Annotated in this window: 50 protein-coding genes (1 of these 50 running past the window's edge); 24 read left to right on the top strand and 26 right to left on the bottom strand. The window is 48.0% G+C overall.

What is annotated here, in order from left to right:
* Window positions 1-131: 131 nt before the first annotated feature.
* The 5 genes from NDA06_RS08185 to NDA06_RS08205 form a co-directional block, all read right to left on the bottom strand.
* Window positions 132-1,103, bottom strand: coding sequence for an NAD-dependent epimerase/dehydratase family protein (locus tag NDA06_RS08185; protein WP_190985441.1), 972 nt, complete (start codon window positions 1,101-1,103; stop codon window positions 132-134).
* Window positions 1,100-2,251: a hypothetical protein gene (locus tag NDA06_RS08190; protein ID WP_190985442.1), complete on the bottom strand. Its 1,152-nt coding sequence runs from the start codon at window positions 2,249-2,251 to the stop codon at window positions 1,100-1,102. Before NDA06_RS08190 ends, NDA06_RS08185 begins: the two co-directional genes overlap by 4 nt.
* 82 nt (window positions 2,252-2,333) lie before the next feature.
* Window positions 2,334-3,911, bottom strand: a complete 1,578-nt coding sequence (locus NDA06_RS08195) for a B12-binding domain-containing radical SAM protein (RefSeq protein WP_190985443.1) — start codon at window positions 3,909-3,911, stop codon at window positions 2,334-2,336.
* A 69-nt stretch (window positions 3,912-3,980) separates the two neighbouring features.
* The gene (locus tag NDA06_RS08200) at window positions 3,981-5,261 is read right to left on the bottom strand and encodes an aminotransferase class I/II-fold pyridoxal phosphate-dependent enzyme (protein ID WP_190985444.1); all 1,281 of its coding nucleotides are present in this window, start codon (window positions 5,259-5,261) and stop codon (window positions 3,981-3,983) included.
* 255 nt (window positions 5,262-5,516) lie between these two features.
* A complete protein-coding gene (locus NDA06_RS08205) occupies window positions 5,517-6,617 on the bottom strand; it encodes an aromatic ring-hydroxylating dioxygenase subunit alpha (protein WP_190985474.1) in 1,101 nt (366 codons plus the stop codon).
* A gap of 188 nt (window positions 6,618-6,805) precedes the next feature.
* Between NDA06_RS08205 and NDA06_RS08210 the strand changes: the two genes are divergently transcribed.
* Window positions 6,806-7,987, top strand: a complete 1,182-nt coding sequence (locus NDA06_RS08210; RefSeq protein WP_190414658.1) for an MFS transporter — start codon at window positions 6,806-6,808, stop codon at window positions 7,985-7,987.
* On the opposite strand, the gene NDA06_RS08215 is transcribed toward NDA06_RS08210, so the two are convergent.
* Window positions 7,962-9,647, bottom strand: a complete 1,686-nt coding sequence (locus NDA06_RS08215; RefSeq protein ID WP_190985445.1) for a GH3 auxin-responsive promoter family protein — start codon at window positions 9,645-9,647, stop codon at window positions 7,962-7,964. The two genes, NDA06_RS08210 and NDA06_RS08215, sit on opposite strands and share 26 nt — an antisense overlap.
* Window positions 9,648-10,003: 356 nt before the next feature.
* On the opposite strand from NDA06_RS08215, the gene NDA06_RS08220 reads away from it, so the two are divergent.
* From NDA06_RS08220 to NDA06_RS08235, 4 genes are all read left to right on the top strand, one after another.
* A complete protein-coding gene (locus tag NDA06_RS08220) occupies window positions 10,004-10,978 on the top strand; it encodes a cupin-like domain-containing protein (protein ID WP_190985446.1) in 975 nt (324 codons plus the stop codon).
* A gap of 78 nt (window positions 10,979-11,056) precedes the next feature.
* Window positions 11,057-11,560: a sterol desaturase family protein gene (locus tag NDA06_RS08225; RefSeq protein ID WP_190985447.1), complete on the top strand. Its 504-nt coding sequence runs from the start codon at window positions 11,057-11,059 to the stop codon at window positions 11,558-11,560.
* A gap of 159 nt (window positions 11,561-11,719) precedes the next feature.
* A complete protein-coding gene (locus NDA06_RS08230) occupies window positions 11,720-12,043 on the top strand; it encodes an Mpo1-like protein (protein WP_190536549.1) in 324 nt (107 codons plus the stop codon).
* Between the two features lie 128 nt (window positions 12,044-12,171).
* On the top strand, window positions 12,172-13,578 hold the full coding sequence (locus NDA06_RS08235; protein WP_190683304.1) for an amidohydrolase family protein: 1,407 nt from the start codon (window positions 12,172-12,174) through the stop codon (window positions 13,576-13,578).
* A 101-nt stretch (window positions 13,579-13,679) separates the two neighbouring features.
* On the opposite strand, the gene NDA06_RS08240 is transcribed toward NDA06_RS08235, so the two are convergent.
* On the bottom strand, window positions 13,680-14,186 hold the full coding sequence (locus NDA06_RS08240; protein WP_190414652.1) for a pentapeptide repeat-containing protein: 507 nt from the start codon (window positions 14,184-14,186) through the stop codon (window positions 13,680-13,682).
* Window positions 14,187-14,200: 14 nt separating this feature from the next.
* Between NDA06_RS08240 and NDA06_RS08245 the strand changes: the two genes are divergently transcribed.
* Window positions 14,201-14,791 carry a YraN family protein gene (locus NDA06_RS08245; protein ID WP_190985448.1) on the top strand — a complete coding sequence of 197 codons (591 nt, stop codon included), beginning with the start codon at window positions 14,201-14,203 and terminating at the stop codon, window positions 14,789-14,791.
* Here NDA06_RS08245 and NDA06_RS08250 read toward each other — a convergent pair whose 3' ends face one another.
* Window positions 14,792-15,181, bottom strand: coding sequence for a hypothetical protein (locus NDA06_RS08250; RefSeq protein ID WP_190414650.1), 390 nt, complete (start codon window positions 15,179-15,181; stop codon window positions 14,792-14,794).
* Between the two features lie 157 nt (window positions 15,182-15,338).
* On the opposite strand from NDA06_RS08250, the gene queA reads away from it, so the two are divergent.
* Window positions 15,339-16,574 carry a tRNA preQ1(34) S-adenosylmethionine ribosyltransferase-isomerase QueA gene (gene queA, locus NDA06_RS08255; protein WP_190985449.1) on the top strand — a complete coding sequence of 412 codons (1,236 nt, stop codon included), beginning with the start codon at window positions 15,339-15,341 and terminating at the stop codon, window positions 16,572-16,574.
* 125 nt (window positions 16,575-16,699) lie between these two features.
* Window positions 16,700-17,959 (top strand): tetratricopeptide repeat protein, encoded by a 1,260-nt coding sequence (locus NDA06_RS08260; protein ID WP_190676940.1) that lies wholly within the window; start codon window positions 16,700-16,702, stop codon window positions 17,957-17,959.
* Between the two features lie 60 nt (window positions 17,960-18,019).
* Here the strand turns inward: NDA06_RS08260 and NDA06_RS08265 are convergent, their stop codons facing one another.
* Together NDA06_RS08265 and NDA06_RS08270 are read right to left on the bottom strand one after the other, a co-directional pair.
* Complete coding sequence (locus NDA06_RS08265; RefSeq protein WP_190429556.1) at window positions 18,020-18,718, bottom strand: NAD-binding protein; 699 nt, start codon at window positions 18,716-18,718, stop codon at window positions 18,020-18,022.
* Window positions 18,719-18,897: 179 nt separating this feature from the next.
* Window positions 18,898-20,232, bottom strand: a complete 1,335-nt coding sequence (locus NDA06_RS08270; RefSeq protein ID WP_190429557.1) for a TrkH family potassium uptake protein — start codon at window positions 20,230-20,232, stop codon at window positions 18,898-18,900.
* Between the two features lie 92 nt (window positions 20,233-20,324).
* Here NDA06_RS08270 and NDA06_RS08275 point away from each other — a divergent pair, with 92 nt between their 5' ends.
* The 5 genes from NDA06_RS08275 (at window position 20,325) to NDA06_RS08295 (ending at window position 25,703) form a co-directional block, all read left to right on the top strand.
* The gene (locus NDA06_RS08275) at window positions 20,325-21,194 is read left to right on the top strand and encodes a methyltransferase domain-containing protein (protein ID WP_190985450.1); all 870 of its coding nucleotides are present in this window, start codon (window positions 20,325-20,327) and stop codon (window positions 21,192-21,194) included.
* A 54-nt stretch (window positions 21,195-21,248) separates the two neighbouring features.
* Window positions 21,249-22,220 (top strand): homogentisate phytyltransferase, encoded by a 972-nt coding sequence (locus tag NDA06_RS08280; protein ID WP_190985451.1) that lies wholly within the window; start codon window positions 21,249-21,251, stop codon window positions 22,218-22,220.
* Window positions 22,221-22,290: 70 nt separating this feature from the next.
* On the top strand, window positions 22,291-22,755 hold the full coding sequence (locus NDA06_RS08285; RefSeq protein ID WP_190683322.1) for a tetratricopeptide repeat protein: 465 nt from the start codon (window positions 22,291-22,293) through the stop codon (window positions 22,753-22,755).
* 30 nt (window positions 22,756-22,785) lie between these two features.
* Window positions 22,786-24,480: a uroporphyrinogen-III C-methyltransferase gene (cobA, locus tag NDA06_RS08290; RefSeq protein WP_190985452.1), complete on the top strand. Its 1,695-nt coding sequence runs from the start codon at window positions 22,786-22,788 to the stop codon at window positions 24,478-24,480.
* A gap of 683 nt (window positions 24,481-25,163) precedes the next feature.
* The gene (locus NDA06_RS08295; RefSeq protein ID WP_190427680.1) at window positions 25,164-25,703 is read left to right on the top strand and encodes a phycobiliprotein lyase; all 540 of its coding nucleotides are present in this window, start codon (window positions 25,164-25,166) and stop codon (window positions 25,701-25,703) included.
* Between the two features lie 2 nt (window positions 25,704-25,705).
* Here NDA06_RS08295 and NDA06_RS08300 read toward each other — a convergent pair whose 3' ends face one another.
* From NDA06_RS08300 to NDA06_RS08320, 5 genes are all read right to left on the bottom strand, one after another.
* Window positions 25,706-27,883 (bottom strand): response regulator, encoded by a 2,178-nt coding sequence (locus NDA06_RS08300; RefSeq protein ID WP_190985453.1) that lies wholly within the window; start codon window positions 27,881-27,883, stop codon window positions 25,706-25,708.
* 180 nt (window positions 27,884-28,063) lie between these two features.
* Complete coding sequence (locus NDA06_RS08305; RefSeq protein WP_190985454.1) at window positions 28,064-28,519, bottom strand: response regulator; 456 nt, start codon at window positions 28,517-28,519, stop codon at window positions 28,064-28,066.
* Window positions 28,513-30,549 carry a CHASE3 domain-containing protein gene (locus NDA06_RS08310; RefSeq protein WP_190985455.1) on the bottom strand — a complete coding sequence of 679 codons (2,037 nt, stop codon included), beginning with the start codon at window positions 30,547-30,549 and terminating at the stop codon, window positions 28,513-28,515. Before NDA06_RS08310 ends, NDA06_RS08305 begins: the two co-directional genes overlap by 7 nt.
* 315 nt (window positions 30,550-30,864) lie before the next feature.
* Window positions 30,865-32,634 (bottom strand): diflavin flavoprotein, encoded by a 1,770-nt coding sequence (locus NDA06_RS08315; RefSeq protein ID WP_190985475.1) that lies wholly within the window; start codon window positions 32,632-32,634, stop codon window positions 30,865-30,867.
* A 108-nt stretch (window positions 32,635-32,742) separates the two neighbouring features.
* Window positions 32,743-34,461, bottom strand: a complete 1,719-nt coding sequence (locus NDA06_RS08320) for a diflavin flavoprotein (protein WP_190985456.1) — start codon at window positions 34,459-34,461, stop codon at window positions 32,743-32,745.
* Between the two features lie 141 nt (window positions 34,462-34,602).
* Between NDA06_RS08320 and NDA06_RS08325 the strand changes: the two genes are divergently transcribed.
* Window positions 34,603-35,397 carry a pantothenate kinase gene (locus tag NDA06_RS08325; RefSeq protein WP_190985457.1) on the top strand — a complete coding sequence of 265 codons (795 nt, stop codon included), beginning with the start codon at window positions 34,603-34,605 and terminating at the stop codon, window positions 35,395-35,397.
* Window positions 35,398-35,562: 165 nt separating this feature from the next.
* On the opposite strand, the gene NDA06_RS08330 is transcribed toward NDA06_RS08325, so the two are convergent.
* Together NDA06_RS08330 and NDA06_RS08335 are read right to left on the bottom strand one after the other, a co-directional pair.
* On the bottom strand, window positions 35,563-36,402 hold the full coding sequence (locus tag NDA06_RS08330) for an alpha/beta hydrolase (RefSeq protein ID WP_190985458.1): 840 nt from the start codon (window positions 36,400-36,402) through the stop codon (window positions 35,563-35,565).
* A 74-nt stretch (window positions 36,403-36,476) separates the two neighbouring features.
* The gene (locus NDA06_RS08335) at window positions 36,477-36,932 is read right to left on the bottom strand and encodes an NUDIX hydrolase (RefSeq protein WP_190985459.1); all 456 of its coding nucleotides are present in this window, start codon (window positions 36,930-36,932) and stop codon (window positions 36,477-36,479) included.
* A gap of 146 nt (window positions 36,933-37,078) precedes the next feature.
* On the opposite strand from NDA06_RS08335, the gene NDA06_RS08340 reads away from it, so the two are divergent.
* The 3 genes from NDA06_RS08340 (at window position 37,079) to NDA06_RS08350 (ending at window position 38,246) form a co-directional block, all read left to right on the top strand.
* On the top strand, window positions 37,079-37,372 hold the full coding sequence (locus NDA06_RS08340) for a hypothetical protein (RefSeq protein ID WP_190985460.1): 294 nt from the start codon (window positions 37,079-37,081) through the stop codon (window positions 37,370-37,372).
* 281 nt (window positions 37,373-37,653) lie between these two features.
* Window positions 37,654-38,049, top strand: coding sequence for an RNA-binding protein (locus tag NDA06_RS08345; protein ID WP_190528105.1), 396 nt, complete (start codon window positions 37,654-37,656; stop codon window positions 38,047-38,049).
* A gap of 2 nt (window positions 38,050-38,051) precedes the next feature.
* Entirely contained in the window at window positions 38,052-38,246 is a 195-nt protein-coding gene (locus NDA06_RS08350; protein WP_190414631.1) for a hypothetical protein, read from the top strand.
* A gap of 180 nt (window positions 38,247-38,426) precedes the next feature.
* On the opposite strand, the gene argH is transcribed toward NDA06_RS08350, so the two are convergent.
* The 6 genes from argH to NDA06_RS08380 form a co-directional block, all read right to left on the bottom strand.
* Window positions 38,427-39,812: an argininosuccinate lyase gene (gene argH / locus NDA06_RS08355; protein WP_190528103.1), complete on the bottom strand. Its 1,386-nt coding sequence runs from the start codon at window positions 39,810-39,812 to the stop codon at window positions 38,427-38,429.
* A 189-nt stretch (window positions 39,813-40,001) separates the two neighbouring features.
* Window positions 40,002-40,247 (bottom strand): hypothetical protein, encoded by a 246-nt coding sequence (locus tag NDA06_RS08360; RefSeq protein ID WP_199324046.1) that lies wholly within the window; start codon window positions 40,245-40,247, stop codon window positions 40,002-40,004.
* Window positions 40,248-40,405: 158 nt separating this feature from the next.
* Window positions 40,406-41,824 (bottom strand): PP2C family protein-serine/threonine phosphatase, encoded by a 1,419-nt coding sequence (locus tag NDA06_RS08365; protein ID WP_190985461.1) that lies wholly within the window; start codon window positions 41,822-41,824, stop codon window positions 40,406-40,408.
* A gap of 464 nt (window positions 41,825-42,288) precedes the next feature.
* On the bottom strand, window positions 42,289-42,420 hold the full coding sequence (locus tag NDA06_RS08370) for a hypothetical protein (protein WP_277877644.1): 132 nt from the start codon (window positions 42,418-42,420) through the stop codon (window positions 42,289-42,291).
* Window positions 42,421-42,678: 258 nt separating this feature from the next.
* Window positions 42,679-43,662, bottom strand: a complete 984-nt coding sequence (locus NDA06_RS08375) for a GntR family transcriptional regulator (RefSeq protein ID WP_190414628.1) — start codon at window positions 43,660-43,662, stop codon at window positions 42,679-42,681.
* Between the two features lie 233 nt (window positions 43,663-43,895).
* Window positions 43,896-45,050 (bottom strand): polysaccharide deacetylase family protein, encoded by a 1,155-nt coding sequence (locus NDA06_RS08380; RefSeq protein ID WP_242047416.1) that lies wholly within the window; start codon window positions 45,048-45,050, stop codon window positions 43,896-43,898.
* Window positions 45,051-45,416: 366 nt separating this feature from the next.
* On the opposite strand from NDA06_RS08380, the gene NDA06_RS08385 reads away from it, so the two are divergent.
* The 4 genes from NDA06_RS08385 (at window position 45,417) to NDA06_RS08400 (ending at window position 49,710) form a co-directional block, all read left to right on the top strand.
* The gene (locus NDA06_RS08385; protein ID WP_190985462.1) at window positions 45,417-46,163 is read left to right on the top strand and encodes a dienelactone hydrolase family protein; all 747 of its coding nucleotides are present in this window, start codon (window positions 45,417-45,419) and stop codon (window positions 46,161-46,163) included.
* Window positions 46,164-46,226: 63 nt separating this feature from the next.
* Entirely contained in the window at window positions 46,227-47,129 is a 903-nt protein-coding gene (locus NDA06_RS08390; protein ID WP_190676916.1) for a S1 RNA-binding domain-containing protein, read from the top strand.
* Window positions 47,130-47,543: 414 nt separating this feature from the next.
* Window positions 47,544-48,149: a glutathione S-transferase family protein gene (locus NDA06_RS08395; protein ID WP_190683349.1), complete on the top strand. Its 606-nt coding sequence runs from the start codon at window positions 47,544-47,546 to the stop codon at window positions 48,147-48,149.
* A gap of 277 nt (window positions 48,150-48,426) precedes the next feature.
* Window positions 48,427-49,710: a S41 family peptidase gene (locus tag NDA06_RS08400; RefSeq protein ID WP_190683351.1), complete on the top strand. Its 1,284-nt coding sequence runs from the start codon at window positions 48,427-48,429 to the stop codon at window positions 49,708-49,710.
* A 197-nt stretch (window positions 49,711-49,907) separates the two neighbouring features.
* On the opposite strand, the gene NDA06_RS08405 is transcribed toward NDA06_RS08400, so the two are convergent.
* Together NDA06_RS08405 and NDA06_RS08410 are read right to left on the bottom strand one after the other, a co-directional pair.
* On the bottom strand, window positions 49,908-50,771 hold the full coding sequence (locus NDA06_RS08405; protein WP_190985463.1) for a fructosamine kinase family protein: 864 nt from the start codon (window positions 50,769-50,771) through the stop codon (window positions 49,908-49,910).
* Window positions 50,772-50,894: 123 nt separating this feature from the next.
* Window positions 50,895-52,193 carry a pitrilysin family protein gene (locus tag NDA06_RS08410; protein WP_190985464.1) on the bottom strand — a complete coding sequence of 433 codons (1,299 nt, stop codon included), beginning with the start codon at window positions 52,191-52,193 and terminating at the stop codon, window positions 50,895-50,897.
* 615 nt (window positions 52,194-52,808) lie between these two features.
* Between NDA06_RS08410 and NDA06_RS08415 the strand changes: the two genes are divergently transcribed.
* Both NDA06_RS08415 and crtD read left to right on the top strand, forming a co-directional pair.
* Entirely contained in the window at window positions 52,809-54,488 is a 1,680-nt protein-coding gene (locus NDA06_RS08415; protein WP_242047417.1) for an ATP-binding protein, read from the top strand.
* 48 nt (window positions 54,489-54,536) lie between these two features.
* The gene (gene crtD / locus NDA06_RS08420) at window positions 54,537-56,066 is read left to right on the top strand and encodes a C-3',4' desaturase CrtD (protein WP_190985466.1); all 1,530 of its coding nucleotides are present in this window, start codon (window positions 54,537-54,539) and stop codon (window positions 56,064-56,066) included.
* A gap of 277 nt (window positions 56,067-56,343) precedes the next feature.
* On the opposite strand, the gene NDA06_RS08425 is transcribed toward crtD, so the two are convergent.
* A complete protein-coding gene (locus tag NDA06_RS08425) occupies window positions 56,344-56,805 on the bottom strand; it encodes a DUF4383 domain-containing protein (RefSeq protein ID WP_242047418.1) in 462 nt (153 codons plus the stop codon).
* A 407-nt stretch (window positions 56,806-57,212) separates the two neighbouring features.
* Here NDA06_RS08425 and NDA06_RS08430 point away from each other — a divergent pair, with 407 nt between their 5' ends.
* Window positions 57,213-57,671 carry the beginning of a PAS domain S-box protein gene (locus tag NDA06_RS08430; RefSeq protein ID WP_348251703.1) on the top strand. The gene runs 2,490 nt beyond the window's last position, so only the first 459 of its 2,949 coding nucleotides appear in the window; it begins with the start codon at window positions 57,213-57,215; its stop codon lies off the right edge, out of view.

Genomic DNA, 57,671 nt, shown 5'->3' on the forward strand with positions numbered 1-57,671 from the left:
ATTGAGTCCTCTGCTTCGCTTAAGATAATCCGAATGGGAGCAGGCATAGATTAATGGAAAACTTCGTTTAGGGGCTTTATGCCATCTTATATTTAATTAGTCCCAGCTACTTAGTGTAAATCGGGCAACATTCACGATGCTGCTTGCATGGTTTGGACAATCTCACTCAAGGTTTGTGATACTGAGCGGGGATGCCAACCGAGTTCCTGACAAGCTTTGGTGGCATCTACCCGGACGCAGCGGTCGTAAATGTAGTGAACGCGCTCCCGACTGAGGGGTGGCTGCCATTTGAAAAGGCGTCCGACTGGATCGAGTAAATTTCCCAAAAATCTCACGACCGGCTTAGGAGCTTCGGCGGGGACAGGAATATTGGTTTCCTGACTGAAAATCTCGAACATTTCGCGGGTAGTCAGCTCACCAGCAGAAATAATGTAGTGTTCTCCAGGTTTGCTTTTTGCTGCTGCTAGAATCATCGCCGCAGCTAAGTCGTCCACATGGACAATGCCGGTAATGCGATCGCCTCCTGCCCACACCTTTAGCCGTCCTTTGAGAAATTGTTGCATCACAGGACCAAAATGGGGATCGTCAGCCCCAAAAATCCCGGACGGCAGAAGACTAACAACCGGAAGCCCTTGCGCCGCAAATCGATCCACCCATTCTTGCGCTTGGTATTTGGTGCGATCGTAGGCAGAGGAAAAGTTAGTCTGTGTCCGCTTAAAAGTTTCATTTACAAGTTTGCCCCCCGTATCGCCAAACACGCCAATCGTGCTGCAATAGACGACTTTGGAGACACCAGCCGCTTGAGCAGTTTCTAACACGCAGCGGGTTCCTTCCACATTTACCCGCTCCATTTCTGCCTCATCGACGATGCCCAGTTCTACATAAGCCGCCGTGTGAAAAACTGTATCTACCCCAGTCATTGCCCTTCGTAGGGCATCCCGCTCGGTGATATCTCCGTAAACCAACTGCACGTTGCAATTAGAAAGACGCGCTAGATTGCTTGACTTTCGGACTAGCCCCACTACCAAGTCGCCCTGCTGCTCTAAAGCCCGCACTAAGTGAGAACCTGTAAATCCGCTGGCTCCAGTAACTAGCGCCTTCATAATGCTTTTTCGTAAATGCGGTAAGTTTTATAAATCTTGCCCCCCGCTGCTTCAATTAGCTTGCGGGAGGGAAAATTATCTTCATAGACCCAGGAGAGTTCCGCTTGCTTATAGGGTTTGCCTTTTTGAATTCCCCCTTGCATTCCCAAATAAATCAAGGCGAGAGGCACCATTTTTCGGCGATACTCCGGCAGCGAACAAATAGCAATTACTCGTCCTCGATCAATTTGACGACGATACCAAAGAAACTTAAGAATTCCCAGCCAATTTAACTTTCCATTGACGTGTTTTAGAGGAATATTATAGTCGGGTAATCCCATCCAAAACCCAATCATTTCCCCGTTATATTCGGCAACTGGAAAGACATCCGGATCTACTAAAGTCTGTAGTTCTTTCGCTTCTTCTAAGAATTCTTCCTGGCTGCGCGGGGTAGAACTCCAGTTATTGGCGAAAGCGCGGTTAAAAAGATGATAAAGGCTGATGCAATCTTGCTCAAATTCTTTTCCCTTCGTTTTTAACGGACGAAAGGTAACACCTGATTTACAAGCAATCCGGTAAGCTTTCTCAAATTTTGCTGATAAGGATTTATCTAAAGAAAAATTATAGGCGTAAGCATCCTTAGCTTTATGCCAGCCATCTTTCTCTATAAATTCTGGATAGTAGGACGGATTATAGGGCATCATCACCATTGGTGGCGAGTCAAATCCGTCTACTAAAAATAAACAACTATTGTGAGTCGAGAGATCGATGGGACCCCGAACAACTGTCATGCCTTGCTCGCGTAACCAGTTGCAAGCAGTCTCAAATAAGGATTGCGCGATCGCAAAATCTTGGACACACTCAAAAAAACCGAATAAACCAACATTTTGTCCTTCTCGTTCAATCAACCGATGATTGACTGCGGCAACAATGCGTCCTACTGCCTGAGAACTGTTTGCTCCCTCAGAGATAGCAATAAACTGTTGTAATTTCCCGTACTGAAGGAACGGATTACTAGGAGTGAACTGCTTGGCAATACTGCTGCGAATTGGCGCTACCCAGTGAGAGTCGTTCGCATAAACTCGCTCCGAAACATCCAAAAACATTTTAGTTTCTTCCGGAGTTGTTACTGCTCTAATTTGAATCTTTGTTGTTTGATTCTCCACCATTTTTATAGTTCTAAAAGTGTCTAATGGAACAACTTTTATTTAGCTTTCCAACTTCATTGGTAAAGTCAATCCATTGAATGACTTAGCTTGCCAGAACCTTTTCTTGAGGAGTTTCTGTTCCCTTGTTCGCTAGATATTCGGTAAGTTGAGCTTCGATTTCGTCGCGGACAATTTGACGATACTCGATAAAATGCTCAATATGGGCGCAATTAATCAAATAAGACTCAAATACACCCGGATTGTGTTGAATGATGGAGAACATCTGACGCCAGAACTGGAAACGGGTATTGCGTTTCAGTCCTTGTCGCCAACAAATAATAAATAATGCCTTGATATCACTGAATCCCGGCATTCGGAACTTCTTCTTGTGAGGAGTCGGCTTCATCTGTATAAAGTGCCGATAGACTCGTGCTAGATAGCGAGATGGTTCATACAGTTCCCAGAAGCAACTGACGTATTCACGAGCCAATTCTTCTAAAGGACGGCTGGGGATAAAATTGGTCAGTGTTGTCTGATGGATATTCGCCTCTTCACTCCCCTCCAGCAAACGACCCTCTTTTTGAAGTCGATGCCACAGTGCCGTATTCGGCAAAGCCTGAAGCATACTGAACAGTGCTTGAGGAATTGCCGTCGCTTCCACAAAATCAATGATCCGACGACCTGCCCCAGGCTTTTCACCATCAAAGCCAATGATGAAACCAGCCATCACGCGCAAACCCACTCGATTGATTTTCTGAACCGATTCCATCAGCGAATTGCGCGTATTTTGGAATTTCTGAGTCATAGCCAGACTCTCTGTGTCCGGTGTTTCAATGCCCAAAAACACTGCACTGAAGTTAGCAGCGACCATCAAATCGAGCAATTCCTCATCCTGTGCTAAGTCCACCGAGGCTTCCGTCGAAAGGCGGAAGGGGTAGCCGCGAGCTGCCATCCAGGGACCGAGTTCGCGCAGCAAGAGCTTGACGTTGCGCTTGTTGCCGATGAAGTTGTCATCAACCACAAAAATAGAGCGCCGCCAGCCTAAATCATACAGAGCTTGTAACTCAGCGAGCAGTTGTGCAGGTGTTTTCGTGCGTGGCTTGCGCCCATAGAGGACAATGATGTCGCAGAACTCGCACTGAAAGGGGCAACCCCGCGAAAACTGCACCGACATATCGTTGTAGGCAGTTAGATCCAGCAGGTCGAATCTGGGAATGGGTGTGTTCGTGACATCCGGCTTTTCGCCATTAGAACGGAAGATTCCCTGTGTTTCACCCCGCTCTAGAGCCTCGACTAGGAGTGGTAGGGTAATCTCGCCTTCGTCTAAAACCAGAAAGTCTACTCCGGCTTCCTGTGCCGCATTTGGAACTGAGGTAACGTAGGGACCACCGACCGCTACCAATTTGCCGCGCTGCTTCGCTTCGCGGATCAGGTGTAGCATATCGGGTTTCTGGACAATCATCCCGGAGATGATGACGAGGTCTGCCCAAGCCCAGTCTGCTTCAGTCTCACATCGAACATTGCGGTCTATTAAGCGGAACTCCCAAGTTTGGGGCAGAATCGCTGCGACTGTAATCATTCCCAGCGGAGGAAGCGATACCTTCCGTCCGATTAGTTCTAGCGCTTTGTCAAAAGACCAGAACGATTTGGGAAATTGTGGATAGAGGAGCAGTACACGCATCACGCACTCCAAAAAAGGGGTTAAGCAAACGGCTAGTCATACGGTAATCTCAGCTTAAGCCTGGTATTGCTATGCACTAATCGTTGGTTTATACAACAAGTCCCGAACGGCTACCATTCCTGCCACCAAACGATCCATTTCCTCGTGAGTGTGGAGAGCGTTGACGGTAATGCGGAGGCGGGGTTTGGCAATAAACCAAATCGGAGAGACCCAAAGACCGCGCTCTTGCAAAAGTTGTCTGCCAAAGACCTTGGGATTAATCTCCGACGGTAAAATGACTGGGACAACGTTTGTCTCGCCAATTGCGGCAAAATCATTTTCAGCTAAGCGCGATCGCAAGTATCGGGTATTTTCCTGTAGCTTTTGGACTCGTTCTGGCTGTTGGCGAACGATACGGATGCTTTCTAAGGCAGCAGCCGTGGTTGGGGGCGGTAAAGAAATGGTTCCAATTGAGGTAGGAGAAACATTCAACAGCGGTTTTAGCTCCGCAACGTGGCTGCTAATGGCGGCTCCGGCTGAGGCGGCAAACTTAGAGAAAGTCGTCATAATCAGCGGCACGACGCCCCGCTCAATCGCATAACTGGGCAAAATGTCAAAATGCTCGTAGATCCCTCTTCCCGTGGCTCCAATGGCACCGCTGGCATGAGCTTCATCCATTACCAGCACGCTGCCCTCGTATTTTTGCAGGACACCGATCATGTCGAGCAGCGGCGCGATATCCCCATCCATTGAGAATACGGCATCGGATACAACCAGAATGCGATCGCCAGGTCGGGCATATCGATGGAGTTTCCGCGCTAAATCCTCCACATTACAATGGCGGTAAGCTTTTACACGGGTGCGGGGGCTATTGCCAAACACTTTTCCGGAACGAGTCCCGGCATTGACCACGGCTGAGACAATGCAGCCATGATTGAGGACATCGGTGAGAATTAAAGTTTCGCGAGTGTTCTGAAATCCCGGCACGGGAATTGCCAAGTGGCAGAAGGCATCCATTAAGGCTTGCATCGCCATCCAAGCATTCAGAAATAGCTGGGTATGGGGCAGATGCTTAAAGGCTGAAATCTCGTCCTCTAGCTGTCGATGCAGATCGATTCGACCGCTCAAGACGGAGCAGGAGCTGTTTGACGTTCCGTATTTCAGGATGGCATCAATGGCACCTTGCTTAACGGCTTCTTCGTGAACTAACCCTAAAACATCATTGGTGCAGAAGCTAAGAACGGTTTGACGCTCACCTGTCGCCGCGTCTTCAATCTCGACTGTATTCCCCTGCTTCTGATGACAGATATATTCATCGGGGTCAAGTCCGCTCTCGTACCAATGCTGGACATATTCTTTAACAATTTGCACAAGTTGACTCCTCTCAGCTTTTACCAGATCGGCGATCGCCTCTGGCTCAACAGTAATATTTGCCAGACTCAGTTTCTGCTATCCAGGTCTGACGAAACGCCCGAAGGAAGAAGACCTCATAGTGTTTATGAATATATTGCTCCAGCTCACTTGACCGCAGGACTGAGAAAGGGCTAGAGGATACGCCGCTGCTAAGATTGCCTTCATCCGAGTGAATTTTCTTGGGTTAGTTCAGATGGCTCTCTTGCAATCGCCTCACGAGAGAGAAATAGACTTTTCTGAATTCCCCTGATGATTTTGCGATTGACTAGATTTTTGCACAAATTTCTCATGTTGCCGGACAATTAGCCGCTGGATAGCAATAATCGCTGGATTTATTTCTACATAACGTCGCTGGGGATTGGCTAAATAGGTTCGCTGCTCGCTTTCGATCATCTCGATGTCTTGAGCGAGAAATTTCAACAACACAAAGCGCGGGAGCAGGATTTGCAACAAAGGCTTGAGCGGGTTGAGTACCCATTTTGGCAAGCGGACTTTGAAAAAGAAAAAGGCAAAAGAGCGGCTCTCAGTTAAGGTGACGGGCAATCGCATCAAGTATAGGGCGGAAACTCCCTGGAGAACGGTATAAAAGTGAGGGTATCGATACTGAATCGAGATCGGTAAGGTGGTGACTTGGTCAGCGCGATCGCTCAATCCGAGAAACTGAGCCATGCGACCTTTGTAGGAAACATTGTATTCGGCGCAGACTGCGGCGTCCGTCTCTCGCAGACTTGTTAGCACCGGATCGAACCAACCCTGCAATTTTTGGTGTAGGAAACCATGAAAAACATCCATCGTGTTCTCATTGCATATGGAAAAATGTGCCTGGAAGTGGGCACTCACTGGCACCATTAACCAATCTGGCTCGTCAAATTCAGGGATATCCGGCGGCTGACAGGTGGTGGCGAGAGCGCGATCGCCAGGGAAGATCCAGATAAGATTATATTTTTCTTGCACTGGATAACTGCGGGCTTGGGCGCGGGGAAGTTTTTGGGTGTCGGGAAGATAGGGAATGCTGACACAATGACCTTCACCGTCAAATTCCCAGCCATGATAAGCACACGCCAAGTTACACCCTTGGACGGTGCCCTTGTGCAGTGCGATGCCTTTGTGAGGGCAAGCATCCTCTAAGGCATGGAGATTCCCTTGAGTATCGCGAAAAATTGCGATCGCTTGCTGCCAAATGACGACAGGCATGATATCACCGGGCTTCAGTTGGTCTGCCCACCCCACCGGATACCAGTGATTCCCATTGATGCCCACCTCTCGAACAGCATTCTGAACGGTCTGGCTGGTTAGCGTTGTAGCCAGTTCCATGAATTGTGCCTCTGTTGCCTGTTTCTGTGACAATATTTAGCTTCCTAGTCGCCGATAAGTCAATATCAATTTGTTTTGTCTTTTATGATTTTTCAAATGATGAATCACCCATCACCCAGAACAGCCCAAAATAAGTTGATTTCCACCTATCTAGGTTATGATGACCAAAAATTGCAGGTTTCTGGCTTATGTTGGGCGATCGCAGACTGTTAGTGCTGCTGGCAGCAGGCTCCCTGACTACCATGACGGGGGGAGTCATTGCGCCAATTTTGCCAGAAATGGTACAACAACTTCACCTCGATCCTGCATTTGCCGGTAATTTGGTGAGCCTTCATTGCCTGACGATTGCCCTATTCAGCCCACTGCTAGGGATTTTGGCAGATCGAGTTGGTCGGTTACGGGTGCTAATTCCTTCCCTAATTCTCTACGCAGTGTTAGGCACGGCAGGAGCTTTCATGCAAACGCTGACGCCGCTGTTAGTGATGCGGGGGTTGCTGGGTATCGCGAGTGGGGGGATTGCCGCGGCGAGTCTGGGCTTGCTGGGGAATCTGTATGAAGGCGAAGCGCGATCGCAAGCTTTAGGTTACGCAACCAGTACCCTAACTCTGACTGGTATTGCTTTTCCCCTTTTAGGGGGCTGGGTTGGTGCCACTCACTGGCAATATGCTTTTTATCTGTATGGGCTAGGGTTGCCGCTAGCGTTTTTGGTTGCTTTAATTTTGAAAGAAAAGCCACCGAAGCTTCGGGTTAAAGAACGCGCCACCGATTCCAACCAAAAGCTGGGTAAAATCATCGGACAGCCCCACGCCTTGCAGTTGTTACTGACCCTTTGCTTAGCCTCAGTGGCAATGTATGCCGTCGTTATTTACGCACCCCTTTACCTCAAGGCAACGATAGGGGCAGGAGCATCTCTCAATGGGATTGTCCTGGCATCGCGGGCAGTTGGGGCAGCGGCTGTCTCCGCTTTTGCTGCGAAGGGACTCGCCAAGCGACTCGGTTTAAATCGAGCCACCGCAACCGGATTTGCCCTGATGGCATTAACCTTGGCAACCATCCCACTGCTGTCCCAACTCCTCTGGATTTTGATAACAGCGGTACTCTTCGGGGTGGGATTTGGGATTGTGCTACCCAACCTCTATAGCGCTTTAGCCGATCTCGCCCCCTCACAACTCCGGTCTAGCGTGCTGGCAATCGGAACGGGTGCCGGTTTCCTCGGACAGTTCCTCTCCCCGATTCTCCTAGGGCCAGCGATCAATTATGGCGGCTTGCCAGGGGTCTTTTATGGGGCAGCGAGTGTCTCGATGGTGGCAGGATTGCTGCTTTTCTTTGGTAGCAAAGACAAATTTAATCGCGATCCTCTGGAAGTCTAACCTCTTGCTCCACTTTCAGTCCAGCTAGAAAATTGCGATCTTCGCTAATATGGGGAAATTTTAGTTGAGAATCCGGAATTCCCCTTTCTACTTGACGTTGGCGAACTTTGGCAAAGCTGCCAGGAGCCAGAATTCGCAGTCGGGGAGGAGGCACCTGATCCTTGCGTTTGGATTGATAGTAAACGTTAGTTTCCTTGAGTTTACGGTCAAAGCTGGCTAAAAAAGCAAGGCTATCGCTCAAAATATGACCGCTAACGAGTTCAATATTCACGAGATAATGGGCGGGGAACTCATTTTCGGACAAAGTGATACAAAAATCCTCTAATGGCAAGCTAAATTCTTGTTGCAGGCTTTGCATCACTTGAGTGGCATGAAATTCGGTCGTCTTCTCCGTCGTGGAAGACAAAATCCCGCCTCGACGGTGACGAAATACAATCAGAGGAGCCTGCTCGTAAAAGCCCAGAACTTCTACAACATCACCAATATCGTAACGGTAGAAGCCGCTATAGTTGGTCATCAGAATCCGGTACAGTTCTCCCGCTTTCACTTCCGTGGCAAGTAAGGTTTTGGGATGCTCTTCCTCCCACTGGTCTTGCGGAATAAATTCAAAAAAGCCTGCTTCAATGGCTAAGATGCTGCCATCGTTGTTGAGGTCGTGGTAAATACTAAAGGTGCCTTCAGCGGAGGCGAAGACGGCACCAAAGCTAGGGATGTCGTCAAAGTAGGAGGGAAATCGCTCAAAGTAAAAATCTGAGGTTCCTCCCCGCGCGGTGGCGGTAAAAGATAGCTCAGGCCATGCTAGTTTTGGGGTAAGCCGTCCCTCGGATTTTAAGATTTCCCGCAATTGAGCAGCGCGACCTGGATTTGCTGACCATTGCCGTTCCAATTTGGCTCGAAGTTCCGGTTCGAGTATTAACCAACTGGCAATGGTTCCGGTTTCGATGTCTCGGATCAAATCTTCCGCGTAGCGCTCTAAATAGTTGCAGATTCGCAGGATGAGCATGGGAAAATTGGCTCCCATTCCTCGCATTGAGCGATCGCGCAGGGCAAATAAAAAGCAAAGATAATGGCGGGTGATACTATCCGCTGCTTGTAAGGTTTCGTAGGGATGGGCAAAGAGTTGTTCGTAGAGAAATTTCCCCATGCGGAGGACGCCTGTACCTCCTGGCCCATACTCAATCCCGCCACTGGTACGTCCCGTGATTTGGGCGGTGTTAGTGACTAACAGTTTGCCAAATTTTCGATTTTGGGAACGCAGCGCCTCACCTAAAAAGCCGATGCAAGTCAGATTCGCCCATCCCAACGAGTTCTGAAATCGCTGAGTCACCGGGATTAATTTCTGATTTCCCGTCGAGCCACTGGTCGTATTGAGATAAACGACCGGATCTGGCGTTAAAATATTTTTTTCACCTTGGGCAATGCGTTCAGTATAGGGTTCGTAGCTGCTGTAAGGCAGAATCGGAATCTGTTGTTGAAATTGCTCGATTGTTTTGATATCTCTCAGCCCATATTTCCGACCTAATTCGGTATCTTTATGAGCCTGCAATAGCTCCTTTAATAACTGCTCCTGTACCGCAGAAGTCCGGCGAGTTTTTTTCACAAAATTCGCCCTGGCACGTTCAGCAATCGTTGTCAAAACTGGTAGCAATAGATTTGCCATTAGTGCATTAGATCCATTAGCAAGAATAACTAGATGTCGATTAAAGCAGATTTTTTCTTTTTCTCCAAACTAAATGCTAAACTTCGCTAGTAGTTATTATTCATAATGTCTTTATTAATGACTAATGAGCGATGAAAACGAAGCTTTTTGGGGGCAGTTATAGCAGTTCTATAGGAGTTGTAAATTTTATGAACCGCGTTGGCGAAGCCTGCGCGTTGGCGTTAGCCTCGCGTTAGCGATAGCGATTAGACGCCAAGAGCGCTAAGGAAGAGAGAAAAGAGATATCTAAGCTTTCATAAATGAATTATGATTATATATCCAACTATTATTGACTCAAAATAGGTGAGGAGATAGGTATGGAAACCAAATCGGAAAATGTCATAGAATTAGACTTGGAAAAGCGGGTCAAGCCAATCGAACGAGTGGATATTTCATCGATAACGCCAGAAATATTTTTTGAAAAATATCAAAAAACCGGAACTCCTGTTATCATTACGGGCTTATTGGAAAGTGAAGGTGACTGGAATTTAGACTATTTATGTGAAAAGTTTGGCAGCCAAGAGTTAATCTTCCGAAATCCAGGGCGGGAAAGGGAAAAGCAGGAAAAGCGCAAATGGAAAAGCATCGGCAGTGGCGTAAATCTGCAAAGTATGCCATTCACAGAATATGCAGAGATGTTGCGTAACTATAAGGCTCATGAAAATGACATTAACCTAGGAAAATGTCCCCTCAAAAATACCCCGCTTGCTGATACCCAGTCTTTAAAAATCATTGGCTCTCGGTTAGGTTTAACGGAACCTGCGAGCGAACTGAACATTTATGTAGCTCCGGGAGGTCATCGCTCAGGCTTACATTATGACTCAGTGGACGGCACGTTGATGCAACTGCATGGTGCAAAAAAAATAGTGTTTTTTCCACCCTCAGAGACATACAATCTCTATCCATTTCCGGTGTATATTCATTTGCGCCACGGATTGAAATTGCGTTCTTGGTTTAGTCAGGTGGATCTGGAAAACCCTGACTTTAAAACAATGCCAAAATTCAAGCAGGCACTCCAGCATAAATGCGAAGTAATCCTTGAGCAAGGTGAAACACTTTATATTCCTGCCGGTTGGTGGCATGAAGTCATCGGATTGGGCGATGAAATGGTGTGTGCAGTCAATCGTTTCTGGAGGATATATCCTACATCACGAGCCGTGTTCTCTTGGAGTCGATGGCGTGCAGCTTGTGGAATTATATTTGCCTTACCCTATACTTTTTTGAATTTCGCGATCGCTCTCGGCAGCAGCAATAGAAAACAAAAAATTAGTAAGATTTCCCATAGGATATAACCGTCCTAGCTAATCAAATCGAATAAAAAAGGCTTCAGGTGTGTTGATATACAGAAAAAGTGTGAGGAATGGGAGTTTATGACCTTATTAGCAAAACTTTCTGTAGGAATGGCTTTTTTTTGTGTGGCGTTTGTCTTGGCAAGTCTAGTGGAATATTGGCTACATCGCTTGATGCACGTCTCGCCTCGGATTGGCGAACGTCATCGAGATCATCACCGTCGTAACGAAGGACAGGGGGTGTTGTGGGAGTTTCGAGACTATGTCAAGGGCAGTTTGCTGGTAATGTGCCTGATGTTTTTCTACTCGTGGGAGGCTGGAATCGGTTGGTTCCTCGGTGGCTTATTCTATGCCGCATTTTCAGCCTATGCCCATCAGCTACAGCACGAAAACCCCACCAAGTGCTTCTGGATGAAGATGCCAGTTCACTACGTGCATCACAAGTATGGAATGTGGCATCACAATTTTGGTTTGGCGGTAGATTGGTGGGATCGGGTTTTCGGCACTTACAAGCCAGTAGAATGGCTGGGCGAAGAGGAACTGAGTCAACAGCCACGGGGTTATTTGCAACTCCGGTGGCGGTAGGAATGTCCTCGCTGCCATCCCAAGGGTAAAATGTCCAAACTGGGTTAAAGCAACCTAAAAAAATTCTAATTTCTCTCCCTTTCGCAAGAGACTTAGTGATATCGTTCCTACAACGCTTTGAGTTTGACAAATTCGGGTTTCAACCGCAGGAGAATTACTTTGAGCTACTTCCAGGAGGCTAAAGCCCACTTTGTTGCGAGTCATCAGCATCCCATCAACCAGTTTCTGCACCACTTGACTAATGTGCTAGCGATCGCCGCTGTGGGTTTTCTGTTTTATGATTGGCGGTTAACGCTTGTGTGTTTAGTCCTCACCCAAGTATTCGCTTTGGGCGGTCATGCTGTCTTCGAGAAGAATCACCCGGCTTTTGTCAAGTACCCCGGCATTACCATCCTGGTTTCCCTCATGTGGTCTTTTGAGAACTGGTTTGGACTGCGCCAAGTTTGGACATACTTGCATCGCAAGCAGAAAGCGTTGAATTAAATTTCAGCCGCAAGGCGAGTATTCAATTAAAAACATTGTGTCTTCATCGGGGCAGGCTTCTATCCGACGCCCTGAAAACCTGGAATTTATTTGCAGGTAACGATTGAGCAATTAATTAAGGAGTTTTCATGTATCAAGGTCTACTGGTAATTGATGCAGATGCCCATAAAATAGAAAATCCTTTAGTAATGCGGGATTATCTAGAGCCAGAGTATCGCGATCGCATCGGTTTAGCGATTGATAGTCTGGGCGACCAACGGGCGAGAATCGTAGACTTTAATCCGGCAACGGGTAAAAACGACTTTATGCGGATGTTCCCGCAGCCTCAGGGACTGGGGAAAGGTGGCTTTCGCAACCTGCATCCCGATACAACTTTGGGGGCCATGTTCAATCGCGTGCGGATTGAACACATGGATCGAGAAGGCATTGACATCCAGGTAATTTACGGCACGCTCAACTTAGTCTTTTCGAGCTTATTGGATAAGGACTTTGCGATCGCGCTGTGCCGTGCCTACAACAACTACATTGCCGACGACTGCCGAGGTTACGATAACCGGCTCAAACCGATTGGTGTATTGCCGCTACAGGATGTAGATGCTGCAGTTGCGGAAATGCACCGTTGCGTCAACGAACTGGGCATGATTAGCGTCGCCGTTGCCCCAAACCTACCGATTCCCCATCCGAAAGCGCCCCAAGCTTTCCCCGATATCCGTACCTGTAAAGCGATTAGCCATCCTGACTTCCGCCCGATCCTGCAAGCAGCCGCCGATTTGGATATTGGTCTGGGCATTCACGGAGGGCCGGGATCTTACATGGTGGGGGGGATTTCCGATCATGTGGAAACCTTTGTCCTAACGCACATTTTTGTGCAGCGAAACCAGCAACAATTGGCTTTAGCCAGAATGGTTTTTGATGGGGCGTTTGAGCAATTTCCCTCCCTGCGGGTTGGCTTTTTAGAAGGCGGTTGTGGTTGGGTGCCGGATCTTGCCCATGCTTTCCACGAGCATTGGGAAAAACGCATCCGTGACTTTGACCCCAAGCATCCCTATCGTCCTTCCCTGATGGAATTCACCAAGCTGATGATTCAGGAAAGAGGCACTCACAACAATATCAATCTGATTAGTCAGGCAAAAAATCTCTTCGATCTCCTGTGGAATGCTCAGCATGACCCGTCTCAGATTGAGGATGCAAGTCTTTATGAGCATTACGATCTCCGCCATCGAGATCCGTTGGAATACTTTGAGCGGGGTCAAATCTTTACTTCCTTTGAATCAGACGATCCAGGCCCTGCTTATCTTCACATTGCGATGGGAGAAATTGGCAAACATCTGGCTTGCTTCTCTGGAGATTATGGGCACTGGGATGGGGTACTCCATGACTGTGTCAAGGATGCTGCAACTGTTGCCGATTATGACCGGGAGCATTTAGAACTATTGCTTAGCGGCAATGCACTGGCTCTGTATGGCGATCGCCTGCGCCAATCTGCGCCGAATCAAATCGCTGATGCAGCCAGCCTGAACAGTACGGTTAATTAGCCCTTTTTGAGCGCAGACAATTCCGTTACGAACACGGGGCAATGCCCCGTGTCCCTAGGAGGATTTGTATTGAACCCCAAGTGACAACCGATTGAAAAGGATTAGGGACAAAACAAAGTTTCGCGGGTTTCGCGCCCAGTAGTGGGATTGGTACCGGACGCTATTTTACACAACTGTTGTTGCACATCCCGACGAAGCAGCACATCTGTAAAATCAGCTCCATCAATAATCGCACCTTCAAACTTAGTGTTAAAGGCAAACGCCCCTTCCAAAACCGCGTTCTTTAAGTTCGCTTTGGTCAAGCGGGCTGTGTCCAGAGTTGCGTTTCTGAGATCGGCTCCTTCTAAATTGACGCTTTCCAGATTAGCCCCAAAAAAACTGACACCCCGCAAATTCGTATGACTCAGGTTACTACTGCGGAGATTGGCTTTAGTAAAGCTGGAGTCGGTCAGCTCTTTGCCGGAGAAATCTACACCAATCAAAAATTCTTTGTTGTAGTCGTTCGCCCAAGCGGGAGATGCGATCGCGCCAAAAGAGGCAATGGCGATCGCCACAAGCAATAAACCGAGTAAAATTGTCGAAATCCGATTATCTAGCCTACACTTCATGCTGGTTCCATTTGATGGAAAACCGTCGTCTATCTCATTATCCCGATATCGGTGTTTTAGGAGAAGACCTAGTTGCTCAATGGTTGATTTCCCAAGCCTGGGAAATTCTTGAGCGCCGGTGGCGTTGCCGCTGGGGAGAAATTGATATAATTGCGCGACAACGCCCAGATGAAGGTAAGGGAGGGGGAGACACAAAGACAGGAAGACAGCGGGAGGAAGAGTTTCCCACTACCCATTACCCATCACCCGTTCCCCATTGCCCCATTACCCTGTCCTCTTGCTTAATCTTTGTCGAGGTCAAAACTCGCAGCCGGGGAAATTGGGATGCGGATGGAATGCTAGCGATTACACCGCAAAAGCAAGCTAAACTCTGGCGCACAGCAGAGATTTTCTTGGCAGAGCGCCCAGATTTAGTAAATCTTCCTTGCCGGTTTGATGTCGCTTTGGTCAGATGTCAGCGTCCTAAGACCAATACTGTTCTGCTACCAGAACCTGAAAAGCTCCCTTTGATTTCTTTACCAGAACCTAGAATTTTAGCTGTGGGAGAATATCAGTTGAGTCTACAAGACTATATTCAGTCCGCTTTCGATGAGCCGTTAAGTTAATTAAGCTAGAGTTTCCGGGCAATATCCCAGCCCTTTTGTGAACTGCTGGCGAAATGCTTCAATATCGCTCCGATCGGGACTACCATGAGAAACCACAGCGACTTGGTAGCGACGCATCACATCGATGGGGGACTGTCCAGTTTCCAGACTCCAAAGCGCCATCTGGAGGCGAATAGCCGGTTCGTAGGGAATACCCAGTTCGTTCATGAACGCCCGGAAGTCACCATCTTGCTGCGCGTTTAGATGGTTACTCATTTTGACCTTGATCACCCAGCCATCAATCTGATGAATCACCGTCATTAAACGAACGGGCAACTGGGGCATTGTGTGTAAATACTCAACCACCCGTAGTGTCAGGCTGGCATTGGCCAGAAAGTAGACGTATTCCATGAGAAGTTCTTAGTGTCTAGGTCGTGCTGGTTCTATAACTCTCATTCTCCATGAGTAAGATAGTCTGCGATAGGGGAGAAGCCCCCGTTCTTATCTGGGGGTATTTACCCAATCTGCAAAGTTAAATTGATCGATTCCTTATCAGTAAACTAACGGCATGACAGAATTTAACGAAGACAGTCACATCAGCGATCCCCGGTTGGGAGAGTCAAAAGCCGTTAGTGGGGCAAGAAGATTAAAGATAGATAGCCCCGAATCCTTACGGTTTCAAGCTGAAGCACCCAGCGGGGATGATATAGATATCGATCGGTTAATCGCCAGTTATGACTATGAACTCCCGGCAGAACTGATTGCCCAGAATCCATCTGTGCCAAGGGATAGTGCGCGTTTGCTGGTGGTATCCCCAGATCATCCCAGCCACGCCATTTTTCGGGATTTACCCGACTTCCTCCAGTCCGGAGATTTACTGGTATTAAATAATACTCGTGTCATCCCTGCCCGCCTCCGGGGTCGTAAATCTACGGGTGCCCCCGTGGAGGTGTTGCTGCTGGAGGAACAGCAGAACAACTGCTGGCTAGCTTTGGTGAAACCAGGGCGACGTCTGCAACCGGGGGCACAGATATTCTTTGAACCACAGAAACTAGGGGCTGAGGAAAAATTGAACCCAGCCTCAAGCCCGAATCAATTGAGTGCGACGATTTTGTCTAGGGATGAGGCGACGGGGGGGCGGGTGTTGCAGTTTGATGTTCCAGCCGGGAGTCGGTTTGAAGATTTGTTGGAGGAATACGGTCAAGTGCCGCTACCTCCTTACATTACCGATTCCCAATCCCAGGCGGAACAGTACCAAACTGTGTATGCCCAGGCTCAAGGAGCGATCGCTGCTCCCACGGCTGGGCTACACTTTACCCCAGAGTTACTCCAGCGCTTGCAAGAACGAGGCATTCAGCAGGCTTCGGTGACGCTGCACGTCGGGGTCGGGACGTTTCGCCCAGTGGAAGTAGAGGATATTACCACCCACAAAATGCATGGGGAGTGGGTAGAAGTCCCCCAGTCTACGGTGGAACAAATTCGGGAAACCAAGGCGAGGGGGGGTCGGATTATTGCCGTGGGGACAACGGTGGTGCGATCGCTTGAGTCAGCTGCTGCGAGTGGGGAATTACACCCCTTCAGGGGCAAGACGGAGTTATTTATATATCCTGGCTACCAGTGGCGGGTAGTGGACGGGTTAATTACCAATTTCCACTTACCCCGTTCGAGTTTGCTGATGTTGGTGGGTGCTTTAATCGGGCGTCAGCGGTTGCTGGAATTGTACCAAGTGGCGACAAAGCATCGGTATCGCTTCTATTCTTTTGGGGACGCGATGCTAATCTTGCCGGAAGCCACAATCAGATGACGATGGGACAAGTTAAGGTAATGAGGAATGTCAATCATCGCTGGTCAGTGGTAAATTGCAACTGACAACTAATTACCTTCCCAATTACCTTTTTCCTAAATAGCGAGTGGTGCGGGGTTCTAGATATGCTTAAAAACCACAAACGAATTTATCTCCTTGCGGCTGCTTTGATCGGTCTTGGTTTGACGACTGCCAGCACTGCCTTTGCCGGTGAATCGCGGGCTGGGCGACAAAAGACAACTTCTTTTGAGTCGCCCGTACTCACTAAGCAGATGGTCGAAGGTCTATACACTCAAGATTTTGAGGCAGCGACTTACTTCCAACAAGGAGTGACGCGGTATAATCGCGGAGACTATCGAGGGGCAGAGCTAGCTCTTCGCAAAGCGCTTGAATTCGATTCCAGCATTGCGATGGCTTATTATCTGTTGGGGAATTCTCTAGCCGAGCAAGGACAGCTTGATAAGGCAACGAATGAGTACCTGCAAGCGCTTCGTCTCGACCCCAATTTGGGAGAAGCTTACTACAATTTGGGAGTTGCTTTATATAAGCAAGGGCAACCCGATGCTGCACTGACTGCGTATGAACGAGCGCTAAGTTTAAATCCCAAGTTGGCAGATGCTTACTATAATGTGGGCTTGGCGATGGAGGCAAAAGGTCAAACACAAGAAGCGATCGCTGCCTATCAGCAGGCGATTCAGAATGACCCGAAATATGCAGTCGCTTACTATAATCTGGGACTGCTGTTAGTCAACCAAAATCAAAATGAAGCCGCGATGGCTCAGTTTCAAAAAGCAGTTGAACTTGACCCAACGCTTGCCGATGCTCAATATCAACTGGGGTTACTTTACGCGCAGCAAAATCAGCCGACACAAGCAATTAACGCCCTGAATGCAGCGGCTTCTAAGAATCCGAACTTGGCAGAGGCTCAGTACCAGATGGGTTTAATTTTTGTCCAGCAAGGTAACTCCAAAGCGGCAGCCAATCGATTCAAGCAGGCGGTGCGTCTCAATCCCAATGATGGCGACGCTTATCAACAATTGGGAGCAATGCTGTTAAAGGAGAACCAGGTCAAAGATGCAGCTGCGGCATTGAGGGAAGCCAAGCGCCTCAACCCAAATGATGCCGTGACTCTTTATAATCTGGGCGTGGCTCTGCAACGGCAAGGTCTGCTGGCGGAAGCGATCGCGAATTACCAAGAAGCGATTGTCCTCAATTCCACTCTGGCAGATGCATTTTTTAACTTGGGAGTAACGCTGCAACAAACTGGACGACGCGAAGAGGCAATCCCCTTTCTTTTTCAAGCTAAAACGCTATTCAATCAGCAGGGGAATGCGGACAAAATTGACCAGATTAACCAGTTCCTACAGCAGCTAGGCGCTTCTTGAATTAAAAATTAAAAATTAAAAATTAAAAAGATAGTTTTTTAATTTTTAATTTTTAATTTCTTAAATCGGTAGGCGATTAATATCCTTGTTGCAGCCAATCACTACCATTGCTGACCCTTTATAAAGCCGCCGGTTGGGATTGGGGTTAATTTCAAATTTGCCCTCGTGGCTGACTGCTAGCAGATTCAAACCATAGCGGCTGCGAAGTTGCAATTCTGAGATAGTTTTGCCGTGAAATTCGTCAGGAATAATAATTTCTACAATACTGTTATCCACGTCCAGATCGAACCGATCTAAAATAGCTGGTTTAGTCAGCGATCGCGCTAAAGTACAGCCCATTTCATGCTCTGGAAATACCACATGATCTGCTCCCACTTTTTTCAGGAGTTTCATATGAATTTCTGACGAGGACTTCGCCACTACATGAGCCACCCCACCTTCCTTTAGATTCAGGGTCGTCACCACGCTAGCTTCCAGATAATTGCCAATCGCCACAATCACCGTATCAAAATCAAAAATTCCTCCCTCTTTAAGCGCAGCGGGTTCTGTCGAATCCAACTGCAAGGCATGGGAAGCAATTTGATCGGTCAAAACTTGGGCTACTTTCTTTTCGTCGGCATCAATGCCCAGCACTTCGTAGCCTAGATGGTGTAGAGTCGAGCAGACGCCACGACCAAAACGACCTAACCCAATGACTGCAAATTGATGCTTGTTAGTAGTGCTGAGACTGCGAAAAAAGTTTAAAGATGATAAGTTCACAAATAAACTCCGGACTGACTCATTGAGTTAGGGATCATTCGTCGAAAACAGTTGCAGGTTTAAACCAACCTTCTAACTTTCAACCTTTTAATCTACAAGCTGCAATTGGGTCACGAACAACTGACAAAAAGCTTGAGGTTACTCAGGTTCTAGCTTATGGAGCATCGAGGGTGCGATCGCTATCCTACCAACAAATTCTCCTCCGGATAGCGGATAATGCTGGGGCTGGGATTTCCGAGAATCGCTGACATCAGGAGCAACACTCCCACGCGACCGATGTACATGGTGGCAATCAATACCAGTTTGGCGAACGTTGAAACACTCGCTGTAATACCAGTAGAAAGTCCAACCGTGGCGAATGCTGAAACAACCTCAAATAAGATTTGGATAAACGCCACCTGTGGATCGCTTAACGCAATTAAAGTCGTGGAACCAATGACCACCAGAAGCGAACCAACCGCAACCCCAGTCGCTTTCACAATTAGCGCCATCGGGATTTGGCGTTGATAAGCAATTACTTCTTCCTTACCTTGTAATGCTGAGAGAGTAGAACTGAGTAAAACCCTTGTCGTCGTGGTTTTAATTCCGCCGCCGGTACTGCCAGGATTCGTCCCAATAAACATGAATGCAATGGTAATAAAAAGAGACGCTTCGGTCAATTTCCCGATATCAATGGTATTAAAACCAGCTGTTCGGGGTGTTACCGATTGAAACCAAGCCGCCATGAGCTTCTGGGGAAAATCAAGTGCGCCAAAGGTTTGGGGATTGTTGAACTCTGTAAACAAAAAGAGAATTGTTCCCAGAATGAGTAGAAACACAGTGGTAGTGGTAGCAATCTTAAAATTGAGAGAAAAGACAACACAAGCTTGACTCTTGGATAAGCGATCGCGCGTCCATAAATACAGCTCCATAATCACTTCATAGCCAATCCCACCCAAAATAATCAAGGCGGTGACAATCAGGTTGAGCAAAGGCGATCGCACGTATTGCATCAAATTATCTGAAAACAAGCCAAAACCTGCATTGTTAAAGGAATTTACACTATGAAAAACTGATAGCCAAAGACCGCGATCAAACCCATAATCGGGTACAAACACCAGCATCAGTAAAAAGATGCCAGTTATTTCAATAATCAACGTAGTGGCAATAATTGAGCGCACCAATTCCACCACACCGGATAATCCTGGCTTGTCGAGGGATTGTTGAATCGCTATCTTCTCTCGCAGTCCAAACTTGCGTCCTAGCAACAGCAACAGGCACGTCGTTGCCGTCATGTAGCCCAATCCGCCCACCTGAACCAGCAAGACAATGAACAATTGTCCCCAAAACGAATAAAATTTCCCCACATCGACCACGGATAAACCAGTCACGCAGACGGCAGACGTGGAAGTAAATAGCGCGATTACCGGATTGCTCCAACTGCCGTCACTGATTGAAAATGGCAGTATTAGTAAAATCGTTCCCAACGTGATGACAGCAAGAAATCCCAGGCAAATGGTTCTGGCAACAGTCATGGTCTAGCGGTCTATCAGGAAAAGTATTTTTAGAGCTTACTGCTTTCCGAGTTCTGGTAGGCTAATTTTCAGCAACACCGCCTGAAAATTTCATGACTTCAACTCTTTATCAGCAAATTCAGCAGTTCTACGACGCTTCCTCCGGTCTGTGGGAACAGATTTGGGGCGAACATATGCACCACGGATACTATGGCGCTGATGGTACTCTGAAAAAAGACCGGCGGCAAGCGCAAATTGACTTAATTGAAGAATTGCTTAAGTGGGGTGAGGTGCAGGTCGGGGAAGGCTTGACCGCCCCCGCAAATATCCTCGATGTCGGCTGCGGGATTGGCGGCAGTTCTCTTTACTTGGCGCAAAAATTTAACGCAGCAGCAACGGGAATCACCCTGAGTCCCGTCCAGGCTGCTAGAGCCAAAGAACGGGCAGCCGTTGCTGGATTAAGCGATCGCACATCGTTCCAGGTGGCAGACGCCCTGAATATGCCCTTCGCTGACGATTCCTTTGACTTTGTATGGTCGCTCGAAAGTGGCGAACATATGCCCAATAAGCAGAAGTTCTTGCAGGAGTGCTACCGGGTGCTAAAGCCGGGGGGAACTTTTCTCATGGCAACCTGGTGTCATCGTCCGGTTGGGGGCGCAGATGCACAGTTGACAGATGATGAGCGGAAACATCTGGCGGAAATTTACCGCGTCTATGCTTTGCCTTACGTGATTTCGCTGCCAGAATATGAAATGCTAGCTCGCAAAGTTTCCTTCGAGAATATTCGCACGGCAGATTGGTCAAAAGCTGTCGCCCCATTTTGGGATATCGTGATTGATTCGACGCTCGATCCCAGAGCCGTTCTGGGTTTGCTTTTCTCCGGCTGGACAACGATTCAAGCTGCGCTTTCACTGGGATTAATGAGCCGGGGCTATGAGCAAGGATTGATTCGATTCGGATTGCTCTGTGCGACTAAGAAATAACGTTTGGGAACAAAAATTGCTTAAAATCAAGCCTGAGTATTCATTCAGGCACGCATGAGCCAGATTTCTCCTGAAAAGTCTTCCCTTCCCAAAACCAGTCCTTCTGAGTCCCACCCGGTGCGGCGTACTGGTTCCTGGCTCTACGCCTTATGGAAGTTCTCCCGCCCTCATACGATTATTGGCACCAGCCTGAGCGTGACGGCGTTGTACGCGATCGCACTTGCAACAGCTTCTGGGGGCGTCACCAGCGTCGAACAGTTTTTGGGGGCATGGATTGCCTGTCTGGGCGGAAATGTCTACATTGTCGGGCTAAATCAGCTCGAAGATGTGGAAATCGACAAAATTAACAAACCCCATTTGCCCATCGCTGCTGGTGAATTTTCCAGGGCGCAAGCTCAAATTATTGTCGCCATTAGTGGAAGTGTGGCGCTGCTGTTGGCGCTTTTTCTAGGACGATATTTACTGTTCACGGTGGGGGTTAGTTTAGCCATTGGCACAGCCTATTCTCTGCCGCCGATTCGGTTAAAACGATTTCCCTTTTGGGCAGCGCTGTGCATTTTCACTGTGCGCGGAGTCATTGTCAATTTAGGGCTGTTTTTACACTTCAATTGGGTATTGCAAAAAAGTCAAGAAATTCCGGCATCAGTCTGGGCGCTGACGATGTTTGTGTTGGTGTTTACGTTTGCGATCGCTATCTTTAAAGATATCCCCGACATGGAAGGAGATAAGCAGTACAACATCAACACGTTTACGATTCAACTCGGTAAGCCAGCCGTCTTTAATCTCTCTCTTTGGGTGATTACGGTCTGCTACCTGGGCATGATTGTGGCTGGGATATTATCCCTAAGTGCCGTTAATTCAACATTTTTGATAATTACTCATGTATTCGCACTCTTGTTGCTGTGGTGGCGAAGTAGAAGTGTAGATTTGCAGGATAAAAGCGCGATCGCCTCTTTTTACCAATTCATTTGGAAACTCTTTTTCTTGGAATATCTAATTTTTCCTGCTGCCTGTCTTTTAGGGTAAAAAAGGTAAAAACCGCCGTCGAGGTAAGCTTAAGCAAAATAGGGCTGCTAGAAGTGTCGGAGGGTTAGCAATGGTGGAAACGGAAATATCTCAACAAGCTTATTTTCTGGCTGCGGCTGTCGTCGGGATTAGTCTGGCTCTCCTCGGTTTTTTCCTGGGGAAGACATTTATCGCTTCAAACTTTTTTAAAAAAGGGGTGGCACTTTATAAACAAAAAGACTATGCAGGTGCAGAGGCATCTTTTCGCCAGGTGATTCAGCGACACCGCACCAATGACATGGCGCGATTGCTGTTGGGAAATGCGCTAATGGCGCAAGATAAGATTGACGAGGCAACGCCGATATATCGGGAATTGATTGAGCGATCGCCCAAAAATGTCGATGCTTATTTAAGGTTGGGAGACACGCTGATTAAACAAGACAAAATCGAGGAAGCGATCGCAATTCTTCAAAAAGCTAGAAACTTATATAAAGCGGGTACTACAGAGCAACAACAACTCGATCAACTCATCCAGGAAATGGACATCCCGAAATAAGCTTCAATTTCATTTGATCGCAGCCAAATCATGACTGAGCGTACCGGAAAAGTATATCTGGTGGGGGCAGGGCCGGGAGATGTTGCTTACCTCACCGTCAGGGCACAACATCTACTCGTTGAGGCACAGGTGTTAGTCTACGACGCCCTCGTAGATGCCCAGTTGTTGGAGTTGGTGCCAGACAGTTGCCTGAAGTTGGATGTGGGCAAACGCGGTGGACAACCCAGCACACCGCAAGCTGAAATTAACCAACTGCTGGTAGAACACTGTCAGCAGGGAAAGCAAGTCGTGCGGCTAAAAAGTGGCGATCCGTTCATTTTCGGGCGTTCTACTTCAGAAATTCAGGCATTAATTGCCGCTGGGTGTCCTTTTGAAGTCGTACCGGGGATTTCTTCAGCACTAGCAGCACCGTTGCTGGCGGGGATTCCGCTAACAGATCCGGTGATGAGCCGAGGTTTCACGGTGATTACTGCCCATGAGCCTGATGTTTTGGACTGGCAGGCGCTGGCGCGGATGGAAACGCTGGTAATCTTGATGGGTGGGCGCAATCTCGGTGAAATTGTCTATCAGTTGCATCGATATGGGCGATCGCTTTCTACTCCCGTCGCCGCGATTCGTTGGGCGGGAACGCCTCAACAACAAGTCTGGACAGCTACGCTGGGCACTATCGTTGAGCAAACTAGGGGTGAATCTCTTTCTCCCGCCGTCATTACCATTGGGGAAGTCGTTGGTTTGAGAGAATACTTGCGATCGCCAGATGCACCAGTCGTCTCAGATCGACGCCTAAATCCGCCCGTACAATCATCAGCATCTTCAACCCAATCCGCAGGGGTGAGTTTATCAGACATACCTATGGGAAGCCACAGTTCTCAGAAAACCTCGTCTCTAACGACTCAAAACTCTTCCCAACCGCTAGCTGGGAAAACTATCCTGGTGACACGCGCCGCAGGACAATCGGGTGAGTTTTGCTTGCGCCTCCAAGAAGAAGGCGCGACGGTGATTGAGATGCCGACGCTGGAAATTACGCCTCCTTCCAGTTGGGAAGAATTGGATCGTGCGATCGCGCACTTATCGGATTTGGACTGGTTAATTCTCACTTCCAGCAACGGGGTTGATTACTTTTTTGAACGGCTGGAAGCGGAAAATCAAGATGCCCGTGCCTTAGCCGGGGTCAAAATTGCTGTCGTCGGCAAGAAAACCGCCCAAAGTCTCAGGCAGAAAGGCTTACAACCCGATTTTATTCCCCCAGATTTTGTTGCAGATTCGCTAGTTGAATACTTTCCAGAATCGTTAGGAGGCAAGAAAATTCTGTTTCCCAGAGTGGAAACGGGGGGAAGAGAAGTCTTGGTGAAGGAATTAACCGCCCAGGGTGCGGAAGTAATCGAAGTAGCGGCTTATCAATCTCAGTGCCCGAAAGCGATCGCACCCGCCGCCTTAGACGCCCTCCAGCGACAAGCGGTAGATGTGATTACTTTTGCAAGTTCTAAAACTGTGCAATTTTTTGGTCAATTAGTCGGAGAAATCGACAAATTACCCCTAGAAGGTGTCTGTATCGCCTCAATTGGCCCCCAAACTTCTAAAACCTGTCTTTCTCTGCTGGGGCGGGTGGATGTGGAAGCCCCAGAATACACTTTAGACGGCTTAACCCAAGCGATCGTCCAGTGGGCGACATCTGAGGCGAATGTCCGCGATCGCTTGGCTCACAACTCAAATATAGATTGCTAGATAGCTATTCTCGATTGGATGCCGTACATTTTAACCCCACCCCAGCCCCTCCCCGTAAACGAGGAGGGGTTTAATATTCCCGATTCTCCTCGCTGCTTGCCCCGCCTTGCTGCCGCTAGTGTCGCGCCGTCAACGAAGAGGGGTTTAATATTCGCCCCTCTCCGTTCACGGAGAGGGGCTGGGGGTGAGGTTCCATATTCTCCTCCCCATAAACGAGGAGGGGTTCCCTCTTCGCCCCTCTCCGTTCACGGAGAGGATTTGGGGGTGAGGTTCCAAGTATTACACTCAACTGAAAACCGCGATCATCTCTCTCGAAAGCTTTTCCACCTTTCGTCGTGCCCTTATGGGATAGACGGTTCTAAGATTCTTCCGGATGACAGAGCCGCTAGTAAGTATTTTTAGCTATCATCTATTATTATTAAGATTGTTAACAGTAACTTGCATTTTGGCAGGCTTACCACTCTAGCCAAGGTGGTACGTCAGCTAAGTGCCAGATAGCTGACCCGATATAGTGGCGCTCAACTGTACCCAGATCGGGTGTCACTAGAAACCGCGACTTGCACAACCGTTCATCAGATTGCTTGCATAAAGGTCAAATAAAAGGGTGATAAGTCCCATAGCTACCAAGCAAAAATTGACGCTTGCAAGAACTTTATTTTCAATTCATATGAGGACTGGTACTGGTGACAACACTAAGACAACTTGCCCAAACCAATGAAGAATCTTTAATTGCAGCGTTTTTTCAGGAATCAGAGGGCAAATGGCACTCTGAAAGACGCTACTATACGCTGCCGGATGGAGAAACCAAGGAGATGGTGAGTCTGATTACCGTCCGGTTTCTGGAACAGGGAAGCTCGGAATTGCTACATTTGGCAGAGTTACACCAGCTGGAAGATCCAGCAGCGCTGATTTGTGGTTCCTATGTAGAGTGGAACAGCACAAACTCAGTCACAAACCGCAAAGAGTCCAAAGGTTCGACACTATTTGGCGCATTAGGAACCACACTCTATCGCGATCGCGGCTTTGCCACTCCGAAACCCGTCACGGCTGAGTATTATTTCCCCAATCCCAAAACTTTGTGCTTGCGGACAGAGTACAGAGACTCTTCATTTGAAGAAGAATTAAAACTGATTGGTCGAAGCTACCGCACCCGGCAAACGATCATCTCCCGTGCCGGAGAACAGCAAATGATCGGTCAATATCTAGAAAAGCGCCTTAGCTAGACTTAGCCTGCACACCCAGCCAGAAGTGCCACCGCCGCCACTAAATCATCAGGCTCGACGGGCTTAGACTGATACATTTGAAACCCTGCCTTCAGGGCGCGGTTTTTGTCTTCCTCCCTAGCGTAGGCGGTCAGCGCTAGGGCTGGAATTTGTTTTCCGGTTTTTTCTTCCAGAGTTCTCACCTTGCCGATGAGGGCGTAGCCATCTTCCTCTGGCATTCCAATATCACTCACCAGCAAATCGGGCTGCCAGCTACGAAGGACTTCTAACGCCTCGGCTACCGATGCGATCGCTTTCACTTTCGCCCCAGACTCTTCAAGCACGAGGGCGATCAATTCGCGTGTATCCGTATCATCATCCACAACTAGAACCTGCAATCCGCTCAGGAGTTGAGGTGCTTGTGCTACCTTCTCCTTAGCTTCCCCGCTCCCCGACTCCTCTGCCCCCCGGCGCTCCTGCCCCTCGGTTTCTCGACTTTTATCAAAAAGTGGTAGAAGCACTGTAAACGTTGCTCCCTGCCCGATTCCGAGACTAGCAGCACGAACGGTGCCACCGTGCAATTCCACCAAGTGACGCACAATCGCTAATCCAAGTCCTAATCCTCCATGCGATCGCGTGGTACTCGCGTCAGCTTGACGAAAGCGGTCAAACGCATAGGGCAGAAAGTCGGGGCTAATGCCCATGCCTGTGTCGCTAATTTGGATTTGGGCAAAGAAAGTTGAAGGTTGCGGGTTATTAGGTGGAGAGTTCGTGGGTTGCACTTCAACTTTTTCTTCGAGTTTTCCCTCAACCCTCTCCAGCCGCACCTCAATTTGCCCGCCTTCTGATGTGAACTTGATGGCGTTGGAGAGTAGATTCCAAACGACTTGCTGCAAGCGATCTGGATCGGCAGCGACTAAGCCGACTGAGCGGTCTAGTACCGCCTTGACTCGAATCCCCTTGGCATCCGCTGCTGGACGCAAGATATTAATCGCTTCATCAATGATAGGTATCAGCTCGATCGAGCGAATATTCAGGTGCAGCTTGCCCCGAATAATCCGCGAGACATCTAGAATTTCATCGGTGAGTTTTACCTGCGCCTTGGCGTTGCGCTCAATACTCTCAAGGGCACGAGAGATAACAGAGGGATCTAGCTTCTGAGTGCGGAGTAGTGTTGCCCATCCGAGGATAGAGTTCAGGGGAGTGCGGAGTTCGTGAGACAGGGTGGCAAGGAACTCGTCCTTGAGGCGATTTACCTCCTGTGCTTCCCGGTAGAGTCGGGCATTGTCAATTGCCAAAGCAGCCCGCTCCGCGAGGTCTTGCAGAAAGAATTGGTCATCACGAGTATAGGAATATCCGGGGCGATCGCGCGAAACGAATAAAGTCCCAATCCGCCGACCTCGTACCTCTAAGGGTGCGATCAAAATGCTGTATATCCCAAAGCGCTGCAAGTAGGGCAAATACTTGGACTCGCTCAAAGGTTGTATCTCCTCTGGCGACACGACTGGAATCAGTAGCGTCTCGCCCGTTTTAAAGACCCGACCCGTCAAACCCTCATCAACGCGGTGTGGCTCCGTGGCGAGGGTTTCTTGCAAACAGGCGAGGGCTTCTGGGTTTGGATGATAAATTGCTACCGGGTTGAGGTACTTTCCATCATCTGATAGGATGCGAACTACGCACAGATTTCCCAGTCGCTGAGCTATTTGCTGACTGACCAGTTCTAGAACTGCTTGAAATTCCGGAATTTTCTCAGCAAAAGCCCGCGATACCTCGCTCAAAGCTTGCCGATGCGCTTCCAGACGAGCGGCTCTTCGCTGAGTTTCGGCTCGTTCTAGGGCTAACTGCACCGCAGCAGGCAAACGGTTGTAATATTTGGGCAACTTCAGAACGTAGTCGGACAGCCCCGCCTTCATCGCTTCTACAGCAATCTCTTCGCTGCCTGTATTAGTAAACATCACCACGGGGCAGTCGGGATACCGATCTTTAACGGCACGCAACACCTGTAGACCATCACTCCAGCGCAGTTGATAGTCAGTGACAACGGCATCGAAGCCATCTGCCGCCAGCGCCTGGTTTAAGCCATTGATTTCTGCAATCTCCTGGATTTGGAGATCGGAAAAGGCTCGGTTGAGCTGACGAGCTGCTAGAAGGCGGTCATCAGGGTTGTCATCGATCAGTAGAATACGTAAAGTTTGGCTCATATCCGCTATTCAGTTGGAAGGTTGAAAGGGTTGAAGGTTGAGGATTCTACGAGAGTTGCCGGTTGAAGGTTGAAGGCTGAAGAACGTAATTGATCTGTTTGCCTTGCATCTGTCAACTTTTCCACTTTCACCTTTTCCACTTTCAACTTTATCTACTTTCAACCTGTAACTTTTCCCCTTTCAACCTTCCTCTAATTTTGGCTTCTGGTTGAAAATGAGCCAATATGAATTCAGTGTTTTCACCATATCCAGCAACCCTTCAAAAGCAACTGGTTTAACCAAGTAAGAGTTGGCTCCCAGGTCATAGGCTTGGTTGATGTCACGATTTTCCTCGGAGGAAGTTAGAACAACAACCGGCAGGCGCTTCAGGTCTGGCTGCTGCCGTAACCATTCCAGCACCTCAAGACCCGACTTGCGAGGGAGTTTCAGGTCTAGCAGGATCAAAACGGGTAGGGGGTAGCGATCGCGATCGGTGTAAGGCGGTTCGCCCGCAAGGTAAAACACGGCTGCCTCCCCATTTTCCACCACTTGCAATGGGTTAAGCAGGTTAGCTTTCCGAAAAGCTCGCTGGATTAGGAAAATGTCATTGGAGTCGTCTTCCACCAGCAAAATAGTATAGTTAGACACGTTCAACATTCGTCTCTAGCCTTGGGCAGGTCTATCCAAAATCTGCTTCCCTCACCAGCTTGCGACTCGACTCCGGCATGACCTCCCATGCGTTCTAACCCTTTCCGCACAATTGCCAACCCAATGCCGGTGCCGGGGTAACTTTCAATTCCGTGTAGGCGCTCGAAGACGCGAAAAATGCGTTGTTGATGTTCTGGAGCAATGCCGATGCCGTTGTCTTCTATCCACAAGCGTACCCAAAATTGGGAAGTTGCTGAAGGTTGATTACTCTCTGGCTCTTCGGCTCCAGATGCGATCGCTCTTGTCTCTACAATACCCTGTTCCTCGGCTTCCCCTCTCTCCCTAACTTCTGCCCATACTCGCACCTGCGGTTGGACTCCAGGAGCGATAAATTTTATTGCATTATTTAGCAAATTTGTCAAGACTTGAATCAAGGTGGTGCGATGCCCGACGATTTGAGGCAGCGGTGGTTCTACTATCACTTGGACTTGTTTTTGCCGCAGTTCTGGCTCTAGTTGAGCAAGTACCTCCACCACCACCGCTTCTAGGTGAATCGGCTGGAGACGGATCTCCGTGCGGCTGAGGCGACTATAGTCGAGCAGATCCTGGATTAAGGTATCCATGCGCTGGGAAGCCGTAATAATGCGCTGGGCATAATCTTGCCCGATGGCATCTAAGGAGTCGCTATAGTCTTCTAACAAAGCGTGACTGAAACCCTGCATGGCACGCAATGGCGCACGGAGGTCGTGAGAAACGGAATAGGCAAACGCTTCTAATTCAGCATTGGCTTCCTGCAATTGAACGGTGCGATCGCTGACGCGCTGCTCCAGTTGTGCATTGTACTGTTCGAGTTGTTCTCGTAACTCAGCTTGCTGCATCGCGATCGCAAGTTGGTTGGCAACCTCAGTGGCAATCTCTTGGTGTTCCGGATTAAACGTTGCCGGTTCCGTGGCACTTAGAATCAGTTCGCCGAGCAGATTTTCTTCGACCCGCAGGGGTACAGTCATGCAGCTGCTTTGCCCTTCCCCCATTCGCTTCATGGCAGGCGGACAACGATTGAGTGCCGCGTTCTCTAGAGAATAGGTTCTCTGTTGCTCTAAGACAAATCCAGGCACAAACTCGTCAATGGGAAGCGTAGCGCCTTCTTTGAACCACAAATCTCCGTTGACACTTCCGGCTATCACCTGGGCAACGCCAGTTTCAAAGTTAAACAACACCACAAAAGCCTGCTGGCAAGGCACTAAGCGCCGCATCCGGGACAATGCCGCGCGGACAAGTTCTGCCCGTGAATGTGCTGCCAGAATCGCCTGGTCGATCTCATGCAATGCTTCCAACCGCTGGGCAGATCGACGCAGCGCGTTTGTTTGCTCTTGGGCGATCGCGAGGGCGTGTTTGTAGGTTTTTGCTACTGCCATCAACTGACGGTTGGTGAACAATGCCAGCAGGCTTCCCAACCCAATGGTTAAGCCGAGAGTGCTGCCGATTGTCAGTTGGGTTGTTTTTTGAGCGGTGTCGGTGCGAACATCCCGCAGCACCTCCTCGGTTTCGATGAACGAGGCAAGCTGACTCCGCATCGCGTCCATTAGCTGTCTACGAGTGTTAAGCACAGAGAATTGATAATCGCTACTGCGCTGCTTGCGAGCGATCTGGGAGGGGGCATATCGATTCCACTGCTCATAAATTGCTCGCAACTCTTTGAGACGCTGAGTTTGTCGCGGGTTGTCCGAAATTAAAGAACGCAAGTCATTAAAAGCCGGATTGATTAACAAACTTGACTGTCGGTAAGGCGCTAAAAAAGCCGGATTGCCGGTGATAAGATACCCGCGAATCCCGCTTTCCATATCTAACAGCAGTCTCTGAGTATAGTTTGCTTGGGCAATGACTCGATCGGTGTGGTCAACCCACCGCGTCACCGAAAGTAGATGGTTGAGCTGCAAAAATAAGATGCCGGAGAGCACTAGCATCAAAATCAACGGCAACGCGATCGCACGAGTTAGCCTGTGTCGAAAGTTGTTTTGAGCAGTCTCAAATAGCGCCATTTCAACCCTTCAAGCCTTTCGGCTCTAGCAGTAAGCTTTAGCGATCGCACTTGGCGGAAGCCGTCAGCGCCCGCTATGGTGTCTCCTTTACTTTGAAAAAATACTGAGCCAGCAGATCCAAAGATAGCGATCGCCTACTTCCAAGCTAACAACTTACAACACAATAGCAATCCCCAATTAGTTATTAGTTAAAACTCTGTGCAACTTCCTGAATTTCTTCGAGTAACATTTCCCTCTCCAAACTCCTGATAAATGGCTGGCTCAGAAAAAGTTGCATTGGGCGTTATGCACTGGGTGTTATTCACTGGGCGTTATTTAATAATGGCTACCCGATTTTCGGTGATGAACGGCGGTGACGCCTTCCTGCTGTAACACCTTGCCATTTTCCACCACAGCGTAGACCAACCAGTGATCGCCACATTCCATCCGGTTGCGGGCAGTACATTCCAGATAAGCAAGGGCATCGGTGAGAATCGGACAACCATTTTGGGCGTCTTGCGTAGCGACACCCGCAAATCGGTCTTCACCGGGACCAAAAGGTTTGAGAAAATGCTTCATCAAGCCGATGTGCTTGCCTTCTCCCAAAATATTTAAAACAAATTTTCCGCCAGAATGCATCAGCGATTCAATCGCTCGATCCTTGGCGACAGCAATGGTTAAACCGGGGGGATTAAAAGTTGCCTGAGACACCCAAGAAGCCAACATCGCCCCGCTGAGTTCGCCTTGTTTCGTTGTTACAACGGAAAGAGAGCCAACTAGATGCCCTACCGCTTGTTCGATCCTGGCAGATTGCGAAGGTGAAATCGGTTGCACGCTTAACTGTTGTCGAGCCATTTTGGCTTTTTTAGCTTTTTTCAACGCTTGGGCGAAGTCTGTCCCGGCTTCTTCGCAATATTTCAGCGTCACCTCGGTGGGTTTAAATTTGACTCGAATCGGGTCGAAGCCAAAGCGATATCCAGCATCTTTTAACTTGCCTTCTAGTAGATCGATCGCTTCTCCACTCCAGCCATAAGAACCAAAAACACCCGCCAGCTTGCCTTTGCTCGCGTTGGATAGGACAATGCCCAAGGCAGTTTGAATCGGCGTGGGAGCATGACCGCCGAGGGTAGGAGAACCCATGATAAACCCATCTGATTTTTCTACAGCTTCTTGAATTTCCGAGGGTTCGGCAAATTCGCAGTTAATTGATTCGACAGCAACGCCTGCTTTGGTAATACCACTAGCGATCGCTTGCGCCAAGGTTGCCGTATTTCCATAAGCTGAAGCATAGAGCAGCGCCACGCTCGTTTCAGTTGCCCTTTGCTGCTGGTTCCATTGACGGTAAGCTTGCGTCAGCGGAATTAGACTGTAGCGCACCAAGGGGCCATGACCCGTCCCATAGAGTCTGGCTGGCAAATCCTGTGTCAGTTTGTCTAGCGCTGTTTCGACTTGCCGAGCGTGGGGAGCCATCAGACAATCGTAATAGTAGCGCCGATCTTCGCTAAACACCGTCCACCCTTCATCAAACACCTGATCGCCGCAAACGTGCGCCCCGAAAAGCTTATCCGTATACAAAATTTCGGTTAGGGAGTCGTGGGTGCAAAGGGCGTCAGGCCAACGGGGACTAGGCGTGGGGATAAATTGTAAGTGATGACCTTTGCCTAAATCGAGGGTTTCTTCCCCCCGCATTACGGCAATTTGTAGATTGTGTTCTTGTAAAGTCTCTGGGAAAGTGTTTTCAAAAAGATTTCGCAGCAGAATTGACCCTGGATTCGAGCAAACAAAAGTAATTTGAGGAGCCAGTTTTAGTAAAGCATTCAGCGTAAAAACTCGGTTGGGGTTGACGTGTCCTAAAATCACGTAATCCAGCTTTTTTAAGTCAAATCGCTGCTGTAAAGCGGACAGAAAAATGCCTGTAAATGATTCTCCCGGCGGATCGATGAGCGCTGTTTTATCCGCTTGAATCACATAAGAATTCGCCGTTGTGCCCCGTTGTAGAGCATATTCGATTTCAAACTTAAGTCTGTCCCAAGTGCGCGATCGCAACACAGTTGTATCTGCACCAATCGGGAGAACCTGAACATCGCGGGGTTTTGTGGCTGTCATCATAAGTTAAAACGGTAATTTTTTTAAACGCAAAGGTACACTCTCATACGCAAAGTTAAAGCTGCTTCTTTGCGTACCGAGAGCGCTAACCTTGGCGCATCAAGAGCGTTAATAATAATTTCCGATCTTGCGATGGTGAACCGCTGTGAGGGCGTCGGGTTTGGAGACGCGACCGGATTGAACGGTGCTGTAAACTATCCAATGATCGCTGCATTCCATGCGGCTAGAGACTTCACACTCCATGTATGCGAGGGCTTCCGTCAGAATTGGGGAACCATTCTCCGCAGGCTGAGATTTGATCCCGGCAAATCGATCCGCGCCAGGGGGGAATCGTTTTAAAAAGTGCCGCATCAAATTTTGATAATTTCCTTCTTCTAAGACGTTGAGGACAAAGCGATCGCCTACTTGCATCATCGACTCAATAGCCCGGTCTTTTGCGACAGCGATGGTGAATCCTAGGGGTTGGAAGCTGGCTTGTGCCACCCAGGAAGCTAACATGGCACCTTTGACTTCGCCTTTTTTGGCAGTGATGATGTACAATCCACCGCTGATGCGTCCCAGGGCTTTTTCTAATTCGGCATCAAGAGATTTAATCTGTTTGATGTTGCGATCGCGGGTGAGCAATTGTCCTAAGTCTGTACCCGCTTCTTCACACAACTGATAGGTGGCTTCTCCGGGTGTATCTTTAATCCGAATTGCTGGAAATGCGACTGTCAGCCCTAACTCTCTAAATTTACTCACCAGCGGATCGACGGGTTCGTCATCTCCTCCGTAGGACTCCAGAATCCCGACTACTTGTTTTTCCTTAGCAGCGGCTAAAACAATGCCAATCGCAGCTTGGGCGGCGGCAGAGGCGGCTGGGGGTGTGGCAATGACTAAGCCGGATGAACGCCCTACCAGTTCTTGCACCTCCTGAGGATCGGCAGATTTCAGGTCGAGTGTCTCGACGGCGACGCCTGTTTTGGTGATGCCTTTGGCGAGAGATTGGGAAAGGCGATCGCTATACCCGTAATCGGAGACGTAAAATACCGCTACTGTCGTCTCGCCCTTGGTTTGAGCTTGACTCCACTGGCGATAACGTCCCGTCAGTTCCACAACGTTGTGGCGCAGCAGCGGGCCGTGTCCGGTGGCGATGGTGTGTACTTCTGGCAGTTCTCCCATCCGTTTCAGTGCAGATAGCACGGAACGAGCATTCGGAGCCATCAGACATTCGTAGTAAAAGCGATAATCGGCTTCGATGGCGGCTAAATCTTCATCGAAGGTGCTATCCGAGCAATAGTGCAAGCCAAAGGCGTCGCAAGTATACAGGATTTGGGTTTTGTAGTCGAAGGTGAAAATGGTGTCGGGCCAGTGCAAGTTGGGGGCAATCACGAATTCCAATTCGTGTCCGTTGCCTAAATCCAACTTGTCGCCATTTTTGACGATTCGCCGCTCAAACGGCTGATGCACAAAATCTTCGATAAACTGGATTGCGACTTTTGACCCAACCACCGTTACCTGAGGAGCCAGTTTCAAGATGTCTTTGACTAATCCGCTGTGGTCTGGCTCGGTGTGGCTGATAATCAGGTAATCAATTTCTTTTGGGTCGATGAGTCCATGTAATGCATCCAGATATAGCTGGCGGAACTTTTCATGGGAGGTATCCACTAAAGCCGTCTGCTCACCCCGAATGATGAAGGAATTATAGGTGGTGCCGTTTTGCAGCCCAAATTCAATGTCGAAGCGATCGCGATCCCAGTCGAGCGAGCGAATCGTTGTCGTGTCAGGGGCGATTTCGCCGGTCTGCATGGTGAGGCGTTTTTGGGTTCGGTCGGTGAGCGCTACCATCTCTGGTCTCCTTCTGTTGCAACCCATTAGGTATTTTTTCTTCTTTCATTCTGCCACGAGTCTCTTGTAAAGATTTATTAAAAAACCTATGAGTGAGTTAAGAGTTTTAAAAGTGCCGAACGGCTCCAGGCTCAGAGAACGATGAATTGGCTAGCTTTGACGATCGGGAATTCGCGGCTGCACTGGGCGTACTTTGTGGGAGAAATTCTTCAGGATGCCTGGGATAGCTACTATCTGCCAGCGGCAACTGTGAATCGTCTGGCGCAGCGCTTAGCAGCGGGTAAATTTCCACTGGAAATTTTGCCACCCAGTCCGACCAATTCACTATCCAAAATCCACAATCAGCAATCAAAGTTGCCGATTTATCTGGCTTCGGTGGTTCCAGAGCAAACAGCACTTTGGCAAAGTTACCCAGATATCCGTGTCATGACTTTAGACCAATTGCCCCTTGAAGGACTTTATCCCACTCTTGGTATTGACCGGGCTTTAGCGGTGTTGGGTGCTGGCGAAGTTTGGGGCTTGCCTTCTTTAGTGATTGACGCTGGAACTGCTTTGACATTTACGAGTGCAGATGTCAACCATCGGCTAGTGGGTGGGGCGATTTTGCCTGGGTTAAGGTTACAGCTACAGTCTCTAACCCAAAGAACTGCTGCGTTACCACTGATAGAATTGCCCCAGGAAATGCCGCCGCGTTTTGCTGTAAACACACCGGAGGCGATTCAGAGTGGCGTTATCTACACTGTCTTGGCTGGAATCAAAGACTTTATCCAGGCTTGGTGGCAGAAATTTCCAGGTAGTCGGGTGGTTTTGACGGGAGGCGATCGCGCTACTTTATTTGCTTATCTCCAAATCCAGTTTCCTGAAATAGCCAGTCAGATAATTAGCGACCCGAATCTGATATTTATGGGAATGCGGTCAGTCGTCCTTAGTTCTTAGTCCTTAATAAAGCGACTCGCATCAAATCCGCTTGATTCTCCACAATTGAGAAAAACCTTACCCCGCCTCCACCTGCGGCTCCGGCTCCCCTCTCCGCTTGCGGAGAGGGGTTGGGGGGTGAGGTTCTTTTATTAACTCCACTACAAGCGCACAGCCTATGCGCCCCTAATGCTTACTAACGAAATCTCGAATATACTGAGCCACGACATCTGGCAACGCTTCGGGTAGATCGTTTCCCGCAAAGCTAATAATTTCCAACTGAGCTGATGGAGTTAAGTCCGCGTAGGCTTGACTTTCGGCAATTCTAGAACGACTGTCGCGATCGCCTTGCAAAATCATAACGGGGACTTTCAGCCACTCCAGTCTTTCTTTCAATAATTCTGCTTGAATTTCGGCGCGGCGGCGTTGAAATAATAGCTTGTCGGTAGTGGGAAACTGCACCGGCTGTTCTTGTCGCCGCTTCTTTTGCCCAGTCTGCTTGCGGGGAAACAGGCGATTGTTGGAGACACGAGCGATCGCATCTATGAGCGATCGCCACCCGGAGGATACCACCTTAGACAGCCGCTTAAATAGAGATGTAAATAGAGAGGGGCGCGATCGCTCGGTTCTTAATCCCTCCGCTTCCACCCCAATTGGAGCTAACAGCACTAATCCGCGCACCTGTTCCAAATATTTCAGCGCGAAGCTCGCCGCAATCCACCCTCCCAGCGAGTGACCAATTAAAAAAACTTCTCGCTGATTCAATGCCTCTAACAATTCAGCAAGACATTCCATCTCCAACTCAATCGAGTAGTGAACATCCGGGCGTTCGGAGTCACCAAAGCCGAGTAAATCCGGGGCAAAGCAGTGGTAATCCCGACTCAAACAATCGATGACAGCTAGCCATTGACTGCTATCGTGAGCCGATCCGTGTAAAAAAACCAAAACTGGCCCTTGACCAACTTCGCGCCAGAAGATTTGTCCTTGAGACAGCTTAATTCGAGAATTGCGTAACGGTAGAGTCATCCTAGATTTTAGATTTTTAGATTTTAGATTTTAGATTGACGATGGATTGACTCATCCAAAATCGAAAATCCTGCTTATGCGAGGGTTGTCAAGCCGTTCAAGTAGTCCTGCAACTGCTGGTCGTGGTCATGGCAGAGTTTCCCTTGAGGCAAGGATGTCACAGAGAAAGCTTTGACTTCCATAATTTCCAGCGTATCCCGAACCTGCATTTCTCCCTGCACTTCTGCTTCTAGCGCTACACAAATCGAATGAATTCTGGGATCGCGGTCTGGCGAAGAATAAACTCCCACTAACCGGCGAATTTTTACTAACTCCAGTCCAGTTTCTTCCGCCAACTCCCGCCGCGCTGATGTCAGAATGTCCTCACCCCAATCAACAATCCCGCCAGGAAAACCCCATTCACCTGTATCTCCGCGTCGAATGAACACAATTCGACCATCCGGCAAAATCGGGATGATAGTTGTGCCGATAATGGGATGGCGGAAAATAATCCCTAGCACTGTTTGTATAAATCGCCATGAGCGACGCATAGGCAAAAGAAGCTTTACTTCAACGCAGAAAGGAACTTTTACTTTTAGAGTCAATTGATGAGCAGGAAGTTCTCCGATTCCAGATAAAATTTAAAACTTTGCAAAAGGAGGGTTTCCCTAAGGGCTGAATCCGCATAGTTCTGGGGATGCCAGAATTGCTTATTCATCCACCTCTACAAATTAAAATTTTAAATCAGCGAGAATTTCCGCTTTTTGAGATTCAGTCACCTGAAGATAAATCTTCTCAATGTTACCATCCGAGCCGATCGCATTCATGTGCAGCGCTGAAGGCGTATCAACTGCTTGGTGCGGAATTTTTTAGCTTTTTGCTGCGGTTACGGCTGGCAATTTTACCCAGACAAGAAGCAGTATCGCTGAGTTTTAGGGACATGGGGCTGTTTTCAACCGCAGCAAGTCAGCGCTTTTTAGTAGGCTGCTGACAGGCTGTTATGATATACGTTACAGATGCAAGTTCGGTCACGTCAGTCAGCGACCCGCCGTTTTTAGGCTAGCCTGTTTCGGTGTTTCTTCCACAGGTTTGAAGGCAGAGGCTTCCAGCGCCAAAAAATGCTCTGGGAGAGCAACGCACTCTCTGTCTAGATTCGCTTGGACAAGAGTAGGTTCTGAGAAGTTGCTAGAGACGCTTTAATTTTGCGCTTCTAGGTCGCTCTTCTCTCTCTCGACTTTCATCTGAATCAACTGTTCGGATGGATATTGTTGGATGACTATTTACATCGAAAGTCTGTCTTCGCAGGTTACTCCAAAAGACTTTAAACAAGTCTCTGCATCTGGTTCAGCCAAAAGTGTGGCGATACCAAGCGACCGGAAGACAGGCAAAGTGCGGGGCTTTGCTTTCGTAGAGAGGGTGGAAGCTCTGCAAAAAAAGACAGCTATTTCGGTGCTGGATGGTGCAAAATGGATGGGGCGTCAGATGCAGATCAACCAAGCCAGACCGAAGGAGAACCCTCGAAAAGAGGGCGATCGCGGTAGACTGCCAGATTGGCAGATTCTAGCACCTGCTTTTCCAAGCCTTGGGCGTGACTGGCAACACCAACAAGCATCAGGTGCGGGGGAAAACCCAAAGGCACCATTTTTTAGTCGTATATCAAAGAGGTGAACATGGCGAAGCGCCGTAACCCTAAGAAAGAAAAGGCGCAGCGTAATCAAGCATACGCCCGCAAGTTTCGTAAACGTCAAACTACGGGTCGGTTCTCTAAATTCCGGCGTCAAAGATCGCCAGGAGAGAGAACCAATGAGGAGGATGAAGACAAGATGGGAGGAGGAATGGGAGCAATGGGCGGCGCGATGGGTTAGCCATTGCTCGGTTCTGAGGATTGAGGGTTGAGGACTGAGGACTGAGGATTGAGGACTGAGGAAGAAAAATATTTTTCCTCAGCTACTAACTCTTTTGCGAAATTGAGAAATCCCCTATTCAGCCCTCAGTCTTGATTACTCAGTCCTAATTACTCAGTCCTCAGTCCTGATTACTTAGTCCTAACTACTCAGCCGAGACTGGGCAGCTTGAATCGCTTGTCTCACTTGCTCAAATCCGGTACCGCCGTAGCTGTTACGAGCGGCAACTACTTGTCTTGGAGAGATGGCTTCATAGATGTCTGGCTCAAAAGCTGGGTGCAATTCCTTCCATTCTTCCAAGCTCAAATCCTTGAGAAGTTTACCGGCAGCGAGGGAAGTTTTTACAACCTTGCCCACGAGATTGTAAGCTTCCCGGAAGGGGACACCCCGCGCTGCTAGGTAATCAGCAACATCGGTCGCGTTGGAGAAATCTTCCGCGACGGCTTCTGCAAGGCGAGCGGTACGAAATTCTAGCCCCTCGCGAAACAAAATGGTCATTGCTTCTAAGCAGCCTTTAACGGTCTTTACACTGTCAAATAGGCTTTCTTTGTCGTCTTGTAAGTCTTTGTTGTAAGCCAAAGGTAGCCCTTTCATCAGCACTAGCATTCCTTGCAGATGCCCAAAAACACGACCTGTTTTACCCCGCACGAGTTCAGGCACGTCGGGGTTTTTCTTTTGGGGCATGATGCTGGAGCCGGTGGCGCAGCTATCTTTGAGGGTGACAAAGCCGAATTCGTGAGATGACCAAAGGATGACTTCCTCCGATAAACGGCTGAGGTGAACCATGATCAGGCTGGCGCTAGAGAGAAATTCAATCGCAAAATCGCGATCGCTCACGCCATCCATACTGTTGGCATAGACCCCATCAAAGTTGAGCAGTTTGGCGGTGTAGTGTCGATCGATGGGGAAAGTGGTTCCGGCAAGTGCGCCACTCCCTAAGGGCGAGATATTGACGCGCCCATAGACTTCTCCTAGCCGCTCCCAGTCCCGTTCTAGCATTTGAAAGTAGGCGAGGAGGTGGTGAGCTAAAGAGACTGGTTGGGCGCGTTGTAGGTGCGTATAGCCGGGAATTAGGGTTTCGACGTGATTTTGGGCAAGGTCGAGGAGAACTCCCTGAAATTCGCGCAACTGGCTGCGAATTTGCGAAATTTGATCTCGCAAGTAGAGGCGGGTGTCAGTGCCTACTTGATCGTTGCGCGATCGCGCCGTGTGCAGTTTTTTGCCGACATCTCCGGTAATTTCTGTCAGCCTACGCTCCACCGCAAAATGAACGTCTTCTGCATCTATCCCTGGATTGAAGTTTCCTTCTCGGTATTCTTGGCGGATTTGTTCTAAGCCTGCGACTAGCTGTTGTGCCTCCGACTCTGAAATAATGCCGGTGTGAGCGAGCATTTTGGCATGGGCAATCGAGCCGGTGAGGTCGTATTCGATGAGTTCGATGTCGAAGCCGATACTAGCGTTGAAGCGAGCGATCGCAGGATGCAACGCCGATTCAAACCGTTGGCTCCAAGTTTTTTGTTGAGTCACGAGCTTCTTGGTAACGTTGGATTAACAGATTCAAAGGCGAGCAGGTTGAAAGTTGGCTCGTCGAGAAGGTTGTAGCTTGCAAAGGCAAGCATCTTACTCTTTAGCAAATTTCAGGACGAGCAAGTTGTATCCAAACATTCAACTTTCAACCTTCGACCTTTAACTTTTTAAACCTTCAAACGCTATCCACTAAGCTGTAATCCCTCGAATCAGGTAGCCAAAAAACAGCCCAATTAACAGTGCCCAGACTTGCCCTGATTTAATGAAGTAGTTAAAGGCATTTTGCATCTGGTCTAAGACTTTTGGGTCTCTGATTTGCTGCGCCAACACGGGCCAATTGATTGGCGAGTTCGAAAACCATACCGATACCGTATCGTAACTGTGGGTCAAGTTGGGCAACCAACCGATTATTTCGTGCATTTCATTAAGCACCATGACTCTGATCTCCTCACAACAAATAGAGATGTTGGCAAAGGTTGCTCGCGCATCCGTTCAGATTGTTATTAACACAAAGCTGATGTCTTTGCTAGTGGGGGAGTCAGCGATGGGTAATTCGTGATGGGTATAGGAAATGACCCATGACTCATTACCGATTAACTTTTGACCTGCATCACCACTAGCGTCATATCATCTCCGTTCCGGCTGGATGGACCAATAAACTGCTGTACCTGCTCAAATAGGTAATCTAAAATCGCTTGGGTGCCGTTGCAATGCTGGCAAGCCCACTGGAAGGTGCGGCTCAGCTTTTCTTCGTCAAAGCGATCGCCATTTTGATTTGCCGCATCGGTAAAACCATCGGTGTAATAAATAATCGTGTCCCCAGGATACAGCTGGGCTTGGGCATCTTCATACTGGGAATCGGCATCCAGACCAATCAGCATTCCCCAGGTATCCAAGCGCTTGATGGAACGGGTTGATGCCTGCCATAACAAGGGAGGATGGTGGGCGGCATTACTGTAAGACAGAATCCGGGTTTGCGGATCGTATTCGGAATAAAACAGGGTGACAAACCGATGGGAGTTTTCTAAATCGGCATACATTACCCGGTTTAAATGTTGCAGGATCTTCGCCGGTGAGTGCCTGTTTAGCACTTCGGCTCGCAGCATCCCCCGCGTCATCGTCATGATTAGACCCGCTGGGACGCCTTTGCCCATGACATCCCCGATTACCAGGCTCCACGGAACCGATCCTCTTCGGGCAGTTTCCACTTCCGAATCACTGTCTGTTTGGGGGCGCAGCTGGTCATAATTGGCGGGAATAAAATCATAGTAATCTCCGCCGACGCGACTAGCCGTTTGGCACTTTGCCGCTAGTTCGACTCCATAAATATTCGGACATTGTCGCGGTAGTAGGCGCAGCTGGATATCGGCACCAATTTCTAATTCTTTATCTAGGCGTTCTTTTTGGCGTAGTTCGACGGTAAGTTCATCGTTTGCGATCGCAACTGCTGTTTGATCGGCAACTAACCGCACCAACTTCTGCCGGGTGTCTGTCCAAATATATTTGGGATCGCGGCTGAACACATAAAGACGGCCTCGCTCTGTATTTTTCACCAGAATCGGAGTGCCAAATACCTGAATGTCTGGCCCTAAAAACCGAGTCAGCTGAGCATCCAATGATGGCGGTGTGGCGACCCCCTCTGCCGTTGTCGAGGGATTACTCGCCTGACGGGTTGCGGCGTTAAGCGCCTTGCGAATATCCTGACAAGATTGACCTTCCTGACAGTGCAGGCGTTCTAGCCGCACCTGACCATTCGGCAAAAACCGGATGAGAATGCCGCCATCGGCATCTGTGACCCGCGTTGCCATCAGCGGAATCAACTCCAAAAACTGATTCAAGTTATTGAAGCTACGCAGGGCAAACCCTAACGACGAGAGCAAGTCTTGAATCTTGCGCTGTTCTCGATGCAAACGCGCCACCAGTTCTTTGAGCGCGAAAACAGGCGTCGTTTCGGCGGTGGTACCGCCGTCAGGTAAGGGAGATGGCTGGCGAGGAAGGGGCACAGCAGTCATAGCATCAGGAGTTAGAGTTCCGCACAAAAGTTTGTTTTAGCTGTCAGGATATCTTTACAGATTCTGGCTTAAGAATTGCCAGTTTTGGCAACGGTTTGGGGAAAACGCCTTTGATTTAAAAAAAATTAAGAAGGCGTTAGAGCAAAATTGTTCCCGATTACTATCGCAACAGTTGCCAGTTGCAGCTAGCCGTCCGGACGCGATCGCTAAGCAAAAGGAGCCGGCTGTTCTTGAGGTGTAAATATACCCTTAATTGCAGGTTATGCCAATCACCCGGAGGGGCTTTTTGAAAACTTCTGCATAAGTCTATAGACGGAAATCACCATAACTGTCGCTATAGTAAACCCGATCTATACCAAAGCGCCCCTTATTATGTTTGATTGGTTCATCGGCGGCATCGCCTAAGAGTAGCAGACAGCAAACATATACGTGTGGAGTGATTTTACAAGCCAAGACTGTAAATTTTAACCGGATGGCGCGTGTATCCCTAAAGTAAAGATTTCTTCCAAACGAAAGTCTGGAATGGGATCGGGTTGGAAAGCTTTAGCAGCACGGTGTTTCTCAATGGCATCTTTTAAACCCATCGAAGGTTTCATCTAAATCGTCATCTTTGCTCCGATTGCTTCTTGCCGATGTTTCAACAGGGAATTGCCAATTTTAGAAGGGGTTTCTGAGTGAAAAACTTGAATCTCTGATGAAGACCCTAGAGCATCTGGATCGTCCAAAAGTTCAGCCTGAACCGAAGGGTGCAGGTGGGTAATCCCACCTGAATCGGCACTTTAGACTGCCAAATGGGATGAGCTAGACTGTCTGAGCGTCGAAATCCGATCGTTGAAATCTAAAATCCAAAATTGTTAACCTAAACCGAGTTCGCGTTTGAGCAAGTTAATTGACTTGGTGCCAATATAATTTTCGCTACATAATAGCTCCGGAGGACGAATAATGTCTTCACGGGCGGCGGCGACTGCCGCTTTGACGGTGGCAAAACTGGCGCGATCGCTAACAATCGTTTGGGCACTGCGAACGATCGCGTTGAGTTTGTAGGTGTCTTTTACCTGGGCTGTCATCACCAGCAAATCATCCCCGCGCAGGCTGTGGATAAGAATTTCTGCAACTCCGAGAATGCCTGAGCTGAGACTCACCAGACCCATACAGCTGTCTTTAGGCAGGCGTTGAACCAGCTGGAGTTCTTGAGCGTAGTCGTAAATATCGACGGGGATGACGCGCACCGCTCGTGGGGCAGCGATCGCTTCCGCATCCCCAATAAAATAGCGGCTAGTCACCACGGTGCCGGAGTGGGTTTGATCGAGTATTTTACTGAGTTCCTCCATCGGCACCAACTGTACGGGTATCCCTAAAGATTTTTCCAGTTCCTGAACCATCAATTCCCCAGCACCGATGTCTCGTGACGGAACCGTGACCAGCACCCGCGCACTACAGCGTAAGCGCCAGTCAACTTCTGCTAGAAATAGTTCTCTGGCTTGGTTGAGGGTGCAACCTTGGTTGAGCAGTTCATCCAGGCTGTGCTGCACCAGCTTGTAGGCATGGGGATATTGTTCGTGTATGGGGCCGCTATGTCCAGTGCCGCCCTCGTTTCCTTGGGCTTTGACATAAATTCCCGATCCAGCTTGGGATTCTACTAATCCAGTGTCTTCTAGCTGCCGGTACACCTTGCTAATGGTATTCCGGTGCAGACCTGTCTGCATTGCTAGCTGCCGAGTGCTGGGCAATCGATGACCTGGGGGAAACTGTCGCGAGGCGATCGCAAACTGCATTTGGTCAAATAGCTGTTTTGACGCTGGAATTTCACTGTCTGGTTGAATATGAAACTGAACCATTTACGAGCCTCCAAGGACTCTGATTCTCATGAAGCCGTGAGAAGGGCAATTCTTTAATAGCATAATGCGCTACAGAAGCTGAGTTATCGCTCTGGTTTTTCAAGATTCTGCCTCCTTCTCACTTGATCTATCTAGTAGAGACGCGATCGCATCAGCACATACGCTCTTAGCGCTACTTGCTGCAAGTCTTCTACAAGCCAGCATCTAAACTCCAAAAAAAGTCTAAAACGCTCTCACCCAGGGAAATACTGTTCGGGTTGTTCTCCGGGGGAGTGCGGAAATTCCTCTAATCGAGGGGGAATCTGTGTTTCTGCTTCCCCGCTAGAAACGGAATCAGTAGCGTCTGTTGTCTCTTGCCTCTTTAGTAGTTCCGGCAAGGTGACAAACTGATATCCCTGCTTTTTGAGTTTTTCAACGATCTGGGGTAAAGCTTGAACCGTTGTCGAATGGTTGCCGCCACCATCATGCATCAGCACAATAGAACCGGGGAAGGCACTCTTGAGAATGTTTGTGACCAATTTGGGCGCGGTGAGGCGGTGGCGGCGACTGTCCGCTGAGTTAATCGACCACATCATCACGGCGTAGTTGTTCTTTTGGGCGTAAGCCGCTAACCCATTTTGCAAGTTGCCGCCGGGAGGGCGGAAGTAAGCGGTTGTGACTCCGGTTATCTTGTAGATGAGTGCGGCTGTATCATCTATTTCCTTTGCCGCCGTAGCCTCGTCCATCTGACGATAGGAGTGATGCCAGGTGTGGTTGCCAATGGCGTGACCTTCAGCAACCACTCGTCGCGCTACGGCTGGATAACTTTGCAGTTGCTCTCCTACCCAAAAAAATGTGGCTTTGATGTCGTTTTTCTTGAGGATGTCCAGCACTTGCAATGTCGTTTTCCCCCAAGGGCCATCATCAAAAGTGAGGGCGATGACTTTTTTCAGATTCTTCGGCTTTATCTGATAAATGGTTTTTCCCTGATACTCGGTAGGCACTGGGAAGGTTTTTTCGGCTGCGGGTGAGAGAGCGATCGCCCAAGGCGTTGTTTCACTGGGCGAATTTTCGGGTGTGGCAATGGGGAGTTGCTGATGAACTGGGTTTGATGGTGCGATCGCCCATACACTTGGCGATGGAGAAGCCTCTGCCGTGTCAGCGATCGCGCTACTCGCTGGCGGTATTATTTCCCTCGGTGGCGAATTTTTGGGTCTGACACTGGGGAGTTGTTGAGCTTCCGGCTTGTCCTGACGAACCTCTATCGCAAACTGATGCTGAGGGGAAGTTTGAGGTGACGGCTCGATGATTTTATTGACGATGAGCGCCGTTAAGGTAACGATAGCGATGAAGGTAAGTTGCCGAGTGAATAATCCGGCCGGTTTTTCTTTTTCTCTCCAGTCTGCCAAGGTCGAACTCCTTCTCTTACCCCTTGATACTTTTTGATTTTTAAGGATTACAAAAGCTAGTTATCGTTCTCGATCGCTCTCTCCAAAAACCACTTTTTCGACAGCCAGCAACTCTTCAATAACCGCACAAAACTACACAATAAAATAAGCTAAAATTACAAAATATTTAAAAAAATGATTTTTTTAAATAAAAAAGTTATGGTTTATTTTAAATAATATTTTCTTCATAAAAAAAATCGAGAAGTAGGGCAGCAATTTTATGAATTTCTAAATACTTTATTACAGTAAAAAGTAGGGCAATTTGCTGGTAGACAAAATAGTAGCACTATCTGCTAAAAAAACGGCAGAGGACACAGAAGAATTATCATGACAGATAGCAAGATTCGGGCAAAAAACCTCAAAATTGCCAATGGCGATCTAGAAATTGCGGCTTACCTGGCAATGCCGGAAGGGGAGGGGCCTTTTCCAGGCATGGTGGTGTTGCAGGAAATTTTTGGAGTGAATGCCCACATCCGGGAGGTAACAGAACGAATTGCCAAGGAAGGCTATGTAGCGATCGCGCCAGCAATCTTTCAACGCCAAGCACCGGGTTTTGAAACCGGCTACACTCCGGAAGACATTCAAATTGGCAGACAGTACAAGGATCAAACTCAAGCCTCAGAACTACTCGGCGATATCCAGGCGGCAATTAATTACCTCAAAACCCTGCCCGAAGTAAAACCTGTCTTTGGCTGCATCGGCTTCTGCTTTGGGGGTCATGTTGCTTACCTCGCCGCGACTTTACCCGATATCAAAGCCAGTGCGTCATTCTACGGTGCTGGCGTTGCCACCGGCACTCCCGGCGGCGGGGAACCAACAGTAACGCGGACAAAAGACATCAAAGGCACGCTCTACGCCTTTTTCGGCATGGAGGACGCCAGCATCCCCGCCGAACAGGTAGATCAAATTGAAGCGGAGCTAGAGAAACACCACATTCCCCATCGTGTCTTTCGCTACGATGGAGCTGAACATGGGTTTTTCTGCGACCATCGCGCCAGTTACAATGACACCACAGCCGCCGATGCCTGGAAGCAGGTAAAACAGCTGTTTGAACAAGAACTTCAAGCGGCATAAATTTTTTCCCACACTAGCAATCAGCGAGTCGGGAATTACTTTTTTTCAATCAACTAAGTTGTCATGAATTCCAAATCGACCTCTTCTCAAGATGCAAAATCGTCATTTTCTATGGACGATTTTGCCAAAGCTCTCGAACAACACGACTACCAATTTCACAAGGGGCAAGTCGTGCGCGGTAAAGTGGAAACCCACGAAAGTGATGGTGCCTATGTAGACATTGGCGGCAAGTCTTTGGCTTTTTTACCTGTTGATGAGGCGTCGTTGAGACGGGTAACAGATTTATCGATTGTGCTGCCGTTGCAGGAAGAACGGGATTTTCTGATTATCCGAGAGCAAGATGCAGATGGTCAGGTGACGCTTTCAGTGCGGCAGATGGAGATCAAGCAGGCGTGGGATAACCTGGCTGATATGCAGGAAGCGAATCAAACAGTGCAAGCCCGTGTCACTGGCATCAATAAGGGGGGCGTTACGGTAGAGGTGCAGGGGTTGCGGGGGTTTATTCCGCGATCGCACTTGGTGGAACGCGACAACCTGGAATCCCTGGTTGGTGAGAAGCTAACTGCTAGCTTTTTGGAGGTTTCTGCTGACACGAACAAACTGGTGCTTTCTCAACGGCAAGCGACTCGTTCTGTTGCCATCACTCAGATAGAAGTTGGGCAGTTAGTTGAAGGGAAAATTACTGGTGTGAAGCCCTTCGGTGTGTTTGTTGATTTGGACGGGATCACTGGTTTACTGCATATTAAGCAAGTAAGCCAAACTTACATCGAATCTCTAGCATCATTGTTTCAGGTGGGTCAAGTAATCAAAGCGCTGATTGTTGATATCGATGAAGGTAAAGGTCGGGTTTCTTTGTCTACCAGAGTTTTAGAAAATCATCCAGGAGAAGTGCTGGAAAATATGGCTGAGGTAATGGAATCAGCTGAGTCACGTTCTGAACGGGCGAGGAAAAATCTCACCCGATAGGTGTTAGGAAGATAAGAAGCGATCGCACTTGGTAATAAAGAGTGCGATCGCTTTTGATGTGAAGGTTGCGATCGCCGCCTTGCGCCTAGACGCATCTCCGCGTACCCGATTTATTCCCTAAGTGTTTCCTCACCTTAATCTTGATTTGATGAAGACAACAATCTTCAGCAACCGTCTTTCTTGCCTTGATTTTATCGAAAAAGAGCTTCGACTCCTTCAACAATCAGCAAGTGAACCCTTAGTTATCGATTTATTTGCTGGGTGTGGATGGCTGGCTCTCGGTTTTACTGATAAAAGTGATATGTGCTAGCTTATGCTTCGGGCAAGCTTCGCCTGTGACAATACTTATTGCTAACGCTCGCGCACTTGCGATCGCATCCTGAAATCTACTATTGAAGTAGTTTAGGTATAAATATGCTCAAATTGTATCAATTTTTCTCTTCTGGTAATTGCTATAAAATTCGTCTTTTATTGACTCAACTAGAAATTCCCTTTGAGAGCATAGAACTGAATATTCTCAAAGGTGAAACTCGGACTCCTGAATTTTTAAGCAAAAATCCCAATGGTCGGATTCCTGTCTTGGAAACAGAATCAGGTCAATTCCTGGCAGAATCCAACGCAATTCTTTTTTATCTGAGTGAAGGAACTGATTTTTTACCAAGCCACCGTTTTGAACGCGCAAAAGTGTTGCAATGGTTATTCTTTGAACAGTATAGCCATGAGCCTTATATTGCTACTTCCCGATTTTGGATTTCTATCCTTAGCAAGGCGGAGGAATATAAGGAAGCACTTAATCAAAAGCGCGAACCCGGTTATGCAGCGCTAACGGTTATGGAAAAACATTTAACAAATTGTAATTTTTTTGCAGGAGAACGCTATACGATTGCTGATATCGGCTTGTTTGCTTACACCCATGTCGCGGATGAAGGTGGATTTGATTTAACAAGATTTCCAGCGATTCAAGATTGGATAGAACGAGTTAAAGCTCAGCCTCGGCACATTAGTATCGCGCAATTATAATAGAGTTCGGTATGGGGATCTCGGATACGCGATCGCTTCATTCGCATCTCGTAATTTAGGTAACTGTACCTAAACAAACCTATCTGTAAAACCATTGATTAGCAGCGCCTACCCTACAACATCTAGTAATAAATTTGGAACCTGCGTAGGCGGGTTTTGTCTGTGTAGGCACGGTTTCTAAACGCTAGCATATTTTTGTAAAAATGGGATAGTTTCTACCCTGATTTAAGTAGCTGATAAGCTATACTGGCTGAAGATAAATTGAAATAATCAAACAATGATAAAGTTTAAAAAAATTAACCGATTTTTGGCTAATATAAGTCTTAGTGTTTTAGTTATTCTTGCCTTATCATTTTTCCTCCTACCCGTCAGTTCAAAACTTCAAGAATCACCGACTTTAGGCGTATTTGAAGAAGTTTGGCAAACTGTCAATGACAACTTTTTTGACCCAAAATTTAATGGGGTTGACTGGAAAGCCATGCGAGAGAAGTATAAACCTTCAGTCAAGCAGGCAAAATCTATTGATGAAGCATCCGTTGTCATCAATCAAATGCTAGCTGAGTTGCATACTTCTCATATAGGCTTTTATCCGAAGTCACAACCCGCTTACTACCAACTTTTGGGTATATTTAATCAAGGTCATTTCTTAGAAAAAATACAAAAGTTATTTCCCAAAGGCTTAGAGTACACCGGAATTGGAGCTTTCACTAAAGAGATCGATGGGAAGACCTTTATCACTGGTATTCTTGATAACAGTTCTGCTGCTCAAGCGGGACTCAAAGTAGGCGACCAAATATTAGCAGTTGATGGCAGTCAGTATCAGCCAATCGAATCTTTTGTTAACAAAGCAGGGAAACAAGTTAGTATATCGATTCAACGAACTCCCGATGCAAACAGCAAGAAGAATGTAACTGTAGTTCCAAAAAGAATAAAGCCTACTACAGTTTTCTTGGACGCGATGCGGTCGAGTATTGAAATAATCGAAAGCAATGGTAGAAAACTAGGCTATGTACATATCTGGTCGTATGCTGGCGCTCAATATCAGGAATTACTGGAAGAAGAAATTGCTTATGGACGCTTTAAAGATGCAGATGGGTTAATTTTAGACCTAAGAGACGGCTGGGGTGGTGCTACTCCGAATTATCTAAGTATTTTTTCCGAAAAAGTTCCAGTATTAACCCAAATTCCTAGAGATGGGATAAAAACCACCTTAGATTATCAATGGAGAAAACCCGTTGTCATGCTAGTGAATAAGGGAACCAGAAGCGGGAAAGAAATTTTAGCTTATGGTTTTGAGCAGTATGGAATTGGAAAAGTTGTTGGTAGTCAAACAGCAGGAGCAGTTGTGGCGGCTCGTCCTTTCTTGCTCAAAGATGGTAATCTTCTTTATCTGGCGGTCGTTGATATTTATGTGAATGGAGAACGCTTAGAAGGCAAGGGCGTGAAACCAGATATCGAAGTGCCGTTCCAGTTAGAATATTCTCAGGGAAGCGACCCTCAAAAAGCGAAAGCTTTAGAGGTTCTAGCTGAAGCTGTTAAGAATCAGAATCGAGGGGCATAATTGCATTGATAACCTCTTGTAGAGACGCGATTAATCGCGTTTCTACTATAGCAATCCTATTTGATTTGCGAACATATTTTTTTAAACGAACCGCAAAGACGCCCTAGCGGAGCCATGCGCGTTAGCGCTATAGAGCGCGAAGAAAAGATAGAAAGAGAGAGTTTACAACTTATTTAGGATTGCTATATCTCTTTCTACTATCTCAAAATACGCTCAATCATCCCATTGGCTTGCGAACTATAGCCGCCGCCAAACAAATTAAAGTGGTTGAGGATGTGATAGAGATTGTAGAGGGTTTTCCGGCGCTCGTAGCCTGGATCTAGAGGAAATACTTCGTTATAGCCGCGATAAAAGGCTGCGGGGAAGCCACCGAAAAGTTCTGTCATGGCGATATCAACCTCGCGATCGCTATAATACGCCGCCGGATCGAAAATGACGGGTTCTCCCGATGCCGTAAAGCCTGCATTTCCCCCCCACAAATCGCCGTGAACTAGAGATGGTTGAGGATGATAATCCGCTAGCAGTTTGGGAATTGCTGCCAGCAATTGCTCCTGTTGGGGAAAATGACCGCCGCGACGCCTTGCAAGCTGAAATTGATAGCCGAGACGATGCTTGGCATAGAATTCCGCCCAATCTGCTGTCCAATTATTGATTTGTGGCGTCGAACCAATCGTGTTATTTCTATCCCAGCCAAAGGCGTCTTTTTCAGCGCATTTGTGCATCGCCGCTAACTTCCGTCCCATTTCTTCCCAAGAATGGGAGTCGCCGCGCCCCATTTCCAGCCACTCCAGTACGATATAGGCAGAATTCCCGCTGGTGCCCCAGCCAATCGGTTTTGGAACCCGAATCGTGTGAGTTTCCTGCATTTGCTGGAGTCCCAGCGCCTCCGCCTCAAACATATCAACCAAAGATGCTTGGTTGATTTTGATGAAGTAGGTGCGTTGCCCATCGCTGACAGCATAGCCTTGATTGATGCAACCACCACTCACCGACTGCCGCTGCTGACTTTGAAACTTTTCACCCGTTAGGCGAGTGATTTGAGCGTCTATTTCTGTCCACATGGGAGAAATTTTAACCCAGAGTCACGCTAAAGAAAGCACAAAGGTACGCCAAACCAGATTGACTTCTTTGCGTACCTTTGCGTACCTTTGCGTTAACTTTTGCGTACCTTTGCGTTAAAAAAACTAGCTAGCTGGCTTGATCGCAACCACACCATAAGCATCACAAGAGAGATACTGTTGAGCTGCTGACTGGAGATCCGCCGCTTCCAAGGCTTGAATCCGAGCCGGGTAATTCAATGCTGGAGCCAAATCACCCATCATGGTTTGATAGTAGCCGTATAAGTTAGCGCGATCGCTCGGCGTTTCATTCCCAAACACAAACCGATTCGCTACTTGCGTCCGGAAGCGGGAAATCTCTGCCTCACTCACGGGTTCTGTCTGGAGGGTGCGAATATGAGCAAGAATCGCCGCTTCCACCTCTGCCAAATTCTCTACCGGCAACTGCGCCCCAATATAGAAGACGCCTTGATGCCGATGGCTCATATTGCTCACCCCAATATTCGTCACCAGGTGCCTATCTTCCCGCAAATCTCGGAACAGCCGCGACATCCGACCTTGTCCCAGAATCACACTCAACACATCCAGCGCGTAAGTATCGGATAAGTGCGTCATTCCAGGCACTCGCCACATCATCACTAACCGCGCTTGCTGCAAGCTTTCATCAACATACTCGCGGCGGACAATTTCCCTAAAAGCAGGTTCGGGAGTGAGGGTTGAAGCGATCGCTTCTTGAGTTTTGACTTCTGGCTCTTGAGTGCTGACGCCTATCTCCGTCAAGCCCTGTGCCACAATTTCAATTAATTCCTCAACCGGCAAATTGCCCACAACTGCCGCTGTTATCGATTTGGGTTGATACTGACTGGCGTGGAAATCGCGCATCTGCTGCGCCGTCAGCTGCTCAATCACCGCTGCTGGGCCGAGTACCTGACGCCGGTAAGGCAGGGTGTCAAATGCCACCTCCATCGCCCGCTGGTAAGTCCGGCGGCGAGGATTGTCTTCCGAGCGGCGAATTTCTTCTAAAACGACCAATCGCTCTCTTTGAAAGGCATCCTCTGGAATGCTGGGATTTAGCACTACATCTAGTTGCAATGGTGCCAAATGGGCAAAATCTTTGGGAGCTGTTGTGATGTAGTAGTGGGTATAGTCCTGACTGGTGGCTGCGTTTGTTACGGCACCCCGCTCTTCAATCAGTCGCTCGAATTCTCCACTGTTGAGCCTTGGCGTCCCCTTAAACACCATGTGTTCTAGAAAGTGAGCCATGCCGTTGATGGGGTCTGGCTCATCGGATGAGCCGACATTAATCCACACGTTTAGGTTAACGGCTTCGACGGGCATCTGCTCCGCCACAATCGTTAAACCGTTAGGTAGGCGGTGGAGAGTCGGGGCGTTGAGTGGCGTAGATTTGAGCAGAGTTGAGGTCATGTGTTCTTCGGCGCTGGACTATTTCTCCTTTTATCTTACTCAGTCTGCACCTGTCTCCTCAGCCAGCTCCCCAGCATTGCGCGATCGCTCTCTAGATGTTTTTAAAAAGTTTCCCGCTCCTTTCGCCTTTAACACATATTTCCTTTCCGTGCCATTTTTTAAAGTTAATTAAGAAAGTCAATCATTCTTTAAAATTTTGCTTATTGATTAAACTTTGTTTATTTATGTATTGGGAAATACCTTTATTATGAAAGATTCATTCTAAATTTTTAAAAGTTTGAAATAAAGTCTGTAAGTTTAGATAAATTTAAGAAGTTAAAAAGCTTTATCAGTCTAAAGACAGATATTATAGTTTAGTCTGATAGACCAGACTAAAGCTTCATTTAACTGGAGTCAGTTGTACTCATGCTGATTGGATTTTCAGGAAGTACAAATACCATCATTGCAGCTGGTTATTATACAACTGCGTTTTTGATTTATCGCGGTTTTCTTCGAGGGCAGCATCTACTCAGCAATCCATTAGTACTCGTAACTGTAGCAATCTTCTTGAGCTGTGCTATAGAACATTCAGTGCAGCTTTTAACATTAGTCTTCGGTGGGCAAAACGGCTCTCCAATGATACTGACAATTCAGGGAGGAGTTGTTCTAATCATGGCTTTAGTCGCGGGAGCTTTCATTGCTCTGAGGCGTTACTACTCGCTCCTGGTTGAAAACTTCCGAATCCAAAAAAACACGAAAAATCAACTGGCTCAGGCTAAGGCTGAGTTGGAAAGAGCGAACGCCAATTTGGAAGTTTTGGCAGCTCGTGCTAAAAACTTATTGCAGACAAATCAACAATTAGAAAGGCAAATAGTTGAACGCAAACAGGCACAAAAAGCAACGGCAAATACTCATAATTTATTGAATTCCATCGTAGAAAATCTGCCACTTGGAATTTTTATTAAAGAAGTGAATGAATTGCGATTTGTATTCTGGAACAAAGCCAACGAGGAACTCACTGGTTATTCTCAGGAAGAAGTGTTAGGCAAGAACGACTATGGCATTTTCCCGCCAGAGCAAGCTGATTTCTTCACAAGTCGCGATCGCGAAGTGTTGGCATCTGGAAAGCTTCTGGACATTCTGGAAGAGCCAATCCAGACCAAGCATCAAGGTTTGAGAATTCTGCACACTAAAAAAATCCCGATTTTCGACGAATCGGGAATTCCCCAATATTTGTTGGGGATTTCTGAAGATATCACCGAGCGCAAGCAAGCGCTGGAGGCTTTAGGAGAATCGGAAACTGCACAAAGTAGCGCGATCGCAGTTCTGCAACAACAAGTAATCCAGATGAAAAAAGCGATGCAGACGCTGCAAAGCAGCCAATCCCAACTGGTTCAGAGCGAAAAAATGTCCAGTCTGGGGCAGTTAGTTGCGGGTGTTGCTCACGAAATCAATAATCCAGTCAGCTTTATTTACGGCAATCTCGCTTACGCAGATCAGTACACCCAAAATTTGCTGCACCTGCTACAACTCTACCAGCGTTATTATCCCGATCCAGTCCCAGAAATCGAAGCGTATAAGGAAAATATCGATCTGACTTTTGTCATAGAAGACCTATCGAAGATACTCTCTTCCATGAAGCTAGGAGCAGACCGCATTCGCCAGATTGTTCTGAGTTTGCGGAATTTTTCTCGGCTCGATCAAGCAGAAATGAAGGCGGTCGATATTCATGAAGGGTTAGATAGTACGCTGCTGATTTTACAGCATCGAATGAAAGCAAAGGGAGGAAATCGAGGAATTGAGCTGATTAAAGAGTACGGCGATCTCCCCCTTGTGGAGTGTCATGCTGGACAGATGAACCAAGTGTTTATGAATATCCTCAACAATGCGATTGATGTTTTGGAGGAGTACAGCTATCAGCATTTAGCGATCGCAACCATCGAGAATTTGCATACGCACTCTCTTGAGTTAGGTCAAACTCCCCCCATTTCCAATACTCAAGTGCCAGTTGCTTCGATTAGAATTCGCACTGAGGTTGTCGAAATTAATGACTGTCCTCAGGTGGTAATTCGGATTCGAGATAATGGCTCTGGCATCCCCCCAGAGGCGATAACACGACTATTTGACCCTTTCTTCACCACGAAACCTGTTGGCAAGGGGACAGGCTTGGGTTTATCCATTAGCCATCAAATTGTGGTCGAGAAGCACGGCGGGGTTCTAACGTGTTCCTCAGAACCCGGACTAGGAACAGAGTTTTACATTGAAATCCCGATTGTTCATCGTCGAGCGCGAACCTGTCAGGAAGCCGAAACTTAATGTAACGTAATATTAAGTCTCGGAAGAGGGAATCCTCGTTCTCAATTCATGCCAAGCTGTCATGTTGTCGTTATCGGTGCTGGAATTGGTGGTCTCACGGCTGGGGCATTACTGGCTCGTCGAGGCTACTCAGTCTTAGTTTTGGATCAAGCTCTAGTGCCTGGTGGATGTGCTTCCACCTTCAAACGCAAAGGATTTACCTTTGATGTGGGAGCGACCCAGGTGGCTGGACTGGAACCGGGGGGAATTCATCACCGGATTTTTCAGGAACTCGGAATTGAGTTACCAGCAGCGACGCCTTGCGATCCAGCTTGTGCCGTGTATCTACCGGGAGAAACTGAACCGATTAACGTCTGGCGCGACCCCCAAAAGTGGAAGGCGGAGCGAATTCGGCAGTTTCCCGGAAGCGAACCATTTTGGGAGTTGTTGGCGACTTTATTCCGAGCCAGCTTTGCATTTCAATCGCGCGATCCGGTGCTACCGCCGCGAAATTTGTGGGACTTATGGCAGATGGTATCAGCGGTTCGTCCCGATACGTTGATTACTTTGCCCTACACTTTTTTGACGGTGGGAGACGCTTTGCGGGGGTATGGATTGGGCGATAATCAGCGTCTGAAAACGTTTTTGGATTTGCAGCTCAAGCTTTATTCTCAGGTAGATGCTGAAGAAACGGCTCTGCTCTATGCAGCGACTGCTTTGAGTGTGTCCCAAGAGCCGCAGGGACTCTTTCATCTTCAAGGCAGTATGCAGGTGTTGAGCGATCGCTTAGTCTCCTCTTTAGAGCGAGACGGTGGCAAGCTGTTGATGCGTCACACCGTTGAACGCATCCACACCACAAATGGCAAAGCCACTGGTGTCGTTATTCGCAATCAAAAAACCGGCGCTGTCTGGACAGAACCCGGTGACCATGTCGTTGCCAATGTCACCGCCCAAAATTTGGTGCAACTTTTGGAAGCAGAGACACCAGAGGGAATTCCTAGTTCGCAACCCAAAACCCAAAATCGCTATCGTCGTCGAGTCGATAAACTTCCCCCATCGTCGGGAGCATTTGTGGTGTATCTCGGTGTCGATCGAAGCGCGATTCCCTCAGGATGTCCGCCTCATTTGCAGTTTCTTTACGATTATGACGGCCCGATTGGAGAAAATAACTCCCTATTTGTCTCAGTGAGCCACCCTAAAGATGGTCGCGCGCCAGAAGGTAAAGCAACTATCATTGCGTCTTCCTTCGTTGACACTCGGAATTGGTGGCAATCGGAAGATTATGAACAGCGAAAGCAACAATATACCGAGGAAGCGATCGCTCGTCTGAGCCAATTTTTTCACTTGACACCAGAAACCATCGTCCATCAAGAAGCCGCTACACCCCGCACCTTTGCCCGCTTCACAGCACGCGATCGCGGCATTGTCGGCGGGATTGGTCAGCGAGTTTCCACCTTTGGTCCCTTTGGCTTTGCCAATCGCACACCCGTGAATCATTTGTGGCTAGTGGGAGATTCCACCCATCCCGGCGAAGGAACCGCAGGCGTCAGCTACTCCGCCCTCACCGTGGTGCGCCAAATCGAAAATACCAAGAATTGATTCAGATGCAAGTGTTACAAATATAGCAATCCTATTAGAGTTGTGAGCCAGCCTTTCAGATCTCCGACTTCTTTCTCGAAGTCGGGGATCTCGCGTTTACGAATCATTTAGGACTGGATCTAAGTGTTATTAATATGCGCTGTAATTCCGTTTAAAGCTTACAGAAAACCAGAATACCTCGGCTAAGGTAAAGGCATACTGATTTTCTGTAAGGCAATCAGCGACGTAAAACTCAATCGGATTCGACAATGGACCCGCTATTAAACGCCACCCTTTTTTAGCCCTCGTTACGAGTACCGCCCTGTTGTGGTGTGCTTAGTTCCAACAAATCCGGTGTAGCAATAAAGCCAAAGTACACTGCGATCGCGGCGGTGACTGCATGAAGCCAGACATCGTTGCCAAAGATTGGGATCAAGCCCAAGGTTGACTGGGTAGCCGGAAAAAGCCCCATTAGCGTTAGCACCCCATAGAAAATTCCCAAAACTCCACTATAGAGACGAGAACTGTCTAAGGCGATGGATGCAAAAATTCCCAGAAGTCCTACGACAAGGTGAACAACATTATGTAAGACATTGATGGGGAATAACCCCAGTAAGTAACCGTATCCACTTGTGTATCCAAGACCCGCCATATCAGGCGTAACTGTAGGCGCTTTCACAAAGGCGGGAATAAATCCCATTACACCACAAAGGAAAAAGAAAATGCCGATAATTAACGCAAATTTTTGCGCTGGGTTCATGCCTCTCATCATTAACTTCCCGTACAAATTTGTATTTAATCTAAGCAGGATTATCAGCTCATTCGCCTTTCCTAAGGAAGAGGTCTTGAATCTACCCAGAGAAAGGGTTTATGTTAAAGGCGAATGTAGTCGATCGTACAACTGTAGCCAACTTAGACTACCAACCTACACGGATCGCTTGGCTTGTCTTAATTTAAGTAAGTGTTTGTAAATTAAATTTGTAAATTCGATGAATACAAAGAGGCGCTGTTAGAAATTAATTAACGCGAATTAGATAGCAGTGTACCCTTCACTACAATTAGGTAATTCTGGGTATTGAGGCGGTTAAGGTAGGTAAAAATATCACCAGTGGCAACAATTAAACTTACTCCGAAGGTCAAAAGAATATGCGTAGATTGGGAAGACGAGTGAGATCCGTGCAGGCTGCGCTAAAACCACAATTAATCCGCCAACTCAAAGCTGAAAAAGCTAAACTACTGCACAAATATCATAATTCGCTAGCTAACCCATTGATCGCAGACTTTGTTGCTAATTCACGCGATATCACCAAACGTAAAGCTGCCGAAGCTGCACTGAATCAAGCGAACGAATCCTTAGAAATTCGAGTCGAGGAACGTACCACTGCATTAACACAAACCAACAAGCAATTGCGGCAAGAAATTATCGAAGGCAAAAAAGCTCTGGATGAGTTGCGAGAAAGTGAAGAACGGTTCCGTTGTTTGAGTAGCTACTCGCCAGTGGGGATTTTTTTGGCAAATATGGAGGGGTGTTGCATCTACACAAATCTCCGCTGTCAAGCCATCTGTGGCTTTACCTTGGAGGAGAGTTTGCAAGAAGGGTGGTTGCAGGTGGTTCACTCAAGCGAT

The sequence above is a fragment of the Trichocoleus sp. ST-U1 genome (assembly GCF_039961835.1).
In the GTDB taxonomy this organism is placed as follows: domain Bacteria; phylum Cyanobacteriota; class Cyanobacteriia; order Cyanobacteriales; family FACHB-T130; genus FACHB-T130.

Coding starts and splice junctions, on each gene's coding strand:
- NDA06_RS08185 (WP_190985441.1), bottom strand. CDS start 1,103: ATGAAGGCGCTAGTTACTGGAGCCAGCGGATTTACAGGTTCTCACTTA.
- NDA06_RS08190 (WP_190985442.1), bottom strand. CDS start 2,251: ATGGTGGAGAATCAAACAACAAAGATTCAAATTAGAGCAGTAACAACT.
- NDA06_RS08195 (WP_190985443.1), bottom strand. CDS start 3,911: ATGCGTGTACTGCTCCTCTATCCACAATTTCCCAAATCGTTCTGGTCT.
- NDA06_RS08205 (WP_190985474.1), bottom strand. CDS start 6,617: ATGGAACTGGCTACAACGCTAACCAGCCAGACCGTTCAGAATGCTGTT.
- NDA06_RS08210 (WP_190414658.1), top strand. CDS start 6,806: ATGTTGGGCGATCGCAGACTGTTAGTGCTGCTGGCAGCAGGCTCCCTG.
- NDA06_RS08215 (WP_190985445.1), bottom strand. CDS start 9,647: ATGGCAAATCTATTGCTACCAGTTTTGACAACGATTGCTGAACGTGCC.
- NDA06_RS08220 (WP_190985446.1), top strand. CDS start 10,004: ATGGAAACCAAATCGGAAAATGTCATAGAATTAGACTTGGAAAAGCGG.
- NDA06_RS08225 (WP_190985447.1), top strand. CDS start 11,057: ATGACCTTATTAGCAAAACTTTCTGTAGGAATGGCTTTTTTTTGTGTG.
- NDA06_RS08235 (WP_190683304.1), top strand. CDS start 12,172: ATGTATCAAGGTCTACTGGTAATTGATGCAGATGCCCATAAAATAGAA.
- NDA06_RS08240 (WP_190414652.1), bottom strand. CDS start 14,186: ATGAAGTGTAGGCTAGATAATCGGATTTCGACAATTTTACTCGGTTTA.
- NDA06_RS08245 (WP_190985448.1), top strand. CDS start 14,201: ATGGAAAACCGTCGTCTATCTCATTATCCCGATATCGGTGTTTTAGGA.
- NDA06_RS08250 (WP_190414650.1), bottom strand. CDS start 15,181: ATGGAATACGTCTACTTTCTGGCCAATGCCAGCCTGACACTACGGGTG.
- queA (WP_190985449.1), top strand. CDS start 15,339: ATGACAGAATTTAACGAAGACAGTCACATCAGCGATCCCCGGTTGGGA.
- NDA06_RS08260 (WP_190676940.1), top strand. CDS start 16,700: ATGCTTAAAAACCACAAACGAATTTATCTCCTTGCGGCTGCTTTGATC.
- NDA06_RS08270 (WP_190429557.1), bottom strand. CDS start 20,232: ATGACTGTTGCCAGAACCATTTGCCTGGGATTTCTTGCTGTCATCACG.
- NDA06_RS08275 (WP_190985450.1), top strand. CDS start 20,325: ATGACTTCAACTCTTTATCAGCAAATTCAGCAGTTCTACGACGCTTCC.
- NDA06_RS08280 (WP_190985451.1), top strand. CDS start 21,249: ATGAGCCAGATTTCTCCTGAAAAGTCTTCCCTTCCCAAAACCAGTCCT.
- NDA06_RS08285 (WP_190683322.1), top strand. CDS start 22,291: ATGGTGGAAACGGAAATATCTCAACAAGCTTATTTTCTGGCTGCGGCT.
- cobA (WP_190985452.1), top strand. CDS start 22,786: ATGACTGAGCGTACCGGAAAAGTATATCTGGTGGGGGCAGGGCCGGGA.
- NDA06_RS08300 (WP_190985453.1), bottom strand. CDS start 27,883: ATGAGCCAAACTTTACGTATTCTACTGATCGATGACAACCCTGATGAC.
- NDA06_RS08305 (WP_190985454.1), bottom strand. CDS start 28,519: ATGTTGAACGTGTCTAACTATACTATTTTGCTGGTGGAAGACGACTCC.
- NDA06_RS08310 (WP_190985455.1), bottom strand. CDS start 30,549: ATGGCGCTATTTGAGACTGCTCAAAACAACTTTCGACACAGGCTAACT.
- NDA06_RS08315 (WP_190985475.1), bottom strand. CDS start 32,634: ATGACAGCCACAAAACCCCGCGATGTTCAGGTTCTCCCGATTGGTGCA.
- NDA06_RS08320 (WP_190985456.1), bottom strand. CDS start 34,461: ATGGTAGCGCTCACCGACCGAACCCAAAAACGCCTCACCATGCAGACC.
- NDA06_RS08325 (WP_190985457.1), top strand. CDS start 34,603: ATGAATTGGCTAGCTTTGACGATCGGGAATTCGCGGCTGCACTGGGCG.
- NDA06_RS08330 (WP_190985458.1), bottom strand. CDS start 36,402: ATGACTCTACCGTTACGCAATTCTCGAATTAAGCTGTCTCAAGGACAA.
- NDA06_RS08335 (WP_190985459.1), bottom strand. CDS start 36,932: ATGCGTCGCTCATGGCGATTTATACAAACAGTGCTAGGGATTATTTTC.
- NDA06_RS08340 (WP_190985460.1), top strand. CDS start 37,079: ATGCCAGAATTGCTTATTCATCCACCTCTACAAATTAAAATTTTAAAT.
- NDA06_RS08345 (WP_190528105.1), top strand. CDS start 37,654: ATGACTATTTACATCGAAAGTCTGTCTTCGCAGGTTACTCCAAAAGAC.
- NDA06_RS08350 (WP_190414631.1), top strand. CDS start 38,052: ATGGCGAAGCGCCGTAACCCTAAGAAAGAAAAGGCGCAGCGTAATCAA.
- NDA06_RS08360 (WP_199324046.1), bottom strand. CDS start 40,247: ATGGTGCTTAATGAAATGCACGAAATAATCGGTTGGTTGCCCAACTTG.
- NDA06_RS08365 (WP_190985461.1), bottom strand. CDS start 41,824: ATGACTGCTGTGCCCCTTCCTCGCCAGCCATCTCCCTTACCTGACGGC.
- NDA06_RS08370 (WP_277877644.1), bottom strand. CDS start 42,420: ATGAAACCTTCGATGGGTTTAAAAGATGCCATTGAGAAACACCGTGCT.
- NDA06_RS08375 (WP_190414628.1), bottom strand. CDS start 43,662: ATGGTTCAGTTTCATATTCAACCAGACAGTGAAATTCCAGCGTCAAAA.
- NDA06_RS08385 (WP_190985462.1), top strand. CDS start 45,417: ATGACAGATAGCAAGATTCGGGCAAAAAACCTCAAAATTGCCAATGGC.
- NDA06_RS08390 (WP_190676916.1), top strand. CDS start 46,227: ATGAATTCCAAATCGACCTCTTCTCAAGATGCAAAATCGTCATTTTCT.
- NDA06_RS08395 (WP_190683349.1), top strand. CDS start 47,544: ATGCTCAAATTGTATCAATTTTTCTCTTCTGGTAATTGCTATAAAATT.
- NDA06_RS08400 (WP_190683351.1), top strand. CDS start 48,427: ATGATAAAGTTTAAAAAAATTAACCGATTTTTGGCTAATATAAGTCTT.
- NDA06_RS08405 (WP_190985463.1), bottom strand. CDS start 50,771: ATGTGGACAGAAATAGACGCTCAAATCACTCGCCTAACGGGTGAAAAG.
- NDA06_RS08410 (WP_190985464.1), bottom strand. CDS start 52,193: ATGACCTCAACTCTGCTCAAATCTACGCCACTCAACGCCCCGACTCTC.
- NDA06_RS08415 (WP_242047417.1), top strand. CDS start 52,809: ATGATACTGACAATTCAGGGAGGAGTTGTTCTAATCATGGCTTTAGTC.
- crtD (WP_190985466.1), top strand. CDS start 54,537: ATGCCAAGCTGTCATGTTGTCGTTATCGGTGCTGGAATTGGTGGTCTC.
- NDA06_RS08425 (WP_242047418.1), bottom strand. CDS start 56,805: ATGAACCCAGCGCAAAAATTTGCGTTAATTATCGGCATTTTCTTTTTC.